Origin of the sequence: Cellulosilyticum ruminicola JCM 14822 (assembly GCF_001311925.1) — a bacterium.
GTDB classification, from domain to species: Bacteria; Bacillota; Clostridia; order Lachnospirales; family Cellulosilyticaceae; genus Cellulosilyticum; species Cellulosilyticum ruminicola.
This window is the reverse complement of record NZ_BBCG01000019.1, coordinates 1-57,671: the sequence shown is the minus strand read 5'-3', so window position 1 is coordinate 57,671 and position 57,671 is coordinate 1. Positions and strand designations below refer to the sequence as shown.

Here is a 57,671-nt window from a genome sequence, read left to right as displayed (position 1 = left end):
AAGGATGTAGAAAGTAATGGAATTGCCTCTGGATTAAAACTACCAAATGACGAGATTTTTGATACTGACATAACCCTTTCATTTACAAGAAAACAAACAAAAGTAGCTAAACTTGAAGGATATAAGTTTATGCCTAAATGTCAGATATTTGATTATCTTCCTATTGGAAATTCTGGTGTGTATACAATGTCATTTCGTATTGCAAGATTTAAGATATCTGAGGATTCCTATGAACTAGTAGTTACAAACCTTGATAGATTTAGATTTCCACCAGAAAAGCTCAAAGAAATATATCATTTAAGATGGGGAATTGAAACATCCTTTAGAGAATTAAAGTATGCCATTGGATTAACAAGTTTCCACGCTAAAAAAGTGGACTATATAAAACAAGAAATTTTTGCTAGATTAACGCTATATAACTATTGTGAACTAATTACCACGCATGTTATTGAGCAAAGTGATGCATTCAATAAAACAAAACAGGTGAACTTTACTATTGCCATTTATATTTGCAGAGAATACCTACGAAAGAAACGACAAATAAGTCCACCAGATGTGATTAAGCTTATCGAAAAGTATACATTACCAGTAAGACCTGGGCGTCGAGACCCTCGGAAAGTTAAAACCCAAGCAACAGTTAGTTTTCTATATCGAGTAGCGTAATCATATATAATTATATATTTTTTAGACAGATGAGCAATCTGTCTATTTGTTGTGCCATAAAATAATAATAAATCGAAATACAAAAAGTAAAGCAAGGAAATTTGAAACTATTGTAATCAAATATCCTTGCTTTGAATGATGTCTTAAGTTTAACTTAATGACATTGGCCGATAAGGCTCCTTTTTTATAGCTAAAAAATATTTGTTAATTATGAAAAGCCTCAGTGGGAAAGACTAGAAATTTTAGAATGAATCATATACAATATGTTTTATCAAAGGTTTTTAAGGAGAGAAAAGATGAAACAGCATGAAAGTCTTAGATTTTTAAGGAAGAATCGCGGTAAAGCGATTACAACATATTTAGGGCCATCTCAAATACTTGTTGTTGGCTTCATGTTAGTTATTTTGCTTGCAACATTAGTGTTGATGTTACCTATAAGTAGCAGGGAAGGGATTTATACGCCTTTCATCGAAGCGTTATTTACAGCTACGTCTGCCGTTTGTGTAACAGGGCTTACAGTCGTGAATACAACAGCCCATTGGTCTGCATTTGGGAAATTGATTATTATACTATGTATACAAGTAGGTGGACTTGGATTTATGACTTTAGTAAGTATGATTTTCATTTTATTAGGTCGTAAAATTACCCTGCGTAATCGTATGATTATGCAAGAAGTCTTTAATTTTAATACAACTGCTGGGATTGTAAAATTTACAAGATATGTTGTAAAAGGGACATTTTTTGTAGAAGGTGTAGGTGCAATTTTTTTAGCACTTGCCTTTATTCCAGAGTATGGATTTGGTAGAGGCATTATTTATGGGATTTTCCATTCTATTTCAGCATTTTGTAATGCAGGATTTGATATATTAGGTGAAGGCGGTTTATTGGCTTATCGTGGTAATACAATTATTAATTTTACGCTCATGGCCCTTATTATTATTGGTGGTTTAGGATTTGCGGTATGGGTAGATACTTATAATGCAGTTATGTTTAAGATAAAAGCCAAAGAACGTATGTCATGGAAACAAGCTTTTCATAAAATGAGCGTGCATAGTAGATTAGTATGGATTATTACAGTAACTTTATTATTAGGTGGCTTTGTATTTTTCTTCTTTGCCGAACTTCATAATCCAGCTACACTTGGTACTTTATCTTTTAAAGAGAAGATTTATACATCTATGTTCCAGTCAGTTACAACCCGTACAGCAGGATTTAATACATTGCTATTAGGTGAGATGACAGATGCCTCTAAGCTTATGACTATTTTACTTATGTTTATAGGTGGCTCGCCAGCAGGTACAGCTGGAGGAATTAAAACGGTAACAATAGGTGTACTTGTTTTATGTACACTTTCTACTTTAAAGGGGTTAGATGAAACAGTTATCTTTAAACGTAGAATTCCAAGAACTATTATTAGCCGTGCTTTAGCGATTATTATGATTGCTATTGGAATAATTGTAGGAATGTTAATTATTTTAACCTTTACAGAAGATTTAAGTTTCTTAGATCTTTTATATGAAGTCGTTTCAGCCACAGCTACAGTAGGTATTACAGTAGGAATTACCTCGAAACTTAGTTTGATTGGTAGGATTATTATCATTATTGCCATGTTTATTGGGCGTTTAGGACCTGTTACAATTGCTGTAGCATTAATGATTAAACAAGATAAAAACAAAACGATTATACAATATCCAGAAGAGAAGATTATGGTTGGATAGAGGAGGAGATTAGATGAGCGCGAAACAATATGTGGTATTTGGTGCAGGTAGATTTGGCCGTAGTGTAGCTGTAGCTTTAGCCGAATCTGGCTATGAAGTGATGGTAGTAGATGAAAAAGAAGAGTTAGTACAAGAGATTGCACCTTTTGTAACGAATGCCGTAAAAGCAGAAGCTACCGATCCAGATGTTTTAAAAGAGCTGGGCATTCGTAACTTTGATGTAGCTATTGTAGCTATTGGGAAGGACATGCAGTCAAGTATTATGCTCACTATGCTTTTAAAAGAGATAGGCGTGCCTTATGTAGTGGCGAAAGCAAGTACAGAGATTCATCAGCGTATTTTACAAAAAGTAGGAGCGGACCGCATTATTTTACCAGAACATGAAATGGGAAGAAGAATTGCAGCAAATCTTATTTCTGGGAATATCATTGACTATATTGAACTTTCTAAAGATTATAGTATTATGGAAGTGGCGATTTTACCAGAATGGGCAGGTCACACAATTTTAGAATTAAATGTACGTTCAAAGCATGGTATCAATATCATTGCTGTAGAACGAAGTGAACAAATACACGTTTCACCAGCAGCAAACTATGAACTGAGTAAAGGAGATAGACTTGTTGTAATAGGAACAAATAAATCATTACAGGAGTTAGAAGCAAAGAGACATGATTAATATTACAAGTATGCAAAATGCACTCATTAAAAATATTGTGCAATTACAAAAAAAGAAAAGTGCCCGAAAAAAGCAAGGATTATTTGTGGTAGAAGGGATTCGAGCAGTGAACGAAATTCCAGCTTCAGTGGAAGTGATACACTATATTACAACACCAGAAATCATAGCAGATGAGATTAAACATTTAGAAGCTAAAAAATGGGTGACAGTAACACCTGAGATTTTCAAAGCGATTAGTGAAACACAATCACCTCAAGGTGCCATGGCTGTTGTAAAAATGCCAGAAAATCCTTTAGAGCATATAAGTGTGAAAGAAGATGGTTTCTATCTTGTACTTGAAAATTTACAAGACCCTGGAAATTTAGGGACGATCATTCGCACAGCCCATGCTTTTAATGTAGATGGTGTATTTTTAACAAAAGGTACTGTAGATTTATATAGTCCAAAAGTTGTGCGTTCTACAATGAGTTCACTTTTCCATGTACCAGTTGTGGTGGACTGCGAAATCTTAGAATATATGTCAGCTTTAAATAAAGCGGGTATTACAACTTATGCCACACATTTAAGTGACTCGGCAAAATCTATTTATGAGACAAAATTTGAGGGCGGTGTGGCACTAATTATTGGCAATGAAGGTAATGGCATTTCATATGAAGTAAAGGAAAAAGTTGAAAAGCATATTATTATTCCTATGCCAGGAGGTTGTGAATCTTTAAATGCTTCTGTAGCCACATCTATTTGTTTATATGAAGTAATGCGTCAACGTGATTGTAAATAGTATTTAAAAGTATAATAAGAATTAAACATAGGCACATTGTATGAAGGCTTGACAAAAAGCTTTAAAATCCATATAATGTTAAGCAGTTAAATATAGTTATAAACGATGAAAAGACGAGTAACAATGGTGTTAATCTTTCAGAGAGCTAGCGGATGGTGGAAGTCTAGCAGATAGCTATTGTGAAGAACCTCTTGGAGTTGCTGACCGAAATCTTATAGCATGAGGATCTTATAAATGAGAGAATCAAGAGGAGAGTAGGCTTGGCCGGGAAAGACCGATATATCTTATTTGAGGTGAATCATCTATGGTGATTAACTAGGGTGGTAACGCGGAGTATAAAGCTTCGTCCCTTCTTATTGAAGGGACGAAGCTTTTATAGTATTAAGGCGTAGCTTTAGATTGAAATAAGCAGTCATCTTATAGATAACGGTTATTTATAATTATATTTTGGAGTGCAATATGAAACATTTACTTTGTTCATAAAATCTAGGAGTAGATTTTGTGATAAGTAGAAGAGTTTTTTAATTTTAAGGAGAGATAAGACATGAAAACAACATCTATTAGAAGCCTCTATCAGCAAGGTGCTACAGAAGGCATAATGAGCGTAGCAGGTTGGGTAAGAACAGTTAGAGATTCAAAAACATTTGGTTTCATTGAGTTAAATGATGGAACATTCTTTAAATCATTACAAGTAGTATTTGAAGAAGAACACTTAGAGAACTTCAAAGAAATTGCTAAATTAGGTGTAGGAGCTGCTATTATCGTAGAAGGTAATTTAGTACTTACTCCAAATCAAAAACAACCTTTTGAACTTAAAGCTACTAAAATCGTAGTTGAAGGAGAATGTCCACCTGAATATCCACTTCAAAAGAAAAGACACTCATTTGAGTACTTAAGACAAATTGCATACCTTAGACCAAGAACAAATACATTCGGTGCTGTATTTAGAGTACGTTCTTTAGCTGCATATGCAATTCATAAATTCTTCCAAGAAAGAAGCTTCGTATACGCTCATACACCACTTATTACAGCAAGTGACTGTGAAGGTGCAGGAGAAATGTTTAGAGTAACAACTTTAGACCCAGCTAACCCTCCAAGAAATGAACAAGGTGAAGTAGATTTCAAAGAGGATTTCTTTGGTAAAATGGCTAACCTTACAGTATCAGGTCAACTTTCAGCTGAAACATTTGCTATGGCATTTAGAGATGTTTATACATTTGGACCAACATTTAGAGCTGAAAACTCAAACACACCTCGTCACGCAGCAGAGTTCTGGATGATTGAGCCAGAAATCGCTTTCGCTGATTTACAAGATGATATGTGTTTAGCAGAAGATATGGTTAAATTCGTAATTAACTATGTACTTGAAAATGCAAAAGAAGAAATGAAATTCTTCAATCAATTCGTTGATAAAGGCATCTTAGATAGATTAAACCTTATTGTAACATCTGATTTTGGCCGTGTAACATACACAGAAGCTATCGAAATTCTTAAAAGCTGCGGTAGAAAGTTCGAATACGATGTATTTTGGGGATGTGACCTTCAAACAGAACATGAACGTTACTTATCAGAAGAACACTTCAAAAAACCAGTATTCGTAACAGATTATCCAAAAGAAATCAAAGCATTTTACATGAGACTTAATGATGATCAAAAAACTGTAGCTGCTATGGATCTTCTTGTTCCAGGAATTGGAGAACTTATTGGTGGTAGTCAAAGAGAAGAAAGAACAGATGTTCTTCTTGCACGTATGGCAGAACTTGGTCTTAAAGAAGAAGATTACTGGTGGTACTTAGACCTTAGAAGATTTGGTGGTACAAGACATGCTGGATTCGGTCTTGGATTCGAAAGACTTATTATGTACTTAACAGGTATGACAAACATCAGAGACGTAATCCCATTCCCAAGAACAGCTGGTAATGCAGAATTTTAATAATTAAATAATTTAACTTGGAACTCGTTAATCAAAATGATTAACGAGTTATTTTTTGAAATTTTATAAAATATTATAGAAAATATATTATACATATTATTAAAAAAAAAATATTTAAATTTCGAAAAAATATGATAAAATATATATAATAAAAATTTAAAAAAACAAAGTTAATTCATAAAATTAACTAAAAAGATACTAGATTTATGATAAGAGAGGATGATAATAGTGAATAAAGATGAAATGCTTCAGGTATTTAGTGAGTTAGCAGAAGAAATATTAAATGAAAAAGTTGTTATTAAAGAAGAGTATGGTTTAAGAAGTGAACAAATAAGTATAGAGGAGCAATCTATAGGATTTTCTTCATTGGAGTTAATAGAGTTTATTATCAGAGTAGAAGAGTATTATAAAATATCTATTACAGAAGAAGAAGTAGCAAAACTTCACTTAGTAAAAGATTTGCTTGAATTTATAGATGTAGAAAAGGTTAAGCAGGAAAGACGTGATGCAGCAATTGAGGCAGCTAGTTTAGAAATTTTTGATTAATAATATATAAAATGGCGGGGTGATAAAAATTAATGTGAAGTGGTCAAAGTACAATTGTCAGTGGTGTAGTGAAGAAGATTATTTAATAACGTATAATTCCTTGAATAATACGATTATAAGTGCTCGTAAAGAAGAGTTTGAAAATATGCTAGAAGAAGATTATAAACAACTTAGGGAAGAGGGCTTTATAGTAGATGATTCGATTGATGAAAGTGCCTTAATGGAATCTTATATTCAAAGGCGAAATAAAGAAACTAAAAGTCTATCTTGTTGGGTTTTTGTAAGCAACGATTGTAATTTAGCGTGTTCATATTGCTGGGAGAAGGGTGGACTATTAAAAAGTAATAGTAATATGAATGAAGCAACATATAAGAAAGCTGTAGCATGGATTATTTCAAAGGTAAATAAGAAATCAATGGAATCATTAGCGATAACATTTATGGGAGGAGAACCGCTTTTAAATATTAAGGCTATTGAATATGTTGCATTGCAGCTTGGAAATATAAGTATTCCTGTCACATTTAATGTTATTACCAATGGTGTTTTATTAGAAGCGGAAATGGTTAAAAAGCTAGCACGTCTAAATATCCACTCCTATCAAATAACACTTGATGGGACTGTAGCAATACATAATTCAAGACGTCATTACAGGGATGGAAGAGGAACTTTTGATAAAATAGTTCATAATATTGCAATGCTGATAGATGAAGATCCTGATGCAAGTATTGTGATTAGAATAAATGTAGATAAAGATAACTACAAATCTGTTCCATATCTATTGAAATTATTAAAGAGCTTACAATATAGTCAATTTGCATCATTATGTGTAAATGATACTATTTTAGAAGATGATAGTGAAAATGAATTTATTTTGAAAGAGATTGTAAAGATATTGCAGTTTGCACAAAAGTTAGGGTTTCATATAGCGTATGGCGAACTTAATAATTGTTGGATGATGAGTGAATCGTGGTACATGATTAATATGGATGGCTTATTATACAAATGCCCATCTATGGTAGGAAATAAAGATTATGCAGTAGGCTCAATTGATTTAAAAGAAATGTATGATACATATTATGTGCAAATAGCTAAGACACCATGGAAAGAATGTTTAAATTGTGAGTTAGTAGGACTTTGTAGTGGAGGATGTCCTAATAGAGAACTGATTGCTAAAGGTGCAGGTCATTGTAAAAAGGTATGTAGAAAAGCATATATGAAGGAATTATTGAAACTTAAGTATAATTTTAAAATAGAGGAAGAAGGAGTTTATGATGAAGATACGCTGGAGTAAATATATTAATGCTTATCCACAAAAAGATAGTGTTATTTTATTTCATAGTGTAAGTCGTTGTGTAAATAAGATTTCAAAAGAAGACTATGAAATGATTAATAATGTATTAGCGGGTACAAAGCCAACGGACGATATTAAAAAGGTTATTTCAGAATTATATGTAGATAAATGTATTGTAAAAGAAGATGAAGTTGAAGGGGAAATGTTTAAAGAAGCACGTAAAAGTAGAGATTATTCAGGAGAATGTGCTGCATACTTTATCCCGACATTTACGTGTAACTTTAGATGCCCTTATTGCATTGTTGATTCTACAGAGCATGGCACAGAAAATAAGAAATTAACTGATGAAGAAGTCATTACAATGGCAAAGTGGTTAAAACAGTATGTTATAAAAAATAATTTAAAGAAGTTAACGATAGAATTATTTGGTGGAGAACCTTTAGTTGGATTTAAACAAGATATACTCTTTTTGAAAGAATTACATAGCTTAGAAGAACAAGGAATTGAGTTAGAGTTTAATATGATTTCTAATTGCTATTTGTTAACAGAGGAAAAAGTAGATGCATTAATAGAATGTGGTTTAAAGAGTATTCAATGTACAATTGATGGTCCTAAAGAAATACATGATAAAAGAAGAATATTAGCAAGTGGAAAAGGATCATACGACAAGATTATTGAAAATATAGCAATGTTAGAGAATAAGAGTGTAAGCCTGGTTATTAGAATTAATATTGATAGAGACAATGCACCATATATTAGTGGGTTATTAGATGAATTAGGAGAGCGAGGATTTGCTAAAATAGCTTCAATAGGGATTGCGCCAGTTGACCCACCGGTTGCTGATAGTAACATTTCAGGCCATACATTAGAAACAATGCAGTATTTAGAAACTATATATAAGGCTTTAAGAAGAAATAACTTTAGATTTAAAATGTGGGAAACATTTTGTGGTCATGGTGTAGAACATTTCTTTGTTATATGTCCAGATGGTAAATTATATAACTGCCCATCATTTGCAGGGATGAAGGGATATGAAGTAGGTAATATATATGAAGGTGGATTTTTTGAGGATAGACCTAAAGTACATGAAATACCAGATAAATGCTATGAGTGTAGCTTAGTAGGTGTTTGTTCAGGAGGATGCTATTTTACAAAAACAGTACATCATTTAAATGATGACTATTGCCTTGAAGTAACGCATTCAGAAATGATTAAACAATATATTAGTAATATGTATGGTGACTAAGAAATGCGTTATTGGAAGGAGGTGAGCATATGAAAGTACTTAGACTTAAAAAAGCCGCAGTAGGCGAAAAGAGTTTTTGCTGTGACAATTATGGTGCATGTTGTGATAAGTTTAAAAACAATGGATGTTAGTCAAAAAGTAATTTATTAAAAAAATAAAACATTTAAAGGAGGTGTTAAAAATGAAAGTATTAAGATTAAAAAAAGCTACAGTAGGTGAAATGAGTTTCTGTTGTGACACATATAAGTTATGCTGTAATGAATTTAAAAACAGTGGTTGCTAATTTTTAAAGAAGAGGACTCAAGATGTTGTAATTCCGCTACTTATTGTAATAATAGCAGTACCGGATGTTAAAGGAGGAATAAGAGATGAAAGTACTTAGACTCAAAAAAATTGCAGTAGGTGAAAAAAGCTTTTGCTGCGATACATATACAGCATGTTGTGATAAGTTTAAAAGTAATGGTTGTTAGTTTAAGATAAGAAATAAGATATCCCCAATAATGTGATTCCAAGAAATTGCATTATTGGGGACTTATAAAATTACCAATGAGGGGGGTATATATGGAAAGCTTTTATAAGAAATTTATAATTGAAGAGCTAGAATCAGTAAGAGAAGAATCTGAACATATTTATCATGATAAGGACTATGAATTTTATGAAAAAATTTATAAAGGTAGAGATGAAAATGAAATTGTATTAAAGGACATTGTATTCGGAAGGTTTAAGCATAAAGATATGCCCGTAGTAGTCATTAATTTTGAAAATGAATTAGGATACGGAGATTTTGAAGAAGCATTTATGGAACAATTATTACAAAAAGGCATACGCGTAATTTTTATAAAAAATTCTTATTATGAAGATGAGGATACTGAGCTAGGGTTTAAACAATTTGGAATAAGTTATTGGAAGAAGAATATGGTTTCAATGCAATTATGCTATGAGTATTTAAAAATACATCACTACATGAAGGATATTAGTTTTGTAAGCATAAATGGGTTATCTGCCACAACTATTAATATGATTAAATATAATCAAATAAAATGTAATCATATTTTTTAATTAATGGAATTATAGATTACAAAGAAGATGAATATCCGGAATTAAAACAGTTGAATCCATACCAGGCGTTTAGTAAAGCTAAAGCAGAGTATAAAACCTATTATAGTGCTTGGCAACAGTTGGATGATCCAAGTATTAATATAAATAAAAGTGAGAGTGTAGAGGAAATACTTGATAATATTTTAGAGTTGATTTAGTAAGATGTATAGAAGTAATGAATGGGAGAGTGGGTATGAATATTTATGAAATGCAGCAAGAGTATGATAGCTTATTACATTATCATTGTCTTAAAAATTGTTTAATACAAGGATTAACATATTATGGTGTTTTAAATCCACATTTATATATAGATGTATCTTGCAAGCTGAGTCTAAAAGAGAATAAGTTAAGTGGTTATATAAGTAATCATAGTGTAGGGAGTAATAAATTGTGGGAAATATTTAAGGAATTTCTAACAATTGAAGCTTTTGAGGAGGATATCACAGCGGAACAATATGTTTCGAATTATTTAAAGGAAGATAAAGTTATCATTGTGGCTACAGATACTTATTATTTACCTTATCAGAACTCATTTAATAAATATCATGGTTCACACGCTATTATTTTAACGAGAGAATATGAAGATGCTTTTCAAATTATTGACTGGTATGAACCGCACTATTTTAAGGGATTGATATCTAAAGATATTTTAATCCAAGCACGAAATTCTAAAAATCCATTTAATGAAAATCCTTTTAGTGGAGGAGAGATTGGCCGTGAAGTATATATTTTAGAGCGATTTAAACAAGAGGAGTATAATGCGCAGCAAATCTTTGCATATGGTGTAAAGAAGATTTATGAAGAATTTTATAAGGGGAATAAGAGTTTAATAAGTTCTAAAAAATTATATGGTATTGAGGCTCTGAAGAAAATCATTGAGTATATTCCTAAAATGTTGACACAAGAAGGCAAGATAATAAGTAATGCAAAGAAGATTCATAATGATTTATTCTTGATATTTATTGCTAGGAAATTACAAGCCTATTACTTTATGAAATCTGAAAATGTTTATAGCAGTGAAACATTAGTACAAATTAATGAAATTTATAAAACACTAAGAGATGAATATGAACGTCTTTTAATTATGATTATTAGAATGAGCATAAAAGTAGAAGATGTATTATTGAATAAAATAAGTATAGTCTTGCAAGCAATTAGTCAATTAGAAGAAAGTTTAGGACAACATCTAGAAAAACTATATATGGAGTTAGAGAGGGATTAGAATGAAATATAATTTTAATTATACATATAGATTTTATGAAAATGGAACCCCTTATGCATTTGATTATGCACATTTAACATTAGCAGAATTAGATGAATTATACAATGATTGTTTCGAAAATATGGAAGGTAATATAACAGATGAAGCATTAATTCAGAAATGGGGACAAGCTGAAGTAGATGAAGCTAGAGCATCATTAGGAGAATTATTTGAGCAGGGATTATTTTATACAAATGAGGAGCAGAAATATAGCTTTGAAGGTGAAGCATCAGAAGGATTGATTTCTTTGCCACCTGTTCATCAATGTAATTTACAATGTCCATATTGCTTTGCACAGCAAGGAAAAGTATATAAGGGAGAAGAAAGAAGTTTACTTATGAAATGGTAGAGAAGGCGTTACGCTTTATTTATTATGATTATATGCCTCAATATAAAAAATATCGTATTGATTTTGTAAGTGGTGGTGAACCATTACTTAATTTTGATGTTATAAAATATGTTAAACAAGTAGGAGATAAACTTTATAAGGAGACTAATAAGCCACTGGAATTATGGGTAGCTACGAATGGTACATTATTAACGGATGAAACTGTAAAATATTTAGATGAAAATAATATTAATATTGGCATTAGCTTAGATGGGGATAAGATGCAACATGATTTATTAAGAGTAGATATAAATGGTAAAGGCACATATGAGAGAGTTGTTAATAATATAAAAAAAATCAAAGCATCTAAAGTGTATTCTAGACATACAAAAGACATTTGGGGACTTGTTGTAATAACAAGTAAAACGAAGAGCTTAGTGGATATTTTACGTCATCACTATGGATTAGGATTTAGAAATGTACAGATGAAGATTGTAAGGTTGGAAAAAGAATCTGAGTATGCCATTAACAGTGAGTGTGTTGAGCAGGTAAAAGAAATGTATACAGAATTATTTGACTTTTTTACAGCTCAATTAGAAGATCAAAGTATTACATATTTGAAGATGATATTAAATGATAATGATTTTGCAGGAAAAATTGTAAGAAGATTATTGTTAAGATATGTTGTACAAAATCGTTGTCAAGCAGGAAAGAACAAAGTAAGTATTGCAGCTAATGGAGATATCTATCCTTGTGATAGCTTTGTTGGAATGGAAAAGTATAAGATAGGCAATATTTTTGAACAGGAAATGCATAATGAGTTTGAAGCCATAACTATTGAAACTAGGCAAGAGTGCTCAAAATGTTGGGCTAAATATATTTGTGGTGGTGACTGCTATCATAATTCATGTTTGGTAAATCATTCAATTTATAAGCCAGATAGCATTATTTGTGAATTGGAAAAATTTGTTATAAAAAAGGCTTTGGTATATATTGATACATTAGGAGAAAAAGCTCCTGATCAATATAAGTATTTAATGGAATTATTAGCAAAACGAGAGAAAATGCTACTTTAGAAGGGAGGATAAAGCTTTGAATGATAGAAAGGAGATACTATGGAGATACATTTAAATGGGAATATCATTTATAACAATAGGCTTTATACAACAAAGATGCTTGAGCAGTATATACAGTGTATTAGTATGCAATTAGACTGTTATAAGATAAGAAAAGATGAAATAATAGCCATAGCATTAGAGCGTAGTCCTATATTAATAGCAACACTTTTTAGTTTATTAGAAAAGCATATACCTTTTATGTTGATTGATAAATTACAGGCAAAGGAACGTATGCAATATATGCTTATAAATGCCAATATCAATCAAGTAATTATTGATGAAGAGGGAAAGTTTGATTTTGAAGGGATATCAGCTATTAGATTGGATTGTAGTAAATTGGAAGAAGCAAGCTGCAGTAAAATGAAAGTTAATCAAAATCAATCAGAAATCTGTTATTTAATGTACACATCAGGTTCTACGGGTAAACCTAAGGGTGTTGAAGTTTTAAGAAAAGGTATTGAGAATTTTATTGAGGCAGTGCCACAGCAAATAAAGTTTGAGTCAAGAAGTAAAATAGCATGCCTTACCAAAACAACATTTGATATATTTTTCTTAGAATCTATATTAGCCCTAAATAAGGGGCTTACAGTAGTATTAGCTACTGAAGAAGAACAACAAAATCCACGTAAAATACTAGAATTAATTGAGAAAAATAAGGTAGATATGATTCAGATGACACCTTCAGCATTGCAGATTCTTTATTCAGTAGATAACACTTTTTCAGCATTATCAGAAGTACGCACAATTATGGTAGGAGGAGAGAATTTACCAGAATCTCTTTTGAAAAACTTACAGCAATATACCAAAGCTAAAATTTATAATATGTATGGTCCTACAGAAACAACTATTTGGTCTGCCATAAGTGATTTAACACAAGCAAATGAAGTGAATATAGGACATCCCATTTTAAATACACAAATTTATATATTAGATGAGCAAATGCAACAAGTAGAGCAAGGAGAAGTTGGGGAAATATGTATTGCAGGGGCCGGTGTAAGTAAAGGGTATTGCAATAATGAAGAAGCAACGGCTAAACAGTTTATAAAGGTACCGTTTAAAGAAAATACATTAGTCTATAAAACAGGTGATTTAGGCTGTTATAATTCAGATGGCAACTTAACTTATAAAGGGCGAATAGACCAACAAATTAAGCTAAGGGGACATAGAATTGAGCTTGAAGAAATTGAAAATGTTTTACTAGAAATGCAGGGAATTAATATTGCTATGACATGTTATCATCCTACAGCACAAGGTGGAGAAATTATTGCATTTGTAGCTGGAAATGAGACGATTATTCAAAAAGAAATAATTTCGAGATTAGAAATGAAGTTACCTTCATATATGATTCCTAAAAAGATTATTCAAGTTGAACAAATGAAGTATACGGATAACGGGAAAAAAGATAGAGTTACAATGCTTGAAACTTATCTACAAGACATTCCGCAAGAAAATGAAGCTATGCAAGGTAATAATTTAAAAAAAGAAGAGAATATATTAGGTAAGATACAGGAGATATTTGCCAATAAACTAAATAGAATGAAGACAGAGTTTAAGCGTGAAGTATTGCTCACAGATTTGGGAATAGATTCTTTTACTTATATTGAAATCATAATAGAATGTGAAACAGCATTTGATATTCAATTTGATGAAGATGCCTTAACTTATAATGCATTTCAAAATCTAGGAGAGATTGAAGCCGCTATTTTAGAACGGCTAGAGATAGCAAATCAATAATAAGGTAGGGAGTACATATGGATGAAAGTAAGAAGTATGGTGTTTTTAAAAATCTAAGATTTATTATAATACAAATGAATAAGTGCCAAAAGTGGTTAAATATAATGCTCGTATTACAAGTCATATTAAGTGCAGTAAGTGTTTATTTTGTGCCATTTTTAATAAAAGTATTAATTGAACAAGTTCAAATGCAACAAAGTGTAAATAAGTTAATAGGCATTGTGAGTTCTTTTGCTGTAATCATGTTAAGTATAAAATGTGTCAATGGGCTTTTGGAGAGTCAGACATGGTGGCGTATTATTGACTGTAGGATAAAATTTTTGCGACAAGCTATGGAAAAGACATTGAAAATGGACTACCAACTTCTGGAAAATCCTAAAGCGTTAGATTGTTATTATAAGGCAATGCATGCAGTAGATGGTGAGGCTAGAGGGATAGAAGGGATGATTCGTAGTAGCGTGGGGATAGCTACACTTATTGTACAAAGTATAGTAGCTATTGTTATTTTAAGCACCTTAAATCCCATATTAATGCTAATGATGTGTTTAATTATTTTATTACAGTTTATACCTGTAGACTGGGCGAAGCAAAAAGATAAAAAAGAAGTATGGGATAGGTTGCCGCCTGAGTGGCGGAAACAGCATGCACTTAGAGTGATGGCAACAGATTTTGAATATGGTAAAGATATAAGACTTTATAATATGGCAAATTGGATTCATGGGAAACAGGTGGAAATAGACAACAATATTTTACAAGCCATGAAGCATTCAAGGAATATTTGGCTAAAAAGTCAAGGATGTGTATGTGGTCTAAAATTTATACAGGATGCAGTACTTTATCTATGCCTTATTTATTATGTGATATATAGAAATCTATCTATTGCAAACTTTACATTGTATATTGCAGCAGTGAACACCTTTTCTACATCACTTGGTAGTTTATTAAATCAAATAGCTACAGTAAGAAATCAAGCTGTAGAGGTAGATGATTTTAGGCAGTTTATGAATTATGAAGAAGATAAGAAAGACGCATTAATAAATAAGGATGAGAAATATTCAATTAATGATTTCCTTAGTAAAACACAATCCATACAATTAGAATTTAGAAATGTATCTTTTAAATATGAAGGGCAGGAACAAGAGGCTTTGCATAATATTAATTTAAAGTTAGGACAAGGTGAACGTCTTGCAATTGTAGGGTTAAATGGTGCGGGTAAATCCACATTTATAAAGTTATTATGCCGTTTATATGAACCAACAGAAGGTGCTATTTATTTAAATGGTATAGATGTTAGAATGTTTGATAAAGAAGAGTATTTTAGATTATTTGCACCGGTGTTTCAAAATGTTGAATTATATGCATTTCCATTAGCAGTAAATGTATCTATGAAAGTGCCACATGAAACGGATAAAGAAAAGGTCAAGAAATGTTTGAAAGATGCAGGTTTAAATGAAAAAGTAAATAAGCTTCCCAAGGGAATAGAAACGCAGCTTTTAAAAGTGCTTTATGATGATGGTGTAGATTTATCAGGAGGAGAAAGACAGAAACTAGCTTTAGCAAGAGCTTTGTATAAAGATGCACCAATTATAATGTTAGATGAACCTACGGCTGCATTAGATCCATTAGCTGAAGAAAAATTGTATCGTGATTTTGATCATCTTATAGGGGGACATATAGCCATTTATATTTCTCACCGTTTATCTTCAACTAGATTTTGTAATCATGTCGCCTTATTTGAAGAAGGGCAAGTGCAGGAATATGGTACTCATGAAGAGCTCATAGCTATTAATGGGAAATATGCACAACTTTATAATGTACAAGCACAGTATTATAAAGAAGAAATAGAAGGGAGGGAGGTTGTTTGAAAAGAAGTATTTCCTATTTATTTAAAGAAATTTGGAGTTATAAACCAAGTTACTTTATAATATATACTTTACAAATTATTTGTAAAGGAATCTTCCCTTTTATTAATGTGGTATTTCCTAAGTATATTATTGATGAGTTATTGGGAGAAAGAGATATACAAAGATTAGTTTATTTAATTGCAATTATGATTATATTAAATCTTATATTTAGCTTTGTAAATATTGTTTTAGATGAAAATATAAGTAAAATTTATAATGATGATTTCAATCGTTATTTCGAAACAAACTTAAGTTATAAAGTGATGCAAATTGAATTTAAGAATATAGAGAATAAGGAAGTACTAGAACAAGTAGAAAGAGCTAAAACTGGATTGAGTTGGTCAGGTGGCATAGGCGGAATTATAGGGATTGTTTCAAGTATTATTTCTAGTTGTATTACCTTGATTGGAACAGTAGGGATTTTAATGATAAAAGCCCCCATATTAATTGTTATTGTGCTTATTAATGTCATAATAGATGCTAAGTTTAATAATGAGAAGAATAAGATTCAGCGTAAAAACTTTGAAGATTTTTCACCACTTATGCGTAAGTTTTCATATGTTTTTTATAAACTGACGGAGTTTCGGTATGGTAAGGAAATTCGTTTGTATAATGCAGAGCATCTGATGCTTAATGAATCAGACAAATATAATCAGGCTATTTTAGAAATTTGGAAGAGACAATCAGAAGAAAGTTATAAATATATGGCGGGTATGGCTGCTACAGATATTTTAAGAAATAGTATTGCTTATGGCTATTTGGGTTATTTAGTGATTAAGAAAATGAGTAGTATTGGGGATTTTTCAATGCTAATCAATACAAATGATACTTTAGGAAATGTAATAAGTAGTATCATTATACAAGTACAAGAATTACAGAAAAAAAGTTCTTTTATAAAAGAATATATTGATTTTATGGAATTAGAGGAATATACATCTATTGGGCATAAAGCGTGTGGGCAGCAAGAAAAACATACTATTGAATTTAAGCATGTTTACTTTGCTTATCCTGGAACCAATCAATATATCTTGGAGAATATTTCACTATATATAGAAGCTGGTGAGCATCTTTCAGTGGTAGGATTAAATGGAGCAGGTAAAACAACGTTTGTTAAATTAATATGTAGATTATATGAGGTGACAAGTGGTGAAATATTGTTAGATGGCTGTAATATTAATGAATATGAGCTTAAAGAATATATGAAGCTTATATCAGTAGTATTTCAAGATTTTAGGCTTTTAGCCTTTTCGGTAAAAGAGAATATTGCATTAGAAGATGCAGAAAACATTAAAGATAAAGAGATTGAAGATATAATTAAGCAGGTAAATCTGCAAGATAAAATAAATGAGTTACCCTACGGTTTAGAAACCTCAATATTTAAATATTATGATGAACAGGGTTTTGAACCTTCAGGGGGAGAACAACAAAAACTGGCCATAGCTAGGGCTATTTATAAAAATGCACCAATAGTGATTTTGGATGAGCCTACAGCTGCATTAGATCCACTTGCAGAGCAAGATATTTATTTAAAATTCAATGAACTAGCTTATCAAAAGACTGCTATTTTTATATCGCATCGTTTAGCTTCTTGTAAATTTTGTGACAAAATTGCAGTTTTTGCAGATGGTAAAATTGTAGAATATGGAACACATTATGATTTAATAAAAAAGGAAAATGGTATTTACTCAGAATTGTTTAATACACAAGCCAAGTATTATGCTTGATATATTTATTGAGAGGGTGAACTTTATGGAAGAGAAAATATTAGATATGCAAGCTCCAATAATTAGTTCTTATACATCTTATGGTGTATTATTTTCAATCATGCCAGAAACAACATGGCCTTGGATTATGAATCATTTTATCCAAATACGTTATGAATGTGGTTGGGGAATATTTGCATTTGATAATCATCAAATGTTTTTATCTTATTGTCCTTGTTTAGAGTCTTATATAGTACCAAGAAAGATTCTTAAATCATATTATAAGAAATCTTTTAAGGAATTTATTATAGAAGTTATTAATCAAGATAATTATTTGTTTTTATATGTAGATCGTTATTATTTACCTGTATTCTCAAAATTCCATAATAAGCATTCTATACATGAATTACTCATTTATGGTTATAATTTAGAAAAAAATGAGGTTTATATAGCAGATAACTTGCCAAATGGTAAATTTGGGAAAGCAGTGTGTAGCTTTGAGGAGATTTTTAAAGCTTATTGGGGAATTAATGATGAAAGCCCTGATTTTCAAACACAGTTCTTAGTAATTAAGCAAAATCCTAAAATTAAATGTGAATTGGACATGGAGCAAATTCGTTTAAGTCTTAAAAATATGATTGAATCTAGACCTACGATTGATTTATTTAACCCACAAGAACATAAGTTTGGATTTGAGGCACTAGAATATATGAAAGTCTATACAGAAGAATTTTTTAAAAAGAATCATCAGATAGACATAAGACCATTTCATTTTATGTATGAACATATTATATTAATGAAATTAAGAGTAGAATATCTATTTAAGGAAAGTAAATGTATAGAGATTCAGGAAATTAATAAACGATTAGAAGAATTAGAAGACGAATATACGCATATAAGAAATAAAAGTATAAAAGATAATATTACTAGAAGGTTTGAGAATATAGATGAAATATCTAATAAGTTAGAGAAAATAATAAGGGACGAAGAAAAAGTTAATGAATGATATTCTGAATTTAATGAATTGAAAATAGATATATCATTTATTAGCTTTTTGGTGTATGATACATTGTGCATGATGATATAAAATTAAGGGGGATTTTATGTATTGTAGAAAATGTGGTACATGGTGTGATGACAGTGCTGTTTTTTGCTCAAACTGTGGTGAAGCTTTAGGTGAAAAAATAGCAAATACACAAGAGATAAAAGATAGATTAACTGGTAATGTTAATTATGGATATGAAAATAACGTATATAACAATAATGGATATGGAGGAAATAGCTATATGGGTAGCAATTATGCAGGATTTTGGAAAAGATTTTTGGCTAGCTTAATTGATGGGATTATATTAGCTATTGTAGAAGGAATTATTGGTGCTGTTTTAAGGGCAGTAGGATTAGACGGCATCGTATCTGTTGTAGGAATATTAATTGGATGGCTTTACTTTGCTTATATGGAAAGCTCAGAAAACCAAGGTACAATTGGTAAAATAGCATTGCATATGAAAGTAATGGATGTAGAAGGCAATCCAGTTACATTTGCTAGAGCTACAGCACGTTACTTTAGTAAGTTCCTTTCAGGGCTTATTTTATTCATTGGATACATGATGGCAGGCTGGACAGAAAATAAGCAAGCCTTACACGATATCATCGCAGGAACATTTGTTGTAGAGGAATAGGTGGATTAAATGGTTGTCGGGAGTGTGGCTGCTATTTAGTTAATATAGAGAGAAAAGATGCTACAAAGACAAGGTGTAGCATCTTTTTTGTGCGTGGATTTAAAAGGTTGTATTAAGATATTTTTAGTAAAGTGGTCAAGAAAATATAAAAAGGGGAATATAAATAAAGTAGAGGGGCTTTAAATGATTAACCTAAGTAAGAGAGGTGTGATATTTAACGTGCAGATTATAGGGGTGAAAGTTGAAAATTTATATGGGATCCATCACTATAGCATTAAATTTGATGAATCTGCCTGTATTAAGATTATTCATGCACCTAATGGATATGGTAAAACAACTTTATTAAAACTTATAGATTATGTGATGTATTATCGTTTGGATGAGATTTTACAGATTCCTTTTACAAAATTTCAAATTATGTTTAATAAGGGTATCAGTGTCATGGTGAGGCGCAGTGATAAGGAATGCATACAGGAATTAGTGTATATTATTTTAAGTGACAATAATGAAAAGAGTTATAATTGTCTTTCACAAGATGGCACGATTGAGAAGATTGTGGAAAAGCAGCTCATAGAAAATTTAAAGGCGCTACGCACTCAAATTCCTATTCATCTTATTAGGGCTAATCGTTTGATTCAAGAAAACGGCTGTAAGGAAGAAAAAGTACCAGCTGTAATACGTTATGCTAAGGAACTTAAGTTTTTAATGAAAAATGCTTTGGCGTATTCAGCTAAAATTAATGAAGAGCTAGATCGCAGTTTTCCAAAAAGACTTATAGAAGAAATGACAAGTAATACAAATGGGGAATCTTATGAAAGGATTAAATCAGAACTTGCGCTTTTGAAAAGTAAGCGAAACGCATTAGAAGAAATCGATTTGTTATTAAAGGCGGATATAGAAGATGTGGAGATTACGGAAAAGACGCCTTGGTATATATTAAAGACACTTCAACTGTATATAGAAGAAAGTCAGAAAAAATTAGGTGTTTTTGATGAATTAGCACCACGTATAGCTCTTATGAGAGAAATTATTAATAAACGTTTCACTTATAAGAAAATGATCTTAAGTCAAGAGGAAGGGTTTGTCTTTGAAGTGCCTTATCATGAGATGTTAAATGCTGATAAACTTTCATCAGGTGAACAAAATGAACTTATCTTGATTTTTGAGCTCCTATTTAAGTCTAAGGTCAATGCTCTTATTTTAATTGATGAACCTGAAATTTCGTTGCATATTGCCTGGCAGCAAAGTTTCTTAGAGGATATGGAAAAGATAGCAGCATTAACGGGGGTGAAACTAATCATTGCAACTCATTCGCCAGATATTATTAATGGCAGATGGGATTTAACCACTGGTTTGGAGGAATGCTGATGAAAGGATACCTAAATGCTACGCGTTTAATTACGAAGCTTAAGATGTTACGAAGTGGAAAGAAAAGTAAAAGCTTTATTGTAGTTGAGGGTGTTACAGATTTACGGTTATACAGTAAATTTGTAGATGAATCATTTTGTCAAATTATTATTGCAGATAGTAAGCAAAATGTGAAAGCCTGTATAGAGGCTTGTAATGAAGAAGGCATTGAAGGCATTATTGGTATTGTAGATGCTGATTTTAGTCATATAGAAAGGTTGGATCAAGAGATTCCTAATTTATATTTAACAGATACTCATGATTTAGAATGCATGTTATTAAAATCACCTGCTTATGAGGATATTATGAAAGAATATGTGAATGTGAATAAATATGCTAGATTTGAAGGCCGTATGCAGGACCGGGTCATGCATATTTTGCTCAAAAATGCAGCAATCATCGGGTATTTAAGATGGTGTTCCCTTCGAGAAAATCTGGGACTTAATTTTTCGCTTTTGCAGTTTGAGTTATTTATTGATCCTCAGACATTAGAAGTTAATATTGAAAACTTTATAAAACAAGTGCTTATTCGCTCGCGAAAAATTAATGCCATAGAAGTAAAGGCATTGGCAAATAGAATAAATAGTTTAAATTTGAGAGAAGAAGAGATGTGGCAGATTTGTTGTGGTCACGATTTAATAGAAATTTTAGCTATAGGCTTTGTAAATATATTTGGCGATTATAATGCAAAAAATTTATTTGCAGGACAATTAGAAGGAAGTTTTAGGCTGGCATATACAAAAAGTTACTTTAGAATGACAAATCTCTACAAAAGTTTGATTGAATGGCAGAAAAATGGGAACTATGTAATTTTTGATAAAACTTTAAAAGTCAATGTATTGGAGGTAAGTGTGTAAAATTATCCATCAAAAATGCAATTTTTTCTATTTACTTTATTTACTTAAGAAAATAAAATAGACTCATGTAATTTATAAAATCATTAATGAAGGAGATAAAAAGTCTATGAAATTTGGTTACTTTGATGATAACAGACGTGAATACGTCATTACTACACCTCAGACACCTTACCCTTGGATTAACTATTTAGGAAGTGAAGAATTCTTTGGGTTAATATCTAATACAAGTGGTGGTTACACATTTTATAAAGATGCAAGACTTAGAAGAATCACTCGTTTTAGATACAATAGCGTACCTATTGATAATGGGGGCAGATATTTCTATATTAATGATGGTGGAGACGTATGGTCACATACATGGAAACCAGTGAAGAAAGAACTTTCTTTCTATGAATGTAGACATGGTCTTGGTTACTCAATGTTTACAGGTGAAAGAAATGGTATTAGAGTAGAGCAGCTCGCTTTTGTACCAAAAGGAGTTAATGCAGAGATACATAGATTAAAAGTTAAAAATACATCTAATAGTGCTAAGGATATTAAATTATTCTCTTTCATAGAATTTTGTTTATGGGATGCACAAGATGACTCTACAAACTTCCAAAGAAACTTTAGTACAGGTGAAGTTGAAATCAAAGGAAGTGCCATCTATCATAAAACTGAATACAAAGAAAGAAGAAATCACTACTCTTTCTATTCAGTAAACACAGAAATTAACGGTTTTGATACAGATCGTGATTCATTCGTAGGTTTATACAATGGATTTGAAGCACCAGATAGCGTTATGCATGGTGAATGTAAAAATTCTGTAGCTAGTGGCTGGTCTCCAATCGCAGCTCATCAAATCAATGCAGAACTTGCACCAGGTGAAGAAAAAACATATATCTTCACATTAGGTTATGTAGAAAATCCTGAAGATGAAAAATGGGAATCTAAAGGAATTATTAATAAAAAACCAGCTGAAGCTATTATGGCACGTTTTAGTACAGAAGAAGGCGTAGAAGCTGCATTTAAAGAACTTAATGAATCTTGGGATAGTTTACTTTCTCATTATGTATTAGACTGCGAAGATGAAAAACTTAGCCGTATGGTTAACATTTGGAATGCATATCAATGTATGGTTACATTCAATATGTCTCGTAGTGCTTCTTACTTCGAATCTGGTATCGGCCGTGGTATGGGATTCAGAGATTCTAACCAAGATTTACTTGGATTTGTACATCAAATTCCAGAAAGAGCTAGAGAAAGAATCATTGATATCGCATCTACACAATTCGAAGATGGTGGATGCTATCACCAATATCAACCACTTACTAAAAAAGGTAATAACGATATCGGTAGTGGATTCAACGATGACCCATTATGGCTTATCTTAGGAACAACTGCTTATATCAAAGAAACAGGAGACTTCGGTATCTTAGATGAAATGGTACCATTTGATAATGATGAAAATAATAAAGCAACATTATTCCATCACTTAAAAGTATCTCTTGACCACGTTACAAATAACCTTGGACCTCATGGACTTCCACTTATTGGTCGTGCGGACTGGAATGACTGCTTAAACCTTAATTGTTTCTCTAATACACCAGGTGAATCATTCCAAACAACAGAAAATCAAGCTGGTGGCGCTGCAGAATCAGTATTCATTGCTGGTATGTATGTTATGATCGGAAAAGAATACGTTGCACTTTGCAAACAAATAGGTAATGAAGAAGAAGCAGCTAGAGCACAAGCTAATGTAGATGAAATGGAGAAGAATACATTAGCTCATGGTTACGATGGAGAATGGTTCCTTCGTGCTTATGACTTCTATGGAAATAAAATCGGAAGTAACGAAAATGAAGAAGGTAAAATCTTCATCGAATCTCAAGGCTTCTGCGTAATGGCGGGTATTGGTGCTGAGACTGGTGAGGCTGAAAAAGCACTTAAATCAGTAGAAGAAAGACTTGATACAAAATACGGTATCGTTCTTAACAGCCCAGCATTTACAAAATACTATGTAGAAATGGGTGAAATCTCTACATATCCAGCTGGTTATAAAGAAAATGCTGGTATCTTCTGCCACAATAACCCATGGATTGCATGTGCTGAAACAGTACTTGGTCATGGTGATAGAGCATTTGAAGTTTACAAGAAAATTGCTCCAGCATACCTTGAAGAAATCAGTGATATCCACAAAACAGAACCATATGTGTATTCACAAATGGTTGCAGGTAAAGATGCTGTAAGACATGGTGAAGCTAAAAACTCTTGGCTTACAGGTACAGCTGCTTGGAACTTTATCACAATTACACAATGGATTTTAGGTATCAAACCAGATTACACAGGTCTTAAAGTAGATCCATGTATTCCAAAAGATTGGGATGGTTATAAAGTAACAAGACAGTTCAAAGGTTCTAAATACGAAATCAGTATTAAAAACCCATCACACGTATGCTGTGGCATAAAATCTCTTATCGTAGATGGTAATGTTGTTGAAGGAAATATTATCCCTGACTTCAAAGATGGTGAAACACACACAGTTGAAGCAATCTTAGGTTAATCTTGACAAATAGATTGATAAATGATAACATGTCATAAATAAATAGCAATCTCAAAGGCGAGAAAATATTACATTGTAATGTTTTCTCGCCTTTTTGCGTTGAGACAATATAAAAGGCAATAAGTACATACATAATTCAAGGGGGAATTCCACATGAAAAAGAGCAAAGAAAAACAAGAAGAACGCAAGATTTTTACAGCAGGCATTGTGAGTGTAAGTGATAGCAGTGCAAGTGGGGAGAAAGCAGATGAAAGTGGTAAATTATTAGACTATATGTTAAGAGGCCGTGGTTTTGATATTAAGTATTATATTGTTATACCAGATGAATTAGATCGTATTCAGGAAGCACTCGTTATGTTGTGTGATGATTTAAAGGTAGATTTAGTCATTACAACAGGCGGTGTAGGTTTTAGAAAGAGAGATGTAACACCAGAAGCTACACAAGGCGTATTAGATAAAGAAGCGCCAGGAATTTGTGAAGCTTTAAGATATTATCAAATGCAATACAATCCTAAGGCTATGCTTTCAAGAGGTGTTTCAGGAATTCGCCGTAATACAGTGATTATTAACTTAGTGGAAGATATAAAAGAGGTAAGCCGTTCATTTGAAAGTATTATTGATCCAATATATGCAGGTTTACAAACAATTCATGAAGAAGAATAAAGCGTAGATTATAATTGGTAGGTTATAGATAGGCTGACAAAATGAGTGGAGCTAGAGAAGTTGCACTCATTTTTATATTTTACCTAAATGATACAAGGTTTATTGGTGTATATTACTGCTTAATTTATTAGTATATGATATAATAATTAATAAGAATTCAAAAACATCGAAAGTAGTATATTAAGGAGGAAAAATGGAAATAGGAGTTGGACTTATATTAATTGTATGGCTTGGGGCCTTACTAAGAACGCAGCAAAAAGCCTTAAAGACTTATGATGGTTTAGAAACGAAGAAAGTGATTAGTTCAGGCATGGAAGAAGGTAAGATGGAACAAATTTTACGTTACGGCGGCATTGTGATTTTAATTGGCTTCGTAGCTGTAGTCATGTATGGCGCAGCCACTAAGGCATTTAATGAACGCATCATGCTTTACCTAGTTGCTATTTATCTTGTGATTTATTATATGTTAGAATATATTTCACATCATAGATGGTGTATGACAAAGGAAGGACTAAGAAGCAGCAGACAGCTTGAACTTATTGGTTTTGAAAAAGTAGTTAACTTTACGTGGTATGAAAAGGCTAATGGCCTTATTTTGCGTGTAAACTATAAGGGACGTGGCCTTGTTACGCGTAAAAGCGATTATTTAGTCCCCTCCAATAAACGTAAAGAAGTAGAAAAATTTTTAAAGGAACATGTTATTTGTACAAGAGGTTAAAAAATATAGGTCATTGCCTAAGCTTATGTATGAATATAGTCATAAAAACTGGTATAATAAAAGAAATGTAGTATATAAGGAGTGTAATTAAGATGTATAAATTAATAGCAGTAGATATGGATGGCACATTATTAAGAGAAGACAAAACAGTTTCTGAAAGAACAAAACAAGCTATCCAAATGGCTCATGACCAAGGGGTTAAAGTTGTATTAGCTTCAGGAAGACCAATTGAAGGGCTTAACCGCTATTTGGAAGAATTAGGACTTTGTACAGAAGAGGATTATGTATTAAGCTATAATGGTAGTATTGTACAAAATGTAGGCACTAGAGAAGTGATTGCAAAAAGTGCTTTAAAAGGTACCGATTTAATGAAGCTTTACAAACTTTCTAAAGAGCTTGGTGTAAATATTCATGCCTTCTCGAAAGATGGCTGTATCACACCTAAAATGAATGAATATTCTCAGTTAGAAGGACGTATTAATGGCATTCCTGTACATGAGGTAGATTATGATACAATTTCTGAAGAAGAAGATATTGTGAAAATCATGCTTATTGATCCGGTAGAAGTTTTAGAAGAAGTAATCAAAAAATTGCCAGAAATACTTTATGATGAATATACAATCGTAAGAAGTGCACCTTACTTCTTAGAGTTCTTAAATAAAAAATCAGGAAAAGCTGTTGGGGTAAAAGCTTTAAGTGAGCACCTTGGCATTAAACGTGAAGAAGTCATTTGCATAGGTGATGCAGGAAATGATTTAGATATGATCGAATATGCTGGACTTGGTGTGGCTATGGGGAATGCCTTTGATGAAGTTAAAAAAGTAGCGGACTATATTACAGATTCTAATGAAGAAGATGGTGTTGCTAAAGTTATTGAAAAATTTATTGCCATGAAATAAGTGTTACTTGCATAAGTATAGTGTGAAGCGTATAATAGGAGAATGAACCTATTAAATAAAAGTTAACGGAGGACACAAATGGATATAGAAGGGGATATTATACTGAGAGAAATGGACGAAGCGGATTGTAAAAATTTAGAAGAAGCATTCGCCGGCAGGGTTCTTAGGACCTCTCAGCTTTATACATCCTATTTAGAGGCAGGCCGTATAGGAAAGAGAAATACCATTGTTGCTTATTGTAAGGGTCAAGTTGCAGGGTATGCTACTATTTTGTGGGAAAGTGAGTATGAAGGTTTTGAAGAAGAAGGAATACCAGAAATCACCGACATAGAAGTACTAGATACATTTAAAAGTAGAGGTATTGCGACAAAGCTAATGGATGAACTCGAGAGACGTGCTTTAGAGCGTAGTGACTATTGTGGTGCGGGCGTAGGTCTTGCAGATCCTTATACAGCAGCACAAAGACTTTATGCGAAACGAGGTTATCAGCCAGACGGCAAAGGTATTTTTTATATCGAGCATGCCCATATTCATGAGCAATTAGAAATTGATGACAATCAAGGTCTAATGATGATTAAAAAATTATAGATAAACGAGGCTATAACACGGATTGAACGTGTTATGGCCTTTTTGTATGCCTAAATAAGTGATTAGTGTTGTCGTGTTGTCACTACAAGATAACAGGTGAGGTATATGTAATATACATAATATGTTAGAGCTCTTTAAAAAACTTTTGTAATGTATTAAGCTAAATACAAATATGAGTATATGGTTAAAAAAATAAGGGGGAGATGAAGTAGAATGAAAACGAAATTTTCTATGAGATGGAGAAAAATGGGAGCATTTGCTTTGGCTGTTGGAATGAGTTTATCTATGGCTTATGCTCAAACAGTGCCAATGTCAGCAGGAACAGGTGTAAAAGTTACTCAAGATGAAGTATCTACTACTATTACATATAATGAAAAATATCAAACAGCTACATATAAAGTAAAACAAAGTAATGTAACTGAGGTATCACTTAATATCACAGCAGATTCACAGTTCTGCATTAAATTATGTGATGCAAGTGGAGAAGCCTTTGAAACAGATTATCCATGTTACGGCGTAGAAGAAAGCACAACAGATGACTACGTTTATACAATTCCTAGTACAGAGGAATTAGGTCAAATCCAAATCATGTCTATATCAGATGGTCAAATCCTTACAGTTAACAACCTTGAAGTAAAAACAAGCGGCGCAGCTACAACTAGCAATATTGTAAAGGTACCAACATCAAGCGTAAAAGATGGTCATGGCGTAACTGTTACAAAAGCTGATGATAAAGCAGTGATTGATTATGAAGAAAAATATCAAACAGCTACATGTCCTATTACATCAGAAAATGTAAAAGAAGTTACATTAGACATTACAGCAGATTATCAATTCTGCATTAAATTATGTGATGCAACAGGAGAACCTTTCAAAACAGATTATCCAGGTTACGGTTTAGAAGAAACTACAACAGATAGTTATACTTTCACAGTAGATGAAACAGAAAAACTAGCTGAAATTCAAATTATGTCTTTAACAGATGGTCAAACTGTGACAGTAAATGATATTTCATTAAAACTTAGAAATACAGAAGCTAGACCAACTGGCCTGGTTAAAGGTGTAGAAAAAGATGCTAACGGTTATTATTCATTAGCAGGCCTTATGAATTACTATGGTATGAAATTCGGTACAAATGTAACAGATACAAATATTTATAACAGCAATAATACAGCAATCAATAATTTCCACTGTAATAGTATTACAGCATCAAATGAAATGAAAGCTTATTCATTACTTGACCAATATGCATCTAAAAACAGTCCAGATGGTATGCCAAGAATGAACTATACTGCTGGTGATAAGATTATGGCTTATGCAGCAGAAAATAACTTAGGTGTACGTGCACATACATTAGTGTGGGATGCTTATATGACAGATTGGTTCTTCCGTGAAGGTTATGATTCAAATAAACCATATGTAAGTCAAGAAGTAGCTAAACAACGTTTAAAATCTTATATTGAACAAGTTGTCACACACTTTGAATCAAAATATCCAGGCGTTATTTATTGCTGGGATGTTGTAAATGAAGGTGTTGAACCATCTAGTAAATTAGATGCTAATGATCCAAGAGGGGTAGAAGACAATATTTGGTCACAAAGAGTTGGTTCAGATTACATTGAACTCTCATTCAAATATGCTAAAGATGCTATTGATAAATGTGCCCTTGAAAATGGTGGAAAAACAAATATTAAATTATTCTACAATGACTTCTCTACATTCTATCCAGAAAAACGTGATGCAATCTGTAATCTTGTGAAGAGCTTAAATAGCTATGAAAAAGATAGCAACGGTGAATATATTAAACTTTGTGATGGTGTAGGTATGCAAGGTTATATCGGTGGCTATGGTAAACAAGATGGCTGTATGAATACAGGAGATATTACTTTAATCAAAAATGCTATTAAGAAATTCCATTCATTAGGTGTAGAAGTTCAAGTTACAGAAATGGCTGTACGTAACTATGACAATAGTCCAGAAACAATAGAAAAACATGCTAAATTCTACAAAGCATTATTTGATATGTTTATTGGTTTAAATGAAGGGGAAGATAAACCATTAACAGGTATTAGTATTTGGGGATTATATGATAATCCATCTATGCCAACATCAGATTATAGCTGGTCAATGAATAGTCCATACTGTGGATTATTTGATGAAAACTTCAAACCAAAAGAAGCTTTAAAATTAGTAGAAGAAGCACTTGTAGAAAACTTACCAGCTAGTGCATTTGATGAAGATAAGAAAGACGAAGACAAGAAAGATGACGATAAACAACAAGAAACAACAAGCCCATTAAGCATTGTGATTAACTCAGATTGGGGTCAAGGTGCAGTAGCTAATGTGACAATTACAAATAATACAGGTAAAGATTTAGATGGATGGAATTGTACTTTCACAACCAATCGTCCTATTACACAAGTATGGAGTGCTAATTTAATAAGTAACGGAGAAAATACATATACAATCAGTAATCCAGAATGGCAACCTAATTTAAAAGCAGGCGAAAGCTATACTTTCGGGTGCATGTTAGGTAGCGGTGATGCTAGTGTAAATGCCGTTAATGTGACATTAAAATAATATAATATACCCATAATAAGAAGGAGTTTATAGCCCCCTAAGTTATAAACTCCTTCTTATTATGCTTAAAATGATTTAATAAATTATTAAAGTGTAAAAATATTGACAATTACAATGTGCAAAAGTATAATGGGAGAAATTTATTAAAGCTTAAGGAGATGGGGTATTATGAAGCATAAAGGAACACAAACAATCGAAACAAGTCGTTTAATATTACGTCAGTTTAAGATCAGTGATGCAGAAGATATGTTTAGAAACTGGGCAAGTGATGATGAAGTGACAAAGTATTTAACCTGGCCTACCCATCCAGATGTGGAATGTAGTAAAGCTATATTAACGGATTGGGTAGCTAGCTATGCCAACGAAGATAAATATGAGTGGTGCATTGAGCTTAAAGAAACAGATGAGGCTATAGGCAGTATAGGCGGCTTTGATATTGAAGAGAAGACAGAATCTGTAGTAATCGGTTATTGTATTTCAAGGAAGTATTGGCATCAAGCATTGCTTCTGAAGCATTAGCCGCTGTGATTAAGTATTTCTTTGAAGAAGTAGATATGAAACGTATTGTTTCCTATCATGATGTAGCCAATCCTAATTCAGGTAAGGTGATGCAAAAATGTGGCATGACTTACGAAGGAACGAGGCGAAAATCTGATTGGAATAATACAGGTGTTTGTGATACGGTTTATTATGCTATTTTAAAAGAAGACTTGCCTGTGGTATTTGAAGATTTTAAAGTAGTTTATAAGGAAAATAAATAAAAAGAAAGTTTAGTGATGGGGAAGATAATGTATGAAATAAGACAATTTAAGGATACAGATATTGATTTTGTAATGACCTATAGTTTTATACTAGGATTAGAAATAAAAGATCATACAGATAATGAAGAGGGCAATGCATTTACAGTTGTTGATGCGGAAAATGAAATCGTAGGTGTAGGTATTGTGGGGTATCATAGCGGTTGGTATTGTGAAATGCCGGATACTGTACATAAATTGTTTAGAATATTGTATCATGCTAGGGGAAGAAGTAAGTTTGCCAACGCTTATAGAGGGGGCAAAAGCTGTTTATCAGCGATTACAAAAAGAAAACCCTCATAAAAATATGAAACTGATTTACTATACGAAATCAGATGATTTTGGTAAGGTGCAACAATTTTTACATAACGACTTTTGCTTTAATCAGCTGCTGCCTATTTTGAAATATGATTTAAGCAGTATTGAGCATTATACAATACCAAAAGAGGTAACTATAAAGGTACTTGATTTAAATGAAGAAAGCGTACAGCAATATATTGTGGCTACTTCTAGGGCTAATGATGGCATAGCCGATAGCATTGGTGAATTTTGGTTTCGTGCACAGGATGAAAGCTTTAAGCCTTTGCGGCTTATGTAGGTGAAGAAGTAGTTGGTGGCATTTCTATTTGGAATATGGGTGAAACAGGAGGCGCTACAGAAAGCATCTTTGTGGTGCCGGATTATAGACGTCAAAATATAGCTAGTGAGCTGATAGCTACTGCTTTAGAAGAACTTAAACAAAGAGGCAAACAAGAAGTCGTGCTTTCTATGAATGGAGATAATGGAAGAGCTATGAGGCTTTATCAAAAGTTAGGTTATGAATTGATGTTTTATCTAGTAGAATTAGGACAAATAGAAAGTGCATAGGAAATAAACTATATAGAAAATATACCAGCTATTTTAAGGGGGGAATTAAGATGGGAATATACTTTGGATTTTCAATACAAGGGTTAATAGTTTTTGTAGTACCTTTAATTATTAATATATTTTAGGTGATTTTTCCACCTAAGCAAAATCACGAAAAGAAAGAAATAAAGATGCCAGTACTGGAAACTCTAGAACAAGGTACACGCATAGCTTATGGAGCAGCAATTTCTATATAAAACAATAATACAAACCTTCCGCTGGAGTATTTCTTATAACTTCTTAGTGAGTCGTGCTAAATGGGTTTTAGGCAATTGTCTAAGTAGTAGGTTATTATCACTCATTAAATAACCAAACAGTATCTTTAAGCTTTTAATGCTAGTAAAATTTTCGATTAATAGGAGAAAAGAAAAAAAGAGGAGATTCGAAAACTACATTTGGAGTATTTCTTATAACTTCTTAGTGACGTATGCTAAATGGGTTTTAGGCAATTGTCTGAACGCAGTGAGTTGTTGCCGTTCATTTAGCACACAAGCTTAGAAGCTGTTGGAAATACGGAGATAGTAGTTTGAGAACTCCCCTATTTTTTCAGACCTATTAGGTCACTTAAGGTTTTATATAACTTTAGTTGTCCAATCTTCTACATTCCATACATCTGTTACGAAACTTTCATAGAAGTAAGGTTCGTGACATACGATGATTACTGTCCCTTTGAATTCGCGGATTGCTTTTTCAAGCTCATCTTTCGCTTCTGGGTCTAAGTGGTTTGTAGGTTCGTCGAGAACGAGTAAGTTGTGTTCTTCCATAAGAATTTTGCAAAGACGTACTTTTGCATTTTCTCCCCCTGAGAGAACTTTCATTGGACTTGTGATATGATCTGTTGTTAAACCACATTTCGCAAGTGCTGTACGTACTTCATTATTTGCCATAGATGGGTAAAGATTCCAAATATAGTCAAGTGCGATTGTGTTGTTATCACGGCTATCTTCTTGTTCGAAGTAACCATATTTAACGTTTTCACCGAAGATTACTTTTCCTGAGATTGGTTTGATGACACCGAGAAGTGTTTTAAGTAATGTTGATTTACCTAAACCATTTACCCCACAAATAGCAACTTTTTGATTACGTTCTAATTTGAAGTTAAGAGGCTGTGTAAGTGGTGAGTCGTATCCAATTACAAGGTCTTCAGCTTCGATTAAGAAACGGCTAGGTGCTCTATATGATTTGAAGTTGAAAACTGGTTTTGGCTTTTCATGCACTTTTTCAATGATATCCATTTTATCAAGTTGTTTTTGACGGCTTCGTGCCATACCTGTTGTGGCAACGCGGGCTTTATTACGTGCGATGAAGTCTTCAAGTTTTTCAATTTCTTTTTGTTGACGTTCGTAAGCTTGTTCTTGTTGACGTTTTTTGAGTTCGTAAACGCGTTGGAATTCATCATAGCTTCCTACGTAACGTGTAAGTTGACAGTTTTCTACGTGGTAGATTAAGTTACATACTGCGTTAAGGAATGGAATATCGTGAGATACAAGAATGAAGGCATTTTCATAATTTTGTAAGTAACGTGTAAGCCATTCAATGTGCTCAACGTCTAAGTAGTTAGTCGGCTCATCTAGGATGAGGATTGTTGGGTTTTCAAGTAGAAGTTTTGTAAGAAGTACTTTTGTTCTTTGTCCCCCACTAAGCTCGTCTACTTTTCTCTCAAGTCCGATATCCACAAGTCCGAGACCTTGAGCAACTTCTTCGATTTTTGAATCTAATGTATAGAAACCGCTGTGGTCTAAGATTGTTTGAATCTCAGCTGCGTCCTCCATCATTTTATTCATTTCATCTTCATCCACTTCAGCAACTTTTTCATAAATTGCCATCATCTCTTTTTCAAGGTCAAAGAGGTGGTTAAAGGCAAGTCTTAAGTTTTCTCTAATTGTTGTTCCAGGTGTAAGGGCTGAGTGCTGATCAAGGTAACCAACTGTTACACGGTTTGACCATTGAACTGTCCCTTCATCTGGCATAAGTTTACCAGTAATAATATTTAAGAAAGTTGATTTACCTTCGCCGTTTGCTCCAACGAGGGCAACGTGTTCACCTTTTAATAAACGAAATGATACATCTTCTAAAATGCTACGAGAACCGAAACCATGTGTCACATTTTTTACGTTTAATATGCTCATTTTAATCTCCTTTAAATAAAATTAAAATTTAAGATGACATGTCTCTATGCAACATATTACCTCAAATAGTATCAATAGGGCATTAAACTAATACCTTTAATATAATAATAGAAAATGATGAAAAAGTATAGTGTTTATCATTGTCAAAAATGTATAGTTCACTTGATAGAAAAAGTAAAAAATTACCAAGAAAGTAAAAACTAGAAATAGGGTATTTAAAAATCATTTAAAATAGAGTACACTAATGATGTGACCAAGGTTACAAAATTGATAGAAAGAGAGAATAGCGATGCAAGGAAAAGAACGTGATAAGCAGTTAGCAGAGGGACTTCGTAATGAGTTTATTAAAAAATATCAAAACCAAAAGACTTTTCAAGAGTTATTAGATGAAATGGAAGATAACTGTTTAGATAAGATGATCCATTCCTTAAAACAAGAAGCTAAGATTAACATTTTCCGTGATTATAGTGCTTTAAAACAAATTGCTAGCGATGTGAAACAAAAACATACTAAAGAACTTTATGACGAAGTTTGTGCAATTGATGAAGCAAGAGCGTGGATTAATGATAATGGTAAATATAAAACACTCGTATTTAATGCACTTTGCAAAGTATATAAAAGACAAGAAGGCTTAAAGCCATTAATTGAAGAATAAAATAGAGGCAACCTCAAAAAAGGTGCTCTATTTTTTGTTTATGATTAAGTTTTAGCGTTTTAATTTATTTTGAAGACCTTCAAGTAAGTCATAAGGCACTTGTAAATGTCCATAACCTGAACCTAATTCTAAGTTAGGTTTATTATCACCATGAAAATCGCTGCCTCCAGTAGAGAGTAAGTCAAGATTCTTGCAAACTTGTAAGAGATGAGCAGTTTCATTTTGTGTATGGGTTGCATAAATGCATTCTACGCCGTCTAATCCTTTTGAAGCTAAATCTTTGATGACTTGTGTGACTTCACTATTACTAAAGTCATAAAGTTTAGGATGAGCAAGTACAGCAAGGCCTCCCGCATTATGAATCATATCCATACATTCATGGGTTGTAAAGCGCTCACGAGCTACATAAGCTGGCTTGCCAGCACCAATGTATTTATTAAAGGCTTGATCCCTTGTTTTAATATAACCCTTTTTTAAAAGAGCAGCAGCAAAGTGAGCTCTTGTTAAGACTGTATCTGGTCCATAACCTTCTCCTAAATCTTCGAAAGTAAGTGGCATACCGAGAGTGGCAAGCTTATCTATAATTTGAAGATTACGTTTTGTACGGCTTTCAACAAGATAGTTAAGTTTTTCTAAAAGCTTCGGATTTTTGTAATCCATATAGTAACCTAACATATGCACTTCCTTACCATTATAATCCGCAGAAAATTCAATACCAGGAACAACAGTAAGCCCGATTTCTTTGCCTTTTTTTATAGCAGTTTCTACGCCAGAGACTGTATCGTGATCTGTTAGTGCAATGGCACTAAGCCCCTTAGATTTTGCAAGAAGTACCACTTCTTCAGGAGAAAGGGTACCATCCGAACTATTGGAATGAACATGTAAATCAATTTGTTTCATATTATTTCCTCCTCTATAAAGTTATTTTATCATAAAACAATTTCAGTAGGCATAAAATCTTAATAGTTAGGTGAAAAGAAGGAGGGAAATATATGGCACAACGTAAAAGTAAAAAAGAAGTAGATATGCCCACAGCAGTAATGACAATGATTAAGGCTAATATTATGGCTTATGTTGTTACCGCTATTTTTGTTTTATTAGGTTCTATTATTCTTACATACACTAGTGCCTCACCGCAAGTAGAGAGTATGATTGTCATTATAGGTATTATTGTGTCAGCTTTTTTAGCAGGCTATGATACAGCAAAAGTTGACAACAAAAATGGCTATAAATGGGGCGCAATAGGGGGCTCACTTTATTTTATTATTTTCTTAATCTTAGGAACGGTCATTAATAAATTAAATAATATAGCCCCTGGTGTTATGTTCCTTATAGCATTCTTAGTGCTTATAAGTAGTAGTGTTGCGGGAATGTTCTCGGTAAATTACCAAAAATAGTAAAATTGTATCTTTGTAAGATTATATCTATAGGTTAAAACTTTTGTTTTAAAAAATAATAACCTATGCTATAATAAAAAAGATTTGTGATTTGAAAGGAGAATATCATCATGAAACATATTAAAACATTAAACACTAAAAACTTACCAAACAGTGCAAAAAAAGGTGGATGTGGTGAATGCCAAACATCTTGTCAATCAGCATGTAAAACATCTTGTACTGTAGGAAACCAAGCCTGCGAAAAATAATTTTTGCAATTAAGCAGTGGCCTTTGGTCGCTGCTTTTATTTTGAGATAATTTATTAATCTATTAATGAAGTAGTTATAAAAAATATAATGATAAAAAGGAAGGCAAATAAATGATCCACAAATTTCAATTTGAAAACTCCAATATTGTTATGGATATCCATAGCGGAAGCATCCATTTAGTAGACGATGTAGCATATACTATCGTTGAAGATGTAGAAACACTAAGTAAAGAAGAAGTAATGGCTAAATACAGTGGACAATTTGAAACAGCTGCACTTGAAGAAGCTATCGAGGAACTTTTAACATTAAAAGAACAAGAAATGCTTTACACACCAGATCAATACGAAGAATTCGTACCAGCATTCTTAAACAGAGAACCAGTTGTAAAAGCACTTTGCTTACACGTTGCGCACGACTGTAACTTAAAATGTAAATATTGTTTCGCTGGTGAAGGTGAATACCATGGTCACCGTAGTTTAATGAGCATCGAAGTTGGCAAAAAAGCAATCGACTTTATCATTGAAAACTCTAAACATCGTAAAAACATCGAAATCGACTTCTTTGGTGGCGAACCTCTTATGAACTGGGAAATGGTTAAAGAGACTGTAGACTATGCAAGACAAAGAGAAAAAGAAACTGGTAAAAACTTTAGATTTACAATGACAACAAATGGTGTATTATTAAATGATGAAATCATTGACTATTTAAATGAAAACATGCATAATGTTGTACTTAGTTTAGATGGACGTAAAGAAGTGAACGATAACATGCGTCCAACTGCAAATGGTAAAGGAAGCTATGATATCATTTTACCTAAATTTAAAAAGCTTGTTGAAAAACGTGGTAACAAACAATATTACCTTCGTGGTACATTTACACACCACAACTTAGACTTCGCAGAAGATGTAAAACACATGACAGGTGAAGGATTCAAAGAAGTATCTGTAGAACCAGTAGTTGCACCAAATGATATGGACTATGCAATCAAGCCAAATGATGTTGAGACTCTTTGTGCAGAATATGAAAAACTTGCAAAATACATTGTGACACAAATAAGACAAGGCGATGGCTTCAACTTCTTCCACTTTATGGTTGATTTAGAAGGTGGTCCATGCGTACATAAACGTCTTGCTGGATGTGGTTCAGGAACAGAATATTTAGCAGTAACACCAGAAGGAGATCTTTATCCATGTCACCAATTCGTTGGTATACCAGAATTCAAAATGGGTGATGTAAACGTAGGTGTAACAAATACAGAAATGCGTTCTAAATTTGAAAAATGTAACGTTTATAGCAAAGATGAATGTAGAAGCTGTTGGGCTAAATTCTTCTGTAGTGGAGGATGTGCAGCTAACTCATATAACTTCCACGGTGATATTCATCATGTATATGAAATCGGTTGTGAACTTCAAAAGAAACGTTTAGAATGTGCAATTGGTATCAAAGCTGAGTTATCGTAAAATAAAAATGTCACAAAATACTGCATGTTGAGGCTTTTTAATTGACTATAATGTACACAAATTATATAATCAATTTAGTGTCACAAAAGAGGAATTAAGGAGGAAATGTGATGGGCAATAAAAGAAAAACGAAAAGTATTTTTGCCTTGCTCCTTACTTTAATTGTCATCGTTGGCTTAGGTGTAACAGCATACCTTGCTTGCACAGCTGTAAGTAGTGGTAAAAATGTAGTAACTGAAAAAGTTACTGCAGAGAGTACAAAAGATGGAGCACAAACAGATGCAAAAGAAGATAAGGCAGCAACTACAGACAATGCAGCAGCTAAAGACGAGACTGCAGCAACAGAAGAAAGTACAGACGATGCTAAAGCAGAAGCAAAAGATGATGCTACAGTAGAAAAAACAGAGGCAACTGATGCTAAAGAAGTTGAAGCTGAAAAAGTATCATTAGTACAAAAAGTATTTGGTGAAAAACATATCCACTTAGGTCTAGACCTTCAAGGTGGGGTTAATATTGTTTATCAGCCAAAATTAGACCGCGCGCCAACAGAAGATGAAATGGCAGCAGCTAAATTAATGATTCAAAAAAGATTAGATGCAAAAGGTTATACAGAAGCTGAAGCATCTATTGAAGGTGGAAACCGTATTCGTGTTGAAATCCCAGGTGTAGAAGATCCTCAAAAAGCAATTGATGAAATCGGTGCAGCTGGTATGCTTAGATTTATGGACCAAGAAGGAAATGAAATCTTAAATGGTAGTAAAGTAGATAAAGCAACAGCACAATATTATACAGAAAATGGTGTAAACAAATATGGTGTAAGCGTTGATATGAATGCTGAAGGTACAGAAATCTTCAAGAAGTTTACAACAGACCATAAAGGTGAAATGATGGTCATCTTATTAGATGAAACACCACTTTCATATGCAACAATTCAAGCAGTTATCACAGATGGTAAAGGTATGATCAGCGGCAGTTTTACAGCTGAACAAGCTAAAGACTTAGCAGATGGTATCAATGCTGGTTCATTACCATTCGCTCTTGAAGCAATTACATCAACAGGTGTTGGTGCGAAACTTGGTTTAGATGCACTTAATACAAGTTTACTTGCAGGTGCAATTGGTCTTGCACTCATCATGGTATTTATGCTTTGCTTATATAGACTTTGTGGACTTGCAGCAGATATTGCACTTACACTTTACATTGCATTACTTATTTTAGTACTTAGTGCAATGAATGCCACACTTACATTACCTGGTATTGCAGGTTTACTTCTTTCTATTGGTATGGCAGTAGATGCTAACGTTATTATCTTCGTACGTATCAAAGAAGAAATGGCATCTGGTAAAACAGTACGTTCAGCAGTAGATGCTGGTTTCAATAAAGCATTTAGTGCAATCTTAGATGGTAATATTACAACACTTATTGCCTCTGTTGTACTTTATATTTTCGGTACAGGTCTTATTAAGAGCTTTGCCACAACACTTGGTATAGGTATTATTTTATCTATGTTCACAGCACTTGTAATCACAAGATTCATCCTAAAATGCTTCGTGGGTATGGATATTAGAAAACCATCTTTATATGCTAAAGTAAAAAAACAAAGTGAGGAGGCCTAGTTATGAAATTTATTGAAAGCAGAAAGAAATTCTATGCATTATCATTAATAGTTATTATAATAGGACTTCTTGCAATGGGTATTAATGGTGCAAGAGGCAAAGGCTTCTTCGAAAAAGATATTGAGTTCACAGGTGTTCTTATATTCAATTCGATCTTGAAAAACCTCTTACAAATGAAATTAAAACAGAACTTGCAAAGATTGCAACAGATGTAACAGGAGATGCAAATCCTCGTATTACAACAGCTGATAAAACTGGTGTAATTGTTACAATGCAAAGAACTGAAAATGCAAAAAGAATTGAACTTTACAATACAATCAAAGAAAAATATAATTTAAAAGCAGATGTACCACTTGCTCATGAAGATTTCTCAGCTACAATCAGTGATGAAATCAAATGGGGAGCTATTAAAGCTGTAATCGTTGGTGTTATCTTAATCTTAATTTATATTACATTCAGATTTAAAGATTACAAGTTTGGTGTAAGTGCTGTTATGGCCTTAGTACATGACGTAATGGTTATGCTTACAGTATATGCAGTATTCCGTATTCCACTTAACAACTCATTTATTGCAGCTATGCTTACAATCGTAGGTTACTCAATCAATGATACAATCATTGTATTTGACCGTATTCGTGAAAATAAAACACGTAAAGGTTATAAAGAGGGACAAGCAGTACCAGCTGAAGTTGTTAACAGCAGTATTAATCAAACATTAAGTCGTTCAATTTGTACATCTATTACAACACTTATTATGGTTGTATTACTTTATGTTTTAGGAACAGATTCAGTAAAAGAATTTGCGCTTCCACTTATCGTAGGTGTAGCAGCAGGTACTTATTCATCTATCTTCGTAGCCAGTCCATTATGGTTCGATTTAAGCCGTAAAAGAAAAAAAGCTACAGATAAATAATAATATGTTATAATAAGCATGTAAGTAAAGAGGGTGTCGCAAAATCATTAGTAATTTTGCGGCACCCTTTTTAATATTTATATACAAGTATATTAATAATCTAAGTACATCGATTGCTATACTTACTAGCAAGATGATAAAATTAACATTACAATGCTTAAATTTAAACAGTAAAGGGAGTGACTATATGATAACAAATAAGCAATCAAACTTTATTCTTAAGGGGCAAATTATTTATAGTAAACCAGATTGGTCTGTTAGTTATAATGAAAATGCATATATTGTTTGCGAGGAGGGTAAAGTTGAAGGCGTTTATGAAAATTTACCAGATGCTTTTAAAGCTTATCCTATTATAGATTGCAAAGAGCAGCTTATTATACCTGGAATGAGTGATTTACATGTTCATGCCCCTCAATATCCATTTAGAGGCTTAGGGATGGATTTAGAATTACTTGAATGGTTGAATAATCATACATTTCCTGAAGAGGCTAAATATCAAGATATCACATATGCCCATAAGGCTTATTCTATCTTTGTAGATGATTTGCTCTATAGTACAACGACGAGAGCTTGTATCTTTGCAACTATTCACCCAGAAGCTACCCTTGATTTAATGTCACAGTTAGAAGCAAGTGGATTATATACTTATGTTGGCAAAGTGAATATGGACCGAAACGGCAGCCCGCGGCTTCAAGAAGAAAGTGCGGCTGCTTCTTATAAGGCGACTAGAGAATGGATTATAAGTGCTAATAAAAGTTTCAAACATACATTGCCTATGCTGACACCACGTTTTATACCAACTTGTAGTGATGAATTAATGAATAAACTTCACACACTTCAGACAGAATTTAACTTGCCATTGCAATCCCATTTATCAGAGAATTTAAGCGAAATTAATTGGGTAAAGCAGCTTGTTCCAACATCTAAGTTTTATGGTGATGCTTATCATCAATTTGGACTATTTGGTGGTGAAGTCCCTACAGTGATGGCACACTGTATATATAGCCCAGAAGAAGAAATAAAGCTTATGAAACAAAATAATGTTTATATAGCCCACTGCCCAGAATCAAACACAAACCTTTCATCTGGTATTGCACCTATTCGTAAGTATATGGAGGAAGGTTTAAATATTGGATTAGGATCAGATGTAGCAGCAGGTACAGGACTTTCACTTTTGAAATCAATGGCGATGGCTATTCAAGTTTCTAAATTATATTATTGTTTAGTAGATCAAGATAAAAAGCCTCTTACAACAGAAGAAGTCTTTTATCTTGCCACGCTAGGCGGCGGCTCATTCTTTGGAAAAGTAGGGTCATTTATGCCAGGATATGCCTTTGACGTTGTAGTAATTGATGACAGCGCTATTAAGGCGCCTAGAAGCCTTTCTTTAAAAGAAAGATTAGAGCGAATTCTTTATTACAGTGATCAGGTTCAAATTACTGAAAAATATGTAGATGGACAGAAATTAAAAATAGCATCAAAATAAGTGATGAGATAATCTATAAAGATTATGCAATAGTAGCGTAGCTGTTGCATGATCTTTATATCCTAGCTGGATGTTGGCTATTTTTTATAAGTTAAAAGTTTTTGAGAAAAGAATGATATTATTTGAAATTAGTTTAAAAAATATAATATTTTAATTGACAAATAACAATATAGTATATATAATGATTTATGTAGTCGAGGCAAACAAGCCACTACAAAATAAAAAATTATAAGAAATAGTTCTTATAATATATGGGTCATTAGCTTAGTTGGTAGAGCATCAGACTCTTAATCTGAGGGTCCTGGGTTCGAGTCCCAGATGGCTCATTAAAAGAAGCTCAAGGGTATTCCTTGAGCTTCAATGCGTTTAGGCATTTTTTGGGGTTTATAATTACTGTAAATAAAAGACGATTGGTGAATATATAAAACGATTTGGAATAAAAAAAGTGTGGCTAAATTTTTGTTTCTTACTTAGTAAAGAACGTTCTGTTATTAACAGGCGTTCTTTTGCGTTTTAGTGTTTTTATAAGATAGATATAAAAATAGTATGGATATATTTTCTCTTTTTTGCTTTTACCATTAAACTCTTTTCGTCTACCAGTAGCATCAAAAAATAGAACACGCCATTTTTGAACTTCCTTACCATTTTTATTGATTACTGTACGTTGGCTATAAATTCACGTCCTTTTTAGTCAAATAAGAAGAAGTTATGAGAGCTCACAACTACTTCTTAAATTTATTTCTTTTGAGCAAGTAAATCAACATAAGCTTTTAAAAGCTTAAGCTCTCTATCATCTAAATCTGTAAGTTCGGCTTCAGAAAAAATACTTTTAAGTTTTCCTAAGCAGTCAAATAACTTAGCTTCATCTGCGAGTCTTTTTACATCATACTTTTTATTCCAATCTTCAAATTTATCTCGTTGAGGGGTTCTACCAGCTAAGTAATCTACACTTACATTAAAGTAGTCAGCAACTTGTGTAATTGCTTTAAGTGTAGGACTTGATCCATTTTCCCATCTTTTTATGCTCCCATTACCCAAATTACATTGGCATTCTAACTCTACAATTGTGATATCTTTTTCTGAACATAGGGCACGAATAAGAGAGCCGGTATTGCTTGTAAGTATTGAGTTACTTAAATCTTTACTTGAATCCATGTTGTTTACTCCTTTTGTTGTTATAATATACCATTAGTGAAAATAAGTTTAAAACATTGACTATTAGTGAAAAAATAATATATTGTTCTATAGATATTAAAAGAAATTTAAACCTATCAGAAAGTTATAATTTTGTCCACGATACAGATGAAATATTTCCAAAGGATGAAAGGGAGTCAAGCTCAACAGCAATATCAGGTCATGGAACGCATATAACGGGTATAATAGGAGCCAAAATGAATAATGGGGAAGGTATAGTAGGAATAGTACTTGAGGCGGAAATAATAGAATTAAAGGCACTTGGTAGTAAAAGTGGAAGCTATACAGTGCGTAATAAATCAGATGTAACTGTCCACAAAGTTATAGAATATGCACAACAAAAAGGAGTTAAGCTTATAAATTATAGTATAACAGGAACAACTTCAATGGAATCTGAAAAAGAAGCAATAAGAAAGGCGCCAAATATGTTATTTGTCGTACCAGCAGGTAATAATGGTTATTGTTTAGGTGAAGAAGGAGAAGCTTATCCCGTATGCTTTGGTTTTGATAATTGTATAGTAGTTGCCAATATAGATGAAAATGGGGAGTTAGCGTTAAACTCTAATTATGGGAGGGATACAGATATAGCAGCTTCCGGAACTGATATTTTAAGCACTTTTACCGATAATATGGATTTTGAAGAACAAATTAAGATTAGCACTACAGGAAATGGAAAGATTTAAAAATTAAAAAAATTATGATAAAATATAATTGTAGAATAATGTATATACAAGAAAATCTATATATTTGAAATGGCTAACTAATCCAATAAGAGTAAAAATACAGTCAGATAAAGTGCGAATTAGTATACCAAAAGCATATAAAAAGGGTGTATATAATCTAAAATAAGGTGGAAAATAAAATGAATGATGCTTTAGAATTTATAGTACTTAGTATTACATATCTTATATGTATTCTTATATATAAGAATAATAATACACCGCAAAAAATCTTGAAAAAATTAGCAATAAGAGAATCTTATAAAATAGTAATACTTTATATAGTCTTTATTTGTGTAGTTCAAATAATTTTGACATCTATGCTTAGTGGGGTAAATATACTTATTTACAGATTAATATTAGGAATTGAAATGGGTTTTTTCCTTTCTTTTATTCCATATATTTCAAAGAAAAAATAGATTTAATATTTTTTTAGAAGGATTAATATATGCTATGAAAAGATATTATTGCATAAAACAGTATGATGTAGTTGCACATAAGATTATTAAAAAACAAATAATTATAGCAAATCCTGTAAGGGGAATTATGAGGCACACTCCGAAAGAACTTTTTAAATTTGGACGGATGTGCTTATTTTGTTTGGATATAATGGTGTTCTTCATTTTGAAGAGGTTATACTTATTTTAGGCGGAGTAGTATAATTAGGCATGATTATTTTTGAAATTCTAAAGGGATTGAGTTTCAAGGGCTGTATATAGTTTGTTATTACAGACTCTTAATCTGAGGGTCATGGGTTCGAGTCCCAGATGGCTCATTAATTAAAGAGTGAAGAAAGCACACACTGTAGAAGGTTTGAATCCTTAGTAGTGTGTGCTTTTTTTGTGGTGAAATTTTCCTAAGAATATGGGAGATTAAATATTATTATTTATATTTTTAATAAAACAAATAATTTATTAAAAAACAATTGACTATATATTCTGGAAATAATAAGATTAGTTTGAGAAACAAAATAAAGGGGAGATGTTTTGATGAATAAAAAACTAACTTATTTAATCTCGGCAACACTTATTATGAGTACCTTATCAACTCAGGCAGTGGAAAGTAGGGACATCGCTGTAAAAGATTATGTGACCACAAGTATTACAACAGGTAATCAATTAGCGACGAATCTTTACGAGGGCAAAGGATTTGAAGTGGATTTTCAAGTGAATCATCAATGGCTGGGAGGCTATAATGGTGAATTGATTTTGAAAAATACCAGTGACGAGCCTTTAGAAGATTGGGCATTGGCATTTGATTTGCCGAGTGAGCTGAGTGATGTATGGGGGGCAGAAATTGCTAGTTATAAAGAGGGGCATTATATCCTTAAAAATACAGGGTGGAATCAGAGTATTGCAGCAGGAGAAAGTATACATATTGGTTTTAATGGGGTTGGGATAGATGCGCCTAAAGCGCCACAAACTTATACGTTTCTTACAGCTAAGGAAAAAGTAACCCCAGTAACGTGTGCTGCCTCATTTAAAAAGACAGAGAGTTGGCAAGAAGGCTTTAATGGAGAAATTATCATTGAAAATACTACAGATGAAACGATTGATGAATGGGTGTTAGCATTTGATTTTGAAGGAGAGATTGAAAGTTTTTGGTCAGCTGAGATTATTAGTCATGAAGACAATCACTATGTAATTAAAAACAAAGCGTATAATGGTGAGATTATACCAAGTCAGACATTAACATTAGGCTTTGTAGGCAGCTCAAAAAATGAACAAGCAGTGCCTACTCATTATGAAATGAGCCAAATTGGTAAAGTATATGAAGAGCCAATAGATTATGAAAAAGATATGGATGCAGATAATTTGCCGGATTATTATGAGAACATTCTAGGAACTAATCCTAATAATGCTGATACAGATGGAGATGGCCTGCCAGATGGTTATGAAGTTTTGATTTTAGGTACGTCACCATTATTAAAGGATTCTGTTGATGATAGTATTCAAGACGGCGATGAAGATTTAGATGAGGATGGGCTTAGTAATATTAAGGAATATGAGTTAGGTACAAATCCGAAGGATAAAGATACAGATGGCGATGGGGTATTAGATGGAGAAGAGGTTGATAACTATGGTACTAATCCGTTGCTTAAAGACACGGATGAAGATGGCTTATGCGATGGAGATGAAATTAAATTAGGCTTTAAACCACTAGTAAAAGATTCTGATGGCAATGGTATTATAGATGGAGAAGAAAAGGTAGAACAAGTTTTTAGCCAAGAAATCATCAATGATGAAAAGCAGGAAGTCATAGGAGTGGAAGTTGGTTTAAAATGTGCAGGCAGCATTGATGAAGTTGTAAGTGTAAGAGACACTTATGGGGAAGATATTTTATCAAGTAAAGTATCAGGACTTGTGGGATCTCCTATACAAATTACATCTGAACAAGATTTTGAGGAGGCAACGATTACTTTTAAATATGATGAAAATTTATTAGGAGATACAAAGGAAGAAGACTTAGCACTTGTATGGTATGATGAAGCTAATAATCACTTTAAGATTTTTGATAAAGAGAGTATCGTGGATAAGGAAAATAATACAGTAAGTTATAAGACGACTCATTTTTCAACTTACTTATTAGTAGATCAGAAAAAATGGGAAGAACCAAACAGTGGGCGAAAAATCTATGCAGAAAGAGACAGAGTAGAAAATAAAGCGGCTAGACTAAGCCAGATGACACTGAGGGCTGCCGCATCTCAAACAGCAATCGTAAATGCTGTAGCAAGCACAAACAGCACTTCTTCGGTAGATAGTGATTATGATGGTAGAATAGATAGTCAAGATTCAAATCCTAATAATAATGGTTTTTCAGGTACATTACATACAAGTTTTGCAGATTCTAAGGTGTCTTATACTATGGACTATAGAGAATTCTTCAAAGATAATACAAGCTATAGCAAGAAGATTAGTACCATTTCTTCACTTTATTCAACAGTCATCTATAGCGGAGCAAATTATGAAGGGCAAAATATTCAACAGTTTATGAGTGCTAATGGTCTTACTGGAATCGAAAGATATAACTTAGCGGATCAGTATAGTGACTCAGATGTATCAGAAGCTTATATAGGCCATCGCAAAGTTACTTATAATGGGCAAACTAGAGAAATTGTTGCCGTTGTTGTAAGGGGAACCAATGGAACAATACAAGAATGGTCTAGTAACTTTGATATAGGTACAACGACTAAAAAATCTAGTTATACAGATTGGACAACAGCCAATAATCATAAGGGATTCGATATTGCGGCAACACGTATTTTAAAATGCTTAACGAGCTATGAAAATTCACATCAGTTAGATGCAAATGCTAAGAAGGCTTATTGGGTAATGGGACATTCTAGAGGAGCTGCAATTGCCAACATTATAGGAGCTAAATTAGTAGACCAGTCTAAATGTGTTTATGCTTATACATTTGCAGCACCTAATACAACGACAGCAAAAAATGCCAGTAGCTATGCAGGAATTTATAATATCCTAAATAAAGATGACTTTGTGCCTTATTTACCAATGTCAGCATGGGGTTTCACTCATTATGGTAAATCAGTGGCTGTAAGTATAGCTGATAACTACGAAACAGAGTGGGAGAAGTTAACAGGCTGTAAAAATAAATTTGGTATAGTAGATTATGATATGGATACTATTGGCATGGATGATACAATTGAAGCTCTTGGAGAGCTTGTGAGCAATCGCAATGAATGCTATAAGTATACTTGTAAATGTCATGGGGATGGTTCACTAGATAATATCTCAGTTAAAAATTATGGGATGTCTAAGTCGAGTAGAGAGGGAGCTATTGCTAAGATTCCATCCGTAGCACTGCCATACTGTAAGATTACAAGGTACGATGGTGGACTTATAAGTGGTTGGGACTTTAAAGTATGTCAACAACCTGAATATTTCATGCAAGTATTAGCAGCATATATGGCAGGGGATATTAGTGCAGTAAGATTTGTAATAGAACTTGATACAGCAGACCGTTATAAAAAAGTTAAAGCTAGGATTATTAGCTCAGGGCTTGGTGGGCTTGAACATCCACATTATCCAGAATCTTATTATGTATTATCAACACATATTACAAATAGTTCATTTTAATCAGTAAGGAGAAAGTATGAAAAAACATAAAATCTTTTTAAGCAGTGCCTTTATATGGAGTGTTGTATTTTTTGGATTAGCAATTTATGAAAATTCTACTAAATCACAAGGCTTAAGTGCACTTACAAGTTTAGGAAATTTTGTGCTTTATGCAGGGCTTTCTATAATAGGAATTGTGGCATTAGTCATTGGTGTTATAAAATGGCTTTATGACAAAAATCATTCAAAAAAATAGAAATATATTAAATAAGGAGGAGACTATGGCTTAAGGGTTATAGTCTCCTCCTTATTTTTTGCTTGCAAGATGTAACTTACGTTGTAAAAATAGCTAAGTGTAAACAAATAAATTATTAATTGTTTTTTAGGTAATCGTTAAGTTTTTGAACAAGTGAATCCACATCAATGCCATGTACAGCGCAGGCGTCTTCAATAGATTCCATTTGTGAAGATGGGTAACCAAGACAGTGCATACCTGATTCCATTAAAATAGGTGCAACACCAGCATCGATTTGGAGAATTTCTCCGATAATCATATCTTTTGTTACTTGTGCCACTTTGAATCTCCTTTAAATAATTAATCTCATATAATTTAGTAATTAACACTTTTATAAAAATTATACATACTATTAGTTCTTTCTATTCATACTACTTTGTGAAGTTTAATATAGGAGGCAGAAAATGAAAAGGCGAGTGGCAATTATTTTAAGCGCACTGATGGTGCTAGGAAGTATGGGACCAAAGGCTATGGGGAGCATAGAGAAGGTTCAAGCTGGAGATGTAATTGTTAAATATATGGGGGAGAGCCACCTGAAGATAAAAGTTTTCATATACAAGGTGTGTATACATTTGAAAATGCAGAGGAAGGAAAATTTCATTTAGTTCATTATACGTCTCAAAAGTTAAATACCCAAAGACTTATTCAAAAGCTGGAGAAAGTGCAGGGTGTTATTTATGCTGAAAGTAATGTACCTTGTTATATGACGGCTTTAACCAATGTTCCTTATGTGTCTAATATGTGGTATCTCAATAATAGTGAAGGAAGTTATATAAAAAACAATACAGCTGTAGATAAAATTGCAGGTGATGGAACTTTGTCTCAAATAGGAAAAGATAATAATGATGTGCAGCTTCCGGTGAATATTAATATTACAAGTTTATGGATTAAAGATAAGGAACTCAAAGAAAATGTAGTAGCCGTCATTGATACAGGGGTAGATTATACCCATCCAGATTTAATAGACAATATGTGGAAGAATACAACAAGCTTGCCAGGAGAATATGGTTATAACTTTATTGATGATAATGTGGATCCTATGGATGAAGTGGGACATGGCACTCATTGTGCAGGGATCATTGCAGCAAAGGTGAATAATGAAATTGGCATAGCAGGTATGAGCCGCCAAACCAAGATTATGGCACTTAAACATATAGATGCCAATGGAGAGAGTAAGGTAAGTCAGGCAATTGCTGCCTATCAATATGTATTGGATGCTAAAAAACAAGGTGTAAATGTAGTGGCCATTTGTAATGCATGGGGAAGTAAGGAAAATCCTAAAGCATTAGAAGACATCATTATAGCAGCAGGAGAAGCAGGAATTATTTCCGTATGTGCAGCAGGAAATAGCAGTACGGATTTAGACAAAGATAAAATATTCCCACCAGGTTATAATTTACCTTATACAATTGTAGTGGGCGCCTCTACACCTAATGATGATATGGCCAGTTTTTCAAATTATGGCAAGTATACAGTAGACGTATTAGCCCAGGGACTTCTATACTTTCTACTTATAGCAAAGAAGCTTATGTGCCTGAATTTAGTAATCAAAATGTAATACGCTTAGGTTTTGAAGATAATAAGTTAGGCTTTATAGGTGAAAATATTACGATTACAGATGAAGTGGCTTTTGAAGGAAAACATGCTCTTGCATGGCAATTGAATGTAACCCCTAATGATATGCAATATGAAGGAGCAGGTCAAAATGCAATCAATAGCATGACTTTAGAAGTGCCTGCTAGCCAAGAAGAAAAATATTTAGGTTTAAGCTTCTGGTCACAGTGTCCTATAAATGATACAGGGCTTATACCTACATGCTATGTAGAAAGTTATAAAAATGGTACATGGGAGAATATCGGTAGTTTTAATATAGGCGCTAATAATTATTGGACAAGTGTTTCTTTTAAGCTACCAGTAGATATTGATAAAATCAGACTTGTGGCGCTAGGAATTACGGAAGTTGGGAAACTCTATTTAGATGATATAGGCATTGGAGCAAGTATAGGTAAGTATTGCTATTTACAAGGTACCTCTATGTCAGCAGCACTTGTTAGTGGCGAAGTGGCAATGCTTAGCCGTCTTTTTCCAAATGAAGAACTTGCGAAAATTAGAGATAGGGTAATTGGAGGGGTCAACCATATTGATGCAGCACCAGTAAGTTCTGGTGGACGTGTAGATATGAAAAGAGCTGTAGAAAATCCTTATGCCGTCATGCATAAGCTTATACGTGGCGATAATGGCAATATTAAAATCATAGGTCAGTTCTTTGGCATTAATCCAGGTACCATTGGTTTAAATGGTGAAGCCATAGATGTGATGGCTTGGACGGATACGGAAATTACGGCGAAATATACGGGAGACTTTACAGGACTTGGAGAGTTTAGTTTAACCCGCTATGATGGAGAGACAACAAGTCAGCTTTTGATGGTAGAAAATAAGGCCTATAGTTTTATAAAACATACCCCAATGCCAATAGCTCTTAGTCATATGGCAGTGGCGTACATGATCATAAGATTTATGTAACAGGGGGAATGAGAGAAGATTATACCCCTAATAGGCCCTATTAATGTATGATACTAAAAAGGATACATGGACACAACTAGCAGATTTACCGATGACATCTTATTTAGAGAGTTATGCAAAAGGGGCAAGAATGGTACCATTGAAACAAAATCTGTTATTGGTAACCTTTGATCAGACCCAAGCTAAAAACTTATATTATATCTATAATATTAAAGAAGACGCATGGGAAGAACGGGCTTATGAAAATATACCAGGTGCAAGGGAATATCCTGGACTTGTAAGTTATAGAAATGAGGTTTATATGATTGGCGGATTGCCTAAAGGTGAGCATATAGGAAATGCTGCTTTAAGCAGTGAAATATGGAAGCTCAGTAAAGAAAAGAATTGGGAAATGGTAGGCGTGTTAAATGAAGGCCGTTATGCGCCTATTGTAAGTGGTATAGGCGATTATTTAATCATTACTGGAGGTTATAATGTAGCAGGTAATGCTCTTGTAAGTACAGAACTATATAATGAAAAAGAATTAATTAAGGGAGGAGATTTATCTTTTAGTGGTGTAGACTATAATAATGCTGTATATGGAGGTGGGCAAAAGCTATATATTATGACAGATGGTATAAGTTTTCCAGCAACAGGGATTGTTTACAATGAGACATCTGACAGCTGGGAAGAAAGCCCTTACCGCTTAAGTTATACAAGTATGGAAGGCATGGGAAGTGCAGTCGTTTATGATAAGCTCTATAGTATAGGCGGGGTATCAGATTATCGCCCAGTAAGTACTGTAGAAGCATGGAGATTGAAGCAGCTACTACAGAAAATATGAATAGTAAAGTAGATGCTTCTTATATCATATGGGGAATTGGAATAGCGATAGTAATTATAGTAATTGTACTACTCTTTATATGGATGAGAAAAAGACGTAAACCTAAAAAAATGTATGTACGTTAAAAAACAAAAAGTGCTAGTAGCCTCAAGTGGGCATACTAGTACTTTTGTTAAAAAGATTATTTGCCACTTATAAGACGTTTACTAAAGTCATCAATTTTAGATTTGTAGTCATTAGTAACAAGTTCGGCTAAAGCGTGTAAAGCACGTATATTAGATGAAGAGGTACTATCTAGAGAAAATTCTTTCACATTATAGCTATCAAAGTGAGTTTGAATACGTAAATAGTTATCATCAATACGTGGGTCATCATCATAAAGGACCTTAAGTTTATGGTGGACAATCTCTGCATTACTACTCAATAAGATGTCAAAAAGTGGAAATGCCCATTGTGTTACACCGCCAGAGTTTAAAAAACGTGTATAAAGATTTTTGTGTGAAACACCTGTACCCAAAGAGAGAATTAAAATGTCATTAGGTGATAAATAATGATTTGTTAACTTTTGACACTCGGTATAAGCACAGAGGGCGGGATTGTTAGCAAAAACGCCGCCATCAATTAAGCTGAAAGATGTATTTTCACAAGAGTTAATTTGAGCTACAGGGAAATAAGTAGGTGCAGCAGTGGTGGCACGAATAATATGACGGACAAAGAAGTCATCTTTATTATAAAAGAGGCAGTCCGTTTGATTAAAGAAAAGGGCACGATTGTTCTTGATGTCAAAACTAGGAATAAGACATGGTTTTAAGAATTCACTAAGGCGTAAACTACCAAATATATTTTGTAAGAGTTCATTAAGGTGTTTTGGAGAGTATTTAGCACCTAAAAGGCCATTGAGACTTATGAGTGTATGCCAAAAGCTTTTATAAAAGATAGTCTGTCCATAGTTAAGGTAAAAGTCAAGTGCATTTTGAGCAGTGTAGCGAGGGCGGTTGTTTTCATCTGGTGTAAGATAGAGGGCTGTTAAAATGCCGCCGGTGCTAGTTCCAGCAATGAGATCAAAATAATCAGCAATACGTGCATCTTTATTGCTGCTATTTTTTTGAAGACATTCTTCGAGGTAAACGAGGAGTGTTGCTGGTATAATACCACGAATACCACCGCCATCAATAGATAAAATTCTAAACAAGGACATAAGTTTTCTCTCCTTTTTATAAAAAATAATAGAACAACCTGCACTATAATATATGTTATAAAGTGTTACAATGTGAATGCTTGTCTAAAATAAGTAGTTGCATATTTAAAAGAAATCTTATAGTATAAAAAAGAAATTTGTTAGTTTACTAACGAGGTAATAGTTTCGATAAAACAGCTAAAAGTTAAAATAGAGGAGTAAAGTAATGTTACATGCATTTTCAAGAACAGAAATGCTTATTGGTACAGAAAATCTCAATAAGCTTAAATCAAGCACAGTTGCTGTATTTGGTGTAGGAGGCGTAGGTTCTTATACAGTAGAAGCACTTGCTAGGGCAGGTGTAGGAAAAATTGTATTAATTGATCATGATACAGTATGTATTAGTAATATTAACCGTCAAATTCATGCCACATCTAAAACAGTAGGCCAATTTAAAGCAGCCCTTATGAAAGCCAGAGTTTTAGAAATTAATCCAGAAGCAGAAGTTATTGCATATGAAGAAATGTACACTGCTGAAACAGCAGATAAACTTTTAAGTAAAGATTATGACTATGTTGTAGACGCCATTGATATGGTTACAGCTAAAATCGATCTTATTGTAAGATGTAAAACAATGAATATTCCTATTATCAGTGCCATGGGTGCTGCTAATAAATTAGATCCTACAAAACTTGTTGTTACAGATATCTACAAAACAAGCGTGTGTCCACTTGCAAAAGTAATGCGTAAAGAACTTAAAGCAAGACACGTTAAAAAATTAAAAGTAGTATATTCTACAGAAACACCAATTAAACCAGACCAAAGTTTAAAACATGGTGGTGCAGGCACAGCAAGAAGACAAACTCCAGGTTCAATGTGCTTTGTAACATCTGTTTCAGGGCTTATTATTGCTGGTGAAGTGGTACGCTCTTTAATTGGTTATCAACCTATGTAGTGAAAAAGGTGTATAAGCTAAGCTTATACACCTTTTTTGAATCTAATTTTCAGCGTGAATTATGTGCGCTTGATGTAAAAACGATTAGCGATTTAATCGTTTGTTGATATCCGCTTGACGATCATTTGAGAACTTAAGGAAGTCTTTCATTAAGCTTTCAAAGTCTTCAGTAGGAGCCTCTTTTTTCTGAGGTCTAGAATTGTTTTTAGGTTTTTCTTGTGTTTCTTTGATAGAAAGAGAAATTTTACCTTTTTCACTATCGATAGAAAGAATTTTAACTTTCACTTGGTCACCCACTTTGATAGCTTCATTAATATCAGCTAAATAACCGTGTGTGATATGAGATATGTGAACGAGTCCTTGAGTTGTTCCATCAAGTGAAACAAAGGCACCAAAAGGTTTAACTCCTGTTACTGTTCCTTCAATAATTTGGCCTACTTGAAATTTTTCCGACATGACAACACTCCTATTAATATAAATAACGACTACATTATATCATAATTAAAATAAAACTGTATAGATATTTGAAAAAATATTTTACCAAATATAAAGAAAATAATCCTAAGAAATAATGCGTAAAATCATATTTTTTAAAGAAAAAAAATTATAAAGCGTTTACTAACATTACAAGGATATGCTATAATGAAATTTGCCATAAAAATAATAAATATATGTCAATTTAACTAATTTAATCTATGATAGCAAACAGGAGGAAAGAAAATGGATTTACATTCGCTTATTCGTGATGTAGAAAACTTCCCAAAAGAGGGCATTCTTTTTAAAGATATTACAACATTACTCCAAGATGGAGAAGGTTTAGTTGAGTCAATCGACCAAATCTGTTCACATTTAGAAGGTGTAGAGTTTGATACAGTAGTAGGACCAGAATCAAGAGGTTTTATCTTTGGTGTGCCTACAGCTTACAAAATGAAAAAAGGTTTTGTACCAGTTAGAAAACCAGGTAAATTACCATACAAATGTATTTCTAAAACTTATGATTTAGAGTATGGTACATCTACAGTTGAAATGCATATTGATTCAATTAAAAAAGGTCAAAAAGTAGTTATCGTAGATGACCTTTTAGCAACAGGTGGAACAACTAAAGCAATGATCGATCTTATCGAAGAACTTGGCGGAGAAGTTGTTAAAATCGTATTCCTTATTGAACTTGAAGGATTAAACGGTAGAAGCTTAATCCCAGATTATGATGTAGAATCAATCTTAAAATACTAATAACAATATAGAAAGTGGACATTAGTCCACTTTCTATTTATATAGGTATATTTTAAGGAAGATTAAGCACAATTAGTTTATAAGAGTAAAGAAACACATAAAGTGCGAAGAAAAAGGAAAAGTTTACTTTTGTGTTGGTTATCAGAAGTTTATGGATATTGGCATTGAATTTTGAAGATAAAGTGTCTATAATATAAAATATTAAAATGAATAAAGAATTAATTAAAAACACTACATAAGGGGGGATTAAGATGCCGGATGAGATTTATGAAAAATTAATAAAAAGAATACGTTCGTATCACCCTTCTGACAATTTACAAATGGTAGAAGATGCTTATGCACTTGCGAAGAAGGCACATGGTGAGCAGTTTAGAAAGTCAGGGGAGCCTTATATCATTCATCCGCTGGCTGTTGCCTATACATTAGCAGATTTAGAACTAGATATCGAATCGATTGTTGCTGGTATTTTACATGATGTTGTAGAAGATACAGATTATACATTAGAAGACATTGAACGTTTATTTAATAAAGAAGTAGCACTTTTGGTGGATGGTGTTACAAAGTTAACAAAAATGCAGTTTACAACACAAAATAAGGAACTTCAAAAAGAAGAAATGCAAGCTGAAAACTACCGTAAAATGTTTTTAGCCATGGCACAAGATATTCGTGTCGTTATTATTAAACTTGCAGACCGCTTGCATAATATGCAAACACTTAAGTTTATGACACCAGCTAAGCAAAAGGAAAAAGCAGAAGAAACACTTAACATTTATGCACCTATTGCGCATAGACTAGGTATTTGTAAGATTAAAGCAGAACTTGAAGATTTATCACTGCGCTACATTGAGCCAGAAGTTTATTACGATCTTGCGCGTCAAATTGCAAGCAAACGTATGGAACGCATTGCCTATATAGAAGAAATTGTTAATCAAATCAAGATGAAGGTAGAAGAAGCAGGAATTGATGCTGTTATTGAGGGTAGACCAAAACACTTCTTTAGCATTTACAAGAAGATTATTAACAAAAATAAAACATTAGATCAAATTTATGATTTATTTGCTGTACGTGCAATTGTTAAATCAGTTAAAGATTGTTATGGGGTTTTAGGTGTAATTCATGAAATGTACACACCAATCCCAGGACGTTTTAAAGATTACATTGCTATGCCAAAGCCAAATATGTACCGTTCACTTCATACAACACTTATGGGGGCAGAAGGTACACCATTTGAAATGCAAATTCGTACAGAAGAAATGCACCGTACAGCTGAATATGGTATTGCGGCACACTGGAAATACAAAGAAGGACGTACTGATGGCGTTATTCGTGATAAATCTGAAGAGAAACTTACATGGCTTCGTGAAATCTTAGAGTGGCAACGTGATATGAGCGATAACCGTGAATTCATGAAAGCCTTAAAGGTGACCTTGATATTTATACAGATCAAGTGTATGTTTTCACACCAAAGGGGGAACTTAAGACATTGCCAACAGGTTCAACACCTATTGACTTTGCTTATAGCATCCATAGTGGTGTAGGAAATCATATGATTGGTGCCAAAGTAAATGGCAAAATCGTAACTTTTGATTATGTCATTAAGAATGGTGATCGTATTGAGATTTTAACAGCTCAAAATGCTAAGGGACCTAGTCGTGATTGGCTTAATATTGTTAAGAGTACACAAGCACGTACTAAGATTAATCAATGGTTCCGCAAACAATATAAAGACGAAGATATTGTTAAAGGTAAGGAATTACTTGAAATTGCTGCAAAACAAAGAGGCTATAATCTTTCATATTTAACAGATCATGCCGTAGTAGAAACAATTTATCGTAGATATGGTATGAAATCATGGGATGCTATTTGTGCTTCTATTGGTTATGGGAGCATGAAAGAACGTCAAGTTATTCAAAAACTTATTGACGAAACGTTAAAAGTCAAGAAAGAATTACCATCACCACAGCAAATTGTTACAACAAATACAGCTGAAGGTGAAGTGCTGCAGCGTAATAAACGTCATTCAAGTGGTATTATCGTAAAAGGTGTAGGAGATATTGCCGTTAGATTCTCTAAGTGCTGTGGACCGCTTCCAGGAGATGAGATTATTGGTTATATTACAAGAGGTCGTGGTGTCTCTATTCATCGTAAAGATTGTGTGAACATTATCAACATGCCACAAGATGAGAAAGAACGTCTCATTGAGGCTAGCTGGCTTGAAGAAAAACAAACAGCAGAAACTAAACGTACTTATGTTACAGAAATTCAAATTACTTGTCTTGACCGTATGGGCATTATTGTGGATGTATCTAAGATTTTAACAGATATGAAATTACCAGTTAAATCATTTAATGCTAAGACAACTAAGAGCAATGCTGTATTTAATGTAAAAATAGAGATTTCAGATATTTATCAATTAGAAGAGTTAACACGTAAGATTTTACAAGTACGTGATGTACTAGAAATCATTCGTGTGTCTTCATAATGAGTGGAGGACATTATGCGAGCAGTAGTACAACGCGTTTCTAGTGCATCTGTAGTTGTAGACGAAAGATGTATTGGTGAAATCGAAGCAGGCTTATTGGTGCTTGTAGGCATTAAGCTGATGATGAAGAAAGAGATATGGATTATATTATTAAAAAGATTATAGGACTTCGCATCTTTGGTGATACAGAAGGTAAAATGAACTTATCTGTACAAGATATAGGTGGTAAGTTATTAATTGTGCCGAATTTTACTTTATATGGTAGTTGTGCAAAAGGGATGAGACCAAGCTTCATAGCTTCAGGAAGTGTAAGTGAAGCTGAAAAGAAATATAATCGTTTTATCGAAAAGTTAAAGGACACTGATGTGCCTTTTGAAACAGGACAGTTCCAAGCAGATATGAAAGTAAGTTTATTAAATGATGGACCTGTTACCTTATTACTAGATAGTGAAAAGGTTTTTTAAAAGAAAAACAGGATGTATAATTTACATCCTGTTTTTTCTTTAAAGAAATTAATGCTATGTATTAACTAACTGAAGAAACATCTCCAAATTGCAGCATCGAATGAAGAAAAGAAATCAGCAATATCAAAACCGAATATGAAGAACACCTCCTTTTCATGATATATATTAAATGTATAAAAATATACAAATAAT

55 protein-coding genes, 1 tRNA gene, 2 pseudogenes and 1 other annotated feature (1 of these 59 running past the window's edge) are annotated in these 57,671 nt (G+C 33.0%); of the genes and pseudogenes, 52 read left to right on the top strand and 6 right to left on the bottom strand.

The features are described 5' to 3' along the window. The 29 genes and pseudogenes from JCM14822_RS08660 to JCM14822_RS08520 all read left to right on the top strand — a co-directional run. Positions 1-663, top strand: partial view of an IS4 family transposase gene (locus JCM14822_RS08660; protein ID WP_054741531.1) — the 3' portion only. Its footprint begins 645 nt before the window's first position; only the last 663 of its 1,308 coding nucleotides appear in the window; its start codon lies off the left edge, out of view; it ends in the stop codon at positions 661-663. A 296-nt stretch (positions 664-959) separates the two neighbouring features. Next, positions 960-2,381 (top strand): TrkH family potassium uptake protein, encoded by a 1,422-nt coding sequence (locus JCM14822_RS08655; protein ID WP_054741529.1) that lies wholly within the window; start codon positions 960-962, stop codon positions 2,379-2,381. A gap of 13 nt (positions 2,382-2,394) precedes the next feature. Continuing rightward, positions 2,395-3,057: a potassium channel family protein gene (locus tag JCM14822_RS08650; protein WP_054741527.1), complete on the top strand. Its 663-nt coding sequence runs from the start codon at positions 2,395-2,397 to the stop codon at positions 3,055-3,057. Then, complete coding sequence (locus tag JCM14822_RS08645; RefSeq protein ID WP_054741524.1) at positions 3,050-3,835, top strand: TrmH family RNA methyltransferase; 786 nt, start codon at positions 3,050-3,052, stop codon at positions 3,833-3,835. The genes JCM14822_RS08650 and JCM14822_RS08645 overlap by 8 nt, the downstream gene beginning before the upstream one ends. Positions 3,836-3,931: 96 nt before the next feature. Beyond that, positions 3,932-4,189: a binding site (T-box leader), on the top strand. A gap of 190 nt (positions 4,190-4,379) precedes the next feature. Next, positions 4,380-5,768, top strand: a complete 1,389-nt coding sequence (gene asnS / locus JCM14822_RS08640) for an asparagine--tRNA ligase (protein ID WP_054741523.1) — start codon at positions 4,380-4,382, stop codon at positions 5,766-5,768. A 228-nt stretch (positions 5,769-5,996) separates the two neighbouring features. Beyond that, entirely contained in the window at positions 5,997-6,314 is a 318-nt protein-coding gene (locus tag JCM14822_RS08635; protein ID WP_054741521.1) for a hypothetical protein, read from the top strand. Between the two features lie 34 nt (positions 6,315-6,348). Continuing rightward, positions 6,349-7,605 carry a radical SAM/SPASM domain-containing protein gene (locus JCM14822_RS08630; protein WP_172674796.1) on the top strand — a complete coding sequence of 419 codons (1,257 nt, stop codon included), beginning with the start codon at positions 6,349-6,351 and terminating at the stop codon, positions 7,603-7,605. Beyond that, positions 7,583-8,851 (top strand): radical SAM/SPASM domain-containing protein, encoded by a 1,269-nt coding sequence (locus JCM14822_RS08625; protein WP_083461345.1) that lies wholly within the window; start codon positions 7,583-7,585, stop codon positions 8,849-8,851. The genes JCM14822_RS08630 and JCM14822_RS08625 overlap by 23 nt, the downstream gene beginning before the upstream one ends. 561 nt (positions 8,852-9,412) lie before the next feature. Next, positions 9,413-9,910 (top strand): phospholipase D-like domain-containing protein, encoded by a 498-nt coding sequence (locus JCM14822_RS08620; RefSeq protein WP_054741515.1) that lies wholly within the window; start codon positions 9,413-9,415, stop codon positions 9,908-9,910. A gap of 232 nt (positions 9,911-10,142) precedes the next feature. Next, the gene (locus JCM14822_RS08615; protein ID WP_054741512.1) at positions 10,143-11,171 is read left to right on the top strand and encodes a cysteine peptidase family C39 domain-containing protein; all 1,029 of its coding nucleotides are present in this window, start codon (positions 10,143-10,145) and stop codon (positions 11,169-11,171) included. Between the two features lies 1 nt (position 11,172). After that, positions 11,173-11,559: a hypothetical protein gene (locus tag JCM14822_RS08610; RefSeq protein ID WP_054741509.1), complete on the top strand. Its 387-nt coding sequence runs from the start codon at positions 11,173-11,175 to the stop codon at positions 11,557-11,559. Continuing rightward, entirely contained in the window at positions 11,553-12,614 is a 1,062-nt protein-coding gene (locus JCM14822_RS08605; RefSeq protein ID WP_054741508.1) for a radical SAM/SPASM domain-containing protein, read from the top strand. The genes JCM14822_RS08610 and JCM14822_RS08605 overlap by 7 nt, the downstream gene beginning before the upstream one ends. Before the next feature lie 39 nt (positions 12,615-12,653). Continuing rightward, positions 12,654-14,390, top strand: coding sequence for a non-ribosomal peptide synthetase (locus tag JCM14822_RS08600; RefSeq protein ID WP_054741506.1), 1,737 nt, complete (start codon positions 12,654-12,656; stop codon positions 14,388-14,390). A 17-nt stretch (positions 14,391-14,407) separates the two neighbouring features. Further along, complete coding sequence (locus tag JCM14822_RS08595; protein ID WP_054741504.1) at positions 14,408-16,255, top strand: ABC transporter ATP-binding protein; 1,848 nt, start codon at positions 14,408-14,410, stop codon at positions 16,253-16,255. Further along, positions 16,252-18,018, top strand: a complete 1,767-nt coding sequence (locus JCM14822_RS08590) for an ABC transporter ATP-binding protein (RefSeq protein ID WP_054741502.1) — start codon at positions 16,252-16,254, stop codon at positions 18,016-18,018. The genes JCM14822_RS08595 and JCM14822_RS08590 overlap by 4 nt, the downstream gene beginning before the upstream one ends. A gap of 25 nt (positions 18,019-18,043) precedes the next feature. Then, entirely contained in the window at positions 18,044-19,003 is a 960-nt protein-coding gene (locus tag JCM14822_RS08585) for a BtrH N-terminal domain-containing protein (protein ID WP_054741500.1), read from the top strand. A 97-nt stretch (positions 19,004-19,100) separates the two neighbouring features. Then, the gene (locus JCM14822_RS08580; protein WP_242861457.1) at positions 19,101-19,676 is read left to right on the top strand and encodes an RDD family protein; all 576 of its coding nucleotides are present in this window, start codon (positions 19,101-19,103) and stop codon (positions 19,674-19,676) included. Positions 19,677-19,859: 183 nt separating this feature from the next. Next, complete coding sequence (locus JCM14822_RS08575) at positions 19,860-21,044, top strand: AAA family ATPase (protein ID WP_054741498.1); 1,185 nt, start codon at positions 19,860-19,862, stop codon at positions 21,042-21,044. Then, positions 21,044-21,940, top strand: coding sequence for a DUF4435 domain-containing protein (locus tag JCM14822_RS08570; protein ID WP_054741496.1), 897 nt, complete (start codon positions 21,044-21,046; stop codon positions 21,938-21,940). Before JCM14822_RS08575 ends, JCM14822_RS08570 begins: the two co-directional genes overlap by 1 nt. 106 nt (positions 21,941-22,046) lie before the next feature. Then, complete coding sequence (locus JCM14822_RS08565) at positions 22,047-24,482, top strand: GH36-type glycosyl hydrolase domain-containing protein (protein WP_054741493.1); 2,436 nt, start codon at positions 22,047-22,049, stop codon at positions 24,480-24,482. Between the two features lie 153 nt (positions 24,483-24,635). Next, entirely contained in the window at positions 24,636-25,145 is a 510-nt protein-coding gene (locus tag JCM14822_RS08560; RefSeq protein ID WP_054741491.1) for a MogA/MoaB family molybdenum cofactor biosynthesis protein, read from the top strand. Positions 25,146-25,338: 193 nt separating this feature from the next. Continuing rightward, positions 25,339-25,863: a hypothetical protein gene (locus JCM14822_RS08555; RefSeq protein ID WP_054741489.1), complete on the top strand. Its 525-nt coding sequence runs from the start codon at positions 25,339-25,341 to the stop codon at positions 25,861-25,863. A 92-nt stretch (positions 25,864-25,955) separates the two neighbouring features. After that, positions 25,956-26,762 (top strand): sugar-phosphatase, encoded by an 807-nt coding sequence (yidA, locus tag JCM14822_RS08550; protein WP_054741487.1) that lies wholly within the window; start codon positions 25,956-25,958, stop codon positions 26,760-26,762. A gap of 78 nt (positions 26,763-26,840) precedes the next feature. Further along, entirely contained in the window at positions 26,841-27,350 is a 510-nt protein-coding gene (locus JCM14822_RS08545) for a GNAT family N-acetyltransferase (RefSeq protein WP_054741485.1), read from the top strand. Positions 27,351-27,563: 213 nt separating this feature from the next. Beyond that, positions 27,564-29,930, top strand: a complete 2,367-nt coding sequence (locus JCM14822_RS21795) for an endo-1,4-beta-xylanase (RefSeq protein WP_054741483.1) — start codon at positions 27,564-27,566, stop codon at positions 29,928-29,930. A 168-nt stretch (positions 29,931-30,098) separates the two neighbouring features. Beyond that, a pseudogene (locus JCM14822_RS24940) lies at positions 30,099-30,691 on the top strand (GNAT family N-acetyltransferase). Positions 30,692-30,718: 27 nt separating this feature from the next. Further along, complete coding sequence (locus tag JCM14822_RS08530) at positions 30,719-31,030, top strand: hypothetical protein (RefSeq protein WP_054741481.1); 312 nt, start codon at positions 30,719-30,721, stop codon at positions 31,028-31,030. Next, positions 30,966-31,325, top strand: a complete 360-nt coding sequence (locus JCM14822_RS08525) for a hypothetical protein (protein WP_172674795.1) — start codon at positions 30,966-30,968, stop codon at positions 31,323-31,325. Before JCM14822_RS08530 ends, JCM14822_RS08525 begins: the two co-directional genes overlap by 65 nt. A 35-nt stretch (positions 31,326-31,360) precedes the next feature. Further along, entirely contained in the window at positions 31,361-31,594 is a 234-nt protein-coding gene (locus JCM14822_RS08520) for a GNAT family N-acetyltransferase (RefSeq protein ID WP_054741477.1), read from the top strand. A gap of 611 nt (positions 31,595-32,205) precedes the next feature. On the opposite strand, the gene JCM14822_RS08515 is transcribed toward JCM14822_RS08520, so the two are convergent. After that, positions 32,206-33,762 (bottom strand): ABC-F family ATP-binding cassette domain-containing protein, encoded by a 1,557-nt coding sequence (locus JCM14822_RS08515; protein ID WP_054741476.1) that lies wholly within the window; start codon positions 33,760-33,762, stop codon positions 32,206-32,208. Between the two features lie 289 nt (positions 33,763-34,051). Between JCM14822_RS08515 and JCM14822_RS08510 the strand changes: the two genes are divergently transcribed. After that, positions 34,052-34,417 (top strand): hypothetical protein, encoded by a 366-nt coding sequence (locus JCM14822_RS08510; RefSeq protein ID WP_054741474.1) that lies wholly within the window; start codon positions 34,052-34,054, stop codon positions 34,415-34,417. A gap of 51 nt (positions 34,418-34,468) precedes the next feature. On the opposite strand, the gene JCM14822_RS08505 is transcribed toward JCM14822_RS08510, so the two are convergent. After that, on the bottom strand, positions 34,469-35,317 hold the full coding sequence (locus tag JCM14822_RS08505; RefSeq protein ID WP_054741472.1) for a PHP domain-containing protein: 849 nt from the start codon (positions 35,315-35,317) through the stop codon (positions 34,469-34,471). Positions 35,318-35,409: 92 nt separating this feature from the next. Between JCM14822_RS08505 and JCM14822_RS08500 the strand changes: the two genes are divergently transcribed. The 8 genes from JCM14822_RS08500 to JCM14822_RS08470 all read left to right on the top strand — a co-directional run bounded on the left by JCM14822_RS08500 (position 35,410) and on the right by JCM14822_RS08470 (position 41,864). Further along, positions 35,410-35,814 carry a TIGR04086 family membrane protein gene (locus JCM14822_RS08500; protein WP_054741470.1) on the top strand — a complete coding sequence of 135 codons (405 nt, stop codon included), beginning with the start codon at positions 35,410-35,412 and terminating at the stop codon, positions 35,812-35,814. A gap of 110 nt (positions 35,815-35,924) precedes the next feature. Further along, positions 35,925-36,062: a six-cysteine ranthipeptide SCIFF gene (scfA, locus tag JCM14822_RS08495; protein ID WP_013657560.1), complete on the top strand. Its 138-nt coding sequence runs from the start codon at positions 35,925-35,927 to the stop codon at positions 36,060-36,062. Between the two features lie 111 nt (positions 36,063-36,173). Further along, on the top strand, positions 36,174-37,523 hold the full coding sequence (gene scfB, locus JCM14822_RS08490; RefSeq protein ID WP_054741468.1) for a thioether cross-link-forming SCIFF peptide maturase: 1,350 nt from the start codon (positions 36,174-36,176) through the stop codon (positions 37,521-37,523). A gap of 110 nt (positions 37,524-37,633) precedes the next feature. After that, entirely contained in the window at positions 37,634-39,139 is a 1,506-nt protein-coding gene (gene secD, locus JCM14822_RS08485) for a protein translocase subunit SecD (protein ID WP_054741466.1), read from the top strand. Positions 39,140-39,141: 2 nt separating this feature from the next. Then, a complete protein-coding gene (locus JCM14822_RS21790; protein WP_242861456.1) occupies positions 39,142-39,354 on the top strand; it encodes a hypothetical protein in 213 nt (70 codons plus the stop codon). After that, a complete protein-coding gene (secF, locus tag JCM14822_RS08480) occupies positions 39,282-40,052 on the top strand; it encodes a protein translocase subunit SecF (RefSeq protein WP_306307318.1) in 771 nt (256 codons plus the stop codon). The genes JCM14822_RS21790 and secF overlap by 73 nt, the downstream gene beginning before the upstream one ends. A 187-nt stretch (positions 40,053-40,239) precedes the next feature. Beyond that, the gene (locus tag JCM14822_RS08475; RefSeq protein ID WP_054741464.1) at positions 40,240-41,538 is read left to right on the top strand and encodes an amidohydrolase family protein; all 1,299 of its coding nucleotides are present in this window, start codon (positions 40,240-40,242) and stop codon (positions 41,536-41,538) included. Positions 41,539-41,791: 253 nt separating this feature from the next. Then, positions 41,792-41,864 (top strand) — tRNA-Lys (locus JCM14822_RS08470). Positions 41,865-42,273: 409 nt separating this feature from the next. Here the strand turns inward: JCM14822_RS08470 and JCM14822_RS08465 are convergent. Continuing rightward, positions 42,274-42,693 (bottom strand): helix-turn-helix domain-containing protein, encoded by a 420-nt coding sequence (locus JCM14822_RS08465; RefSeq protein WP_054741462.1) that lies wholly within the window; start codon positions 42,691-42,693, stop codon positions 42,274-42,276. Positions 42,694-42,749: 56 nt separating this feature from the next. Between JCM14822_RS08465 and JCM14822_RS08460 the strand changes: the two genes are divergently transcribed. From JCM14822_RS08460 to JCM14822_RS08445, 4 genes are all read left to right on the top strand, one after another. Continuing rightward, a complete protein-coding gene (locus tag JCM14822_RS08460) occupies positions 42,750-43,415 on the top strand; it encodes a S8 family serine peptidase (RefSeq protein WP_172674794.1) in 666 nt (221 codons plus the stop codon). A 179-nt stretch (positions 43,416-43,594) separates the two neighbouring features. Then, positions 43,595-43,870, top strand: a complete 276-nt coding sequence (locus JCM14822_RS08455; RefSeq protein WP_054741458.1) for a hypothetical protein — start codon at positions 43,595-43,597, stop codon at positions 43,868-43,870. A gap of 570 nt (positions 43,871-44,440) precedes the next feature. Then, a complete protein-coding gene (locus JCM14822_RS08450; protein WP_054741456.1) occupies positions 44,441-47,548 on the top strand; it encodes a cellulose binding domain-containing protein in 3,108 nt (1,035 codons plus the stop codon). A gap of 16 nt (positions 47,549-47,564) precedes the next feature. After that, positions 47,565-47,783: a hypothetical protein gene (locus JCM14822_RS08445; RefSeq protein ID WP_054741453.1), complete on the top strand. Its 219-nt coding sequence runs from the start codon at positions 47,565-47,567 to the stop codon at positions 47,781-47,783. A 115-nt stretch (positions 47,784-47,898) separates the two neighbouring features. Here JCM14822_RS08445 and JCM14822_RS08440 read toward each other — a convergent pair whose 3' ends face one another. Beyond that, the gene (locus tag JCM14822_RS08440; protein ID WP_054741451.1) at positions 47,899-48,102 is read right to left on the bottom strand and encodes a DUF1858 domain-containing protein; all 204 of its coding nucleotides are present in this window, start codon (positions 48,100-48,102) and stop codon (positions 47,899-47,901) included. Positions 48,103-48,226: 124 nt separating this feature from the next. On the opposite strand from JCM14822_RS08440, the gene JCM14822_RS08435 reads away from it, so the two are divergent. From JCM14822_RS08435 to JCM14822_RS20935, 5 genes are read left to right on the top strand one after another with little or no spacing between them, the layout of a single operon-like run. Continuing rightward, positions 48,227-48,427, top strand: a complete 201-nt coding sequence (locus tag JCM14822_RS08435) for a hypothetical protein (protein ID WP_054741449.1) — start codon at positions 48,227-48,229, stop codon at positions 48,425-48,427. A 56-nt stretch (positions 48,428-48,483) separates the two neighbouring features. Next, complete coding sequence (locus JCM14822_RS08430; RefSeq protein ID WP_157047689.1) at positions 48,484-49,380, top strand: S8 family serine peptidase; 897 nt, start codon at positions 48,484-48,486, stop codon at positions 49,378-49,380. Beyond that, on the top strand, positions 49,353-50,345 hold the full coding sequence (locus tag JCM14822_RS08425; RefSeq protein WP_054741445.1) for a S8 family serine peptidase: 993 nt from the start codon (positions 49,353-49,355) through the stop codon (positions 50,343-50,345). The genes JCM14822_RS08430 and JCM14822_RS08425 overlap by 28 nt, the downstream gene beginning before the upstream one ends. 43 nt (positions 50,346-50,388) lie before the next feature. Beyond that, entirely contained in the window at positions 50,389-51,168 is a 780-nt protein-coding gene (locus tag JCM14822_RS08420) for a Kelch repeat-containing protein (RefSeq protein ID WP_054741443.1), read from the top strand. Continuing rightward, positions 51,135-51,293: a hypothetical protein gene (locus tag JCM14822_RS20935; protein ID WP_172674793.1), complete on the top strand. Its 159-nt coding sequence runs from the start codon at positions 51,135-51,137 to the stop codon at positions 51,291-51,293. Before JCM14822_RS08420 ends, JCM14822_RS20935 begins: the two co-directional genes overlap by 34 nt. Before the next feature lie 56 nt (positions 51,294-51,349). Here JCM14822_RS20935 and JCM14822_RS08415 read toward each other — a convergent pair whose 3' ends face one another. After that, positions 51,350-52,366 carry a patatin-like phospholipase family protein gene (locus JCM14822_RS08415; RefSeq protein WP_054741441.1) on the bottom strand — a complete coding sequence of 339 codons (1,017 nt, stop codon included), beginning with the start codon at positions 52,364-52,366 and terminating at the stop codon, positions 51,350-51,352. A 205-nt stretch (positions 52,367-52,571) separates the two neighbouring features. On the opposite strand from JCM14822_RS08415, the gene JCM14822_RS08410 reads away from it, so the two are divergent. Further along, on the top strand, positions 52,572-53,300 hold the full coding sequence (locus JCM14822_RS08410; protein WP_054741439.1) for a tRNA threonylcarbamoyladenosine dehydratase: 729 nt from the start codon (positions 52,572-52,574) through the stop codon (positions 53,298-53,300). An 84-nt stretch (positions 53,301-53,384) separates the two neighbouring features. On the opposite strand, the gene JCM14822_RS08405 is transcribed toward JCM14822_RS08410, so the two are convergent. Continuing rightward, a complete protein-coding gene (locus JCM14822_RS08405) occupies positions 53,385-53,756 on the bottom strand; it encodes a CvfD/Ygs/GSP13 family RNA-binding post-transcriptional regulator (protein WP_054741437.1) in 372 nt (123 codons plus the stop codon). A gap of 264 nt (positions 53,757-54,020) precedes the next feature. Here JCM14822_RS08405 and JCM14822_RS08400 point away from each other — a divergent pair, with 264 nt between their 5' ends. The 4 genes and pseudogenes from JCM14822_RS08400 (at position 54,021) to dtd (ending at position 57,479) form a co-directional block, all read left to right on the top strand. Then, on the top strand, positions 54,021-54,533 hold the full coding sequence (locus JCM14822_RS08400; RefSeq protein ID WP_054741435.1) for an adenine phosphoribosyltransferase: 513 nt from the start codon (positions 54,021-54,023) through the stop codon (positions 54,531-54,533). A 251-nt stretch (positions 54,534-54,784) separates the two neighbouring features. Beyond that, positions 54,785-56,071, top strand: coding sequence for a RelA/SpoT family protein (locus tag JCM14822_RS21785; protein WP_242861455.1), 1,287 nt, complete (start codon positions 54,785-54,787; stop codon positions 56,069-56,071). Beyond that, complete coding sequence (locus JCM14822_RS21780; protein ID WP_242861454.1) at positions 56,017-57,015, top strand: TGS domain-containing protein; 999 nt, start codon at positions 56,017-56,019, stop codon at positions 57,013-57,015. The genes JCM14822_RS21785 and JCM14822_RS21780 overlap by 55 nt, the downstream gene beginning before the upstream one ends. 15 nt (positions 57,016-57,030) lie before the next feature. Beyond that, positions 57,031-57,479, top strand: a pseudogene (gene dtd, locus JCM14822_RS08390) (D-aminoacyl-tRNA deacylase). The last annotated feature ends 192 nt before the right edge of the window (positions 57,480-57,671 follow it).

What these genes read in the sequence shown, in the direction of transcription:
- JCM14822_RS08545 (WP_054741485.1), top strand. Translation starts at nt 26,841, where the DNA reads ATGGATATAGAAGGGGATATTATACTGAGAGAAATGGACGAAGCGGAT.
- JCM14822_RS21795 (WP_054741483.1), top strand. Translation starts at nt 27,564, where the DNA reads ATGAAAACGAAATTTTCTATGAGATGGAGAAAAATGGGAGCATTTGCT.
- JCM14822_RS08530 (WP_054741481.1), top strand. Translation starts at nt 30,719, where the DNA reads ATGTATGAAATAAGACAATTTAAGGATACAGATATTGATTTTGTAATG.
- secD (WP_054741466.1), top strand. Translation starts at nt 37,634, where the DNA reads ATGGGCAATAAAAGAAAAACGAAAAGTATTTTTGCCTTGCTCCTTACT.
- JCM14822_RS08595 (WP_054741504.1), top strand. Translation starts at nt 14,408, where the DNA reads ATGGATGAAAGTAAGAAGTATGGTGTTTTTAAAAATCTAAGATTTATT.
- JCM14822_RS08565 (WP_054741493.1), top strand. Translation starts at nt 22,047, where the DNA reads ATGAAATTTGGTTACTTTGATGATAACAGACGTGAATACGTCATTACT.
- JCM14822_RS08570 (WP_054741496.1), top strand. Translation starts at nt 21,044, where the DNA reads ATGAAAGGATACCTAAATGCTACGCGTTTAATTACGAAGCTTAAGATG.
- JCM14822_RS20935 (WP_172674793.1), top strand. Translation starts at nt 51,135, where the DNA reads ATGGAGATTGAAGCAGCTACTACAGAAAATATGAATAGTAAAGTAGAT.
- JCM14822_RS08445 (WP_054741453.1), top strand. Translation starts at nt 47,565, where the DNA reads ATGAAAAAACATAAAATCTTTTTAAGCAGTGCCTTTATATGGAGTGTT.
- JCM14822_RS08415 (WP_054741441.1), bottom strand. Translation starts at nt 52,366, where the DNA reads ATGTCCTTGTTTAGAATTTTATCTATTGATGGCGGTGGTATTCGTGGT.
- JCM14822_RS08505 (WP_054741472.1), bottom strand. Translation starts at nt 35,317, where the DNA reads ATGAAACAAATTGATTTACATGTTCATTCCAATAGTTCGGATGGTACC.
- JCM14822_RS08605 (WP_054741508.1), top strand. Translation starts at nt 11,553, where the DNA reads ATGGTAGAGAAGGCGTTACGCTTTATTTATTATGATTATATGCCTCAA.
- JCM14822_RS08615 (WP_054741512.1), top strand. Translation starts at nt 10,143, where the DNA reads ATGAATATTTATGAAATGCAGCAAGAGTATGATAGCTTATTACATTAT.
- JCM14822_RS08555 (WP_054741489.1), top strand. Translation starts at nt 25,339, where the DNA reads ATGGAAATAGGAGTTGGACTTATATTAATTGTATGGCTTGGGGCCTTA.
- yidA (WP_054741487.1), top strand. Translation starts at nt 25,956, where the DNA reads ATGTATAAATTAATAGCAGTAGATATGGATGGCACATTATTAAGAGAA.
- JCM14822_RS08435 (WP_054741449.1), top strand. Translation starts at nt 48,227, where the DNA reads ATGAAAAGGCGAGTGGCAATTATTTTAAGCGCACTGATGGTGCTAGGA.
- JCM14822_RS08405 (WP_054741437.1), bottom strand. Translation starts at nt 53,756, where the DNA reads ATGTCGGAAAAATTTCAAGTAGGCCAAATTATTGAAGGAACAGTAACA.
- JCM14822_RS08410 (WP_054741439.1), top strand. Translation starts at nt 52,572, where the DNA reads ATGTTACATGCATTTTCAAGAACAGAAATGCTTATTGGTACAGAAAAT.
- JCM14822_RS08450 (WP_054741456.1), top strand. Translation starts at nt 44,441, where the DNA reads ATGAATAAAAAACTAACTTATTTAATCTCGGCAACACTTATTATGAGT.
- JCM14822_RS08455 (WP_054741458.1), top strand. Translation starts at nt 43,595, where the DNA reads ATGAATGATGCTTTAGAATTTATAGTACTTAGTATTACATATCTTATA.
- scfA (WP_013657560.1), top strand. Translation starts at nt 35,925, where the DNA reads ATGAAACATATTAAAACATTAAACACTAAAAACTTACCAAACAGTGCA.
- JCM14822_RS08510 (WP_054741474.1), top strand. Translation starts at nt 34,052, where the DNA reads ATGCAAGGAAAAGAACGTGATAAGCAGTTAGCAGAGGGACTTCGTAAT.
- JCM14822_RS08650 (WP_054741527.1), top strand. Translation starts at nt 2,395, where the DNA reads ATGAGCGCGAAACAATATGTGGTATTTGGTGCAGGTAGATTTGGCCGT.
- JCM14822_RS08645 (WP_054741524.1), top strand. Translation starts at nt 3,050, where the DNA reads ATGATTAATATTACAAGTATGCAAAATGCACTCATTAAAAATATTGTG.
- asnS (WP_054741523.1), top strand. Translation starts at nt 4,380, where the DNA reads ATGAAAACAACATCTATTAGAAGCCTCTATCAGCAAGGTGCTACAGAA.
- JCM14822_RS21790 (WP_242861456.1), top strand. Translation starts at nt 39,142, where the DNA reads ATGAAATTTATTGAAAGCAGAAAGAAATTCTATGCATTATCATTAATA.
- scfB (WP_054741468.1), top strand. Translation starts at nt 36,174, where the DNA reads ATGATCCACAAATTTCAATTTGAAAACTCCAATATTGTTATGGATATC.
- JCM14822_RS08515 (WP_054741476.1), bottom strand. Translation starts at nt 33,762, where the DNA reads ATGAGCATATTAAACGTAAAAAATGTGACACATGGTTTCGGTTCTCGT.
- JCM14822_RS08655 (WP_054741529.1), top strand. Translation starts at nt 960, where the DNA reads ATGAAACAGCATGAAAGTCTTAGATTTTTAAGGAAGAATCGCGGTAAA.
- JCM14822_RS08465 (WP_054741462.1), bottom strand. Translation starts at nt 42,693, where the DNA reads ATGGATTCAAGTAAAGATTTAAGTAACTCAATACTTACAAGCAATACC.
- JCM14822_RS08620 (WP_054741515.1), top strand. Translation starts at nt 9,413, where the DNA reads ATGGAAAGCTTTTATAAGAAATTTATAATTGAAGAGCTAGAATCAGTA.
- JCM14822_RS08585 (WP_054741500.1), top strand. Translation starts at nt 18,044, where the DNA reads ATGGAAGAGAAAATATTAGATATGCAAGCTCCAATAATTAGTTCTTAT.
- JCM14822_RS08580 (WP_242861457.1), top strand. Translation starts at nt 19,101, where the DNA reads ATGTATTGTAGAAAATGTGGTACATGGTGTGATGACAGTGCTGTTTTT.
- JCM14822_RS08475 (WP_054741464.1), top strand. Translation starts at nt 40,240, where the DNA reads ATGATAACAAATAAGCAATCAAACTTTATTCTTAAGGGGCAAATTATT.
- JCM14822_RS08575 (WP_054741498.1), top strand. Translation starts at nt 19,860, where the DNA reads ATGATTAACCTAAGTAAGAGAGGTGTGATATTTAACGTGCAGATTATA.
- JCM14822_RS08625 (WP_083461345.1), top strand. Translation starts at nt 7,583, where the DNA reads ATGATGAAGATACGCTGGAGTAAATATATTAATGCTTATCCACAAAAA.
- JCM14822_RS08560 (WP_054741491.1), top strand. Translation starts at nt 24,636, where the DNA reads ATGAAAAAGAGCAAAGAAAAACAAGAAGAACGCAAGATTTTTACAGCA.
- JCM14822_RS08420 (WP_054741443.1), top strand. Translation starts at nt 50,389, where the DNA reads ATGTATGATACTAAAAAGGATACATGGACACAACTAGCAGATTTACCG.
- JCM14822_RS08610 (WP_054741509.1), top strand. Translation starts at nt 11,173, where the DNA reads ATGAAATATAATTTTAATTATACATATAGATTTTATGAAAATGGAACC.
- JCM14822_RS08400 (WP_054741435.1), top strand. Translation starts at nt 54,021, where the DNA reads ATGGATTTACATTCGCTTATTCGTGATGTAGAAAACTTCCCAAAAGAG.
- JCM14822_RS08520 (WP_054741477.1), top strand. Translation starts at nt 31,361, where the DNA reads ATGGGTGAAACAGGAGGCGCTACAGAAAGCATCTTTGTGGTGCCGGAT.
- JCM14822_RS21785 (WP_242861455.1), top strand. Translation starts at nt 54,785, where the DNA reads ATGCCGGATGAGATTTATGAAAAATTAATAAAAAGAATACGTTCGTAT.
- JCM14822_RS08500 (WP_054741470.1), top strand. Translation starts at nt 35,410, where the DNA reads ATGGCACAACGTAAAAGTAAAAAAGAAGTAGATATGCCCACAGCAGTA.
- JCM14822_RS08600 (WP_054741506.1), top strand. Translation starts at nt 12,654, where the DNA reads ATGGAGATACATTTAAATGGGAATATCATTTATAACAATAGGCTTTAT.